This window comes from Acidovorax sp. SUPP2825, assembly GCF_030158995.1.
Lineage (GTDB): Bacteria > Pseudomonadota > Gammaproteobacteria > Burkholderiales > Burkholderiaceae_C > Paracidovorax.
In genome coordinates this window covers 1-55,265 of the sequence record NZ_BQXK01000022.1, presented here as the reverse complement: position 1 = coordinate 55,265, position 55,265 = coordinate 1, and the positions used below count along the sequence as shown (strand labels likewise).

The following is a 55,265-nucleotide window of genomic DNA, read 5'->3' as shown; positions in this document are numbered from 1 at the left end:
TGCAGGAAATAGGCGGAGGTGGTGCCGAGCAGGCCGGCACCGAGAACGATCACGCGCATGATTCACAAGCCTTTTGGAAGGTTTGCGCAAGCAGATCGCCGGCGTGGTGCTATTGAATCGATAGCGTGCAGCCGACGGCGATCTGCCGTGCTGCCGCTCCCCCTGTCCTTGGTACCTGAGAGATTCACCCTGCGCCAACACGGCGAGGGGCTTGCTCCTTCGGTGCGCCATGGCATGCATGGCGGCTCTCCAGACGGCTTTGATGGTGGTGCAGTACGGGACCTGAGCGTGTATGGGAGTTTGCGCCTTCGGTGGAACGGCCCGGGGGCCGTTCGCTCTCCTGCGGGGTGCATCGTAGCAGCGAAGCCGCGCCGCGCCAACCCGGTGCGCGGCGAAGGGGGCCGGGCCGTGCGGTCAGTCGATGCGGATCCGGGCGTCCTTCACCACCTGGGCCCACTTGGCGCGGTCGGTGTGGACGGTCTGGCGGAACTGCGCGGGGGTCTCGATGCGCACGGCGTTGCCCTGCGATTCGAAGCGCTCGCGCACCTCGGGCTGCTCGAGCACCTGGCGCAGGGCGGTGTTGAGTTTCTGCACCACGGCGGCGTCCGTTCCCTTGGGCGCGAAGAGGCCGAACCAGATCGAGCTGTCGAAGCCCTGCGTGCCCGGCAGGCCGCTGGAGGCGATGGTGGGCACCTCCTTGACGGCGGCCACGGGCTTGGAGGTGGTCACGCCCAGCAGGCGCACCTTGCCGGACTTGTAGTGCGGCAACACGGTCTGCACCTGGTTCATGATGCAGCAGGTCTCGCCGCGCACCACCGACGTGATGGCTTCGGGGCCGCCCTTGTAGGGCACGTGGACCATGTCCAGGCCCAGGCGCGCATTGAATTCGGCAAAGGCCATGTGCGTGCCGGCGCCGTTGCCGGTGGAGGCGTAGTTGTACTTGCCGGGGTGGGCTTTCACCAGCGCGACGAACTCCTGGAGCGTCTTCGCGTCGATGACGTCGGGGTTGATGGTGAGCACGTTCGACACGTCGATCAGCGGGCCCACGGGGACGAAGTCGTTCTCCACGTCGAAGGGCAGCTTCGGGTAGAGCGCGGCGTTGCTGCCATGCGTGGCGGCGGTGCCGAAGGCCAGCGTGTAGCCGTCGGGCCGGGCGCGGGCCACGAACTCGCTGGCGATGTTGCCGGCCGCGCCCGATTTGTAGTCGATGACGATGGGCTGCCCGAGCTTCTGGCCCAGGGGCTCCTGCAACGCGCGGGCGACGACGTCGATGCCCGAGCCTGCCGGAAAGCCCAGGATCAGGGTGATGGGTTGCCGGGGCCAGCCGGCCGCTTCGCCGTGGGCGGCGAAGCTGAAGGTGGCGGCCGCGGCGCAGGCCAGGGCGGCGGCGATGCGGCGGGTGGCGCGGTGGGTGATGGGAAAGAGGAGCGGCATGGCAGAGGGGCGCTGAACGCGGGGTGAGAACCGATGCGCCATTGTGGGCAAGCGTTCATGCGCCGCGCGCCATATGCATATGGGCCGGGGGCGCGCCGCCGCCATGGGGTGAATGCGGCGGGCGCGGGGCCGCGCGGGCCCCGCGTGGCTCAGTACCGGTTCGGGTTGTCCGGGCGGCGGTCCTGGCGGTTGGGCACGCCGTCGCCGTCGCGGTCCCAGCCGCCGCGGCGCATCTCCCAGCGGCCGTCGTGCTGCACCCAGGCCGGCTGGCGATAGACATAGCCGGGGCGGGCGCGGACCCAGTGGCCGGCCACCCAGACATGGCGATGGCCACGCCATTCCCAATGGCCCGTCTCCCACACCATGCCGCGGCGCGGGGGCGGCACGGCCTCACGGCGGGGCGGGGGCGGTGCCTGGTACTGCACCATCACGGGCCCGGGCTGCCGGTACACCGGTCCGCCAGACTGCACGATCACGGTGGCACTGGTGGCTGCCCGTGCCACGGTGGTGACGGAGCCCATCGCGGCGAGGGCCAGCGTGGCGGCGGTGAGGGCAATGGTCTTGCGGGTCATGACGATCTCCTTTGGAAAAGCGCTGTGTGTTTTTTTCAGCACCTCCATCGTGATCCGCCAACGTCAAGCCGGTGTCGCCGCGGCGCGAAGTGTTGTGACCGGGTGTTTCCGGCTGGGCAGGGGCGAGGGCCCGCGCCTTACCGGGCGGCGTAGCGCGCCAGCAGGGTGCGCACGATGCGCCGATGGAACGGAACGACCAGCGCCATGTACACCCGGCCCAGTGTGTTGTGCACATGCACCACGGTGCTCAGGGCGATGCGGGGCGGCCCCTCCGCCGGTTGCCGCTTGGTCAGCGACACCTGCACGTCGAGGTGGCGGTCGTCCTGACCCATGACCACTTCGTCCTCGGTCAGGTGCCGGATCCGGAAGATGCCCACGCGGTCGCCCACCCGGTAGCTGGCGGCTTCGCGCAGCGGGTGGGCGGCATCGCCACCGAGCGCTCCCAGGTCCTTCAGGCCTGCCAGCCGCACCAGCCGGTTGCGCAGCGCCATGAGCCGGTTCGTCCAGCCGGGCACGTGGGCCAGGGTGGACAGCCAGGCCTGCAGCGCGCTGCTTGCGGGCTCGGGGTCGGTGGCTTCGTAGCTGTCGGCGAAGTAGGCACCGGGCAGCGCCGATGCAATGGCGCTGCCGGGTGGCACCGCGACGGCGGTGATTGTTGGAGGATGGGGCATGGTGTGCATCGGGTGGTGGAGCGGTGGACCGGAAACGAAGGGCGGCGCGCTCAGCGCCGCATGCTGGTGAACACATCGAACTCCCAGCTGCGCAGCGCCAGCAGGACGGTGTAGCCCTCGCGTTCGCGCTCGGGCATGCGCTGGTCGGCCAAGTGCTGCTGCGCGAAATCGTGCGCCACGCGCTGCATGCGCTCCCAGAAGGCCGGCGCCAGGCTGCGGCTGATCGCGCCGTGCACCAGCAGCACGCCTTCGCCCGGGCCGTCGAAGCTCCCGGCGAAGTAGTCGAGCAGCGCATGGTCGCGAAAGTAGTGCATCACCGGGCCGTGGGGGCGCCAGCGGAAGGTCTTGGCGAGCTTGAGGCGGTAGCGGTTCAGGGGGCGCAATTCGATGATGCCGATGCGGTCGAGCTGCGCGAGGTACTTCACCCCCTCGGCCTCGCTCAGGCGGTAGGTGGTCACGATCTGCTCCAGCGTCCACTGGCTCAGCACGCAGATCGCCATGAGCATCAGCTTCTTGTCGGCCACCACGGCCGTTTCCTGCGCCTGGCTCAGTTCCTTGAGCAACGGCTGGCTGTCGGCCACGCGCCGCGCCAGATCGGCGAAGTCGAGCGCCAGCGCCCGGCAGATCGCATCGATGCGCGACAGCGGCATGTCGCCCTTGGCCAGCATGCGCTTGACGCTGGACTCGGCCATTCCCAGGGCCTGGGCCAGGTCCGCATAGGTCATCTGCGCGGATTTGAGTTCCTTCTTGAGGGCGGCAACGAGGTCGGCAGTGGTGCTCATGGGTATCGATTATGGATACCCGGCGTGGCCGGCGATGGGTCTGGGCGCGTTTCGTGCGCCCTGGCGTGGCGAGGGCGTAGAGACTGCGTTCCATTCCCCATCCCGTCCCCCGTTCCATCCCGCTGCCTTCCGGAGTTTCGTCCATGCCGTCGTCCACCCGTTCTTTTTTCCGCGCCTTCCTCTCGCGTCCGGCCCCGGCCGAGTGGGCCTTGTATGGCGCCCTGGCGGTGCTGGCCGCCGTGGGCGCCTGGGGCCCGCAGGTGGCGGCGGACCCGCACCAGCATGCCTTTGCCGACCAGCGCACGCTGTGGGGCATCGCGCATGCCATGGACGTGCTCACCAACCTGCCGTTCGCCCTCATGGGGCTGCTGGGCGTGCGGCGCCTGGTGCAGTGGGTGCGCAGCGGCAAGGCTGGCGGGTGCGGCGAGGGGGCGGCGCAGGCGGCCGGCACCGGCCGCACCACCACGGCGGTGATGGCGGCGATCTTTTTCTCGGGCCTGCTGCTCACGGCCGGCGCCTCGGCGCTGTACCACGCGGTGCCGCACGACATCACGCTGCTGTGGGACCGCATGGGCATGCTGGTGGCCTTCACCGGGCTGCTGGGTCTGGCGGTCGATGGGCGCATGGGTGCGCGGCCCGCCTGGGTGCTGGCCTGTGTGGTGCCGCTGGCGGGCGCGTGGTCGCTGCGGGCCTGGGGCACGGCGGGGCAGGTGCTGCCCTGGGGCGTGCTGCAGGGCGGGGGCATGCTGCTGGTCGCGGCGCTGGCGATGGTGCCGGCGCGGTCCGGCCGACCGCCCCTGTCGCTGGTGGCCGTGATCGGCTGGTATGCCCTGGCCAAGCTGCTGGAACTGGGCGACCACGCGGTGTTCGGCTGGACGGGCGGCTGGGTGTCGGGCCACAGCCTCAAGCACGTGGCGGCGGCCCTGGCCGCATGGCCGGTGATCGCAGCGCTGGCACCGCGCCGCGCCCCACTGCCGGGCGCCTACTGGGCCCAGTGCGTGCGGGCGGTGCCCTGGCGCCGCCCGGCGGCGGCCGCAACGGGCCTGCGCCGGGGCACAATCGCCGCCAGCGCGGACGAGGGGGCCCAGCCTGGCGCCGCGGCGCGACGCGTCTGAAGAACCATTCCACACAGGAGCACGGCATGAGCCAAGAACAGGCCCGCATGGCCGACCACCCCCGCGCGGCCGAGCCGTCGCACCCCAACCAGTTCGCCCTGCTGCGCCAGCGCCGCTTCGCACCCTTCTTCTGGACGCAGTTCGCCGGCGCGGCGAACGACAACCTGTTCAAGTTCGCCTTCACGGTGATGGTGACCTACCAGCTCAGCGTGTCGTGGATGCCGCCGTCCATGGCCGGCCTGGTGATCGGCGCGCTGTTCATCCTGCCCTTCCTGCTGTTTTCGGCCACGTCGGGGCAGCTGACGGACAAGTTCGACAAGACCCGCATGATCCGCTTCGTGAAGAACCTGGAGATCGCCATCATGCTGGTGGCGGCCTGGGGGTTCCTCGCCTCCAGCGCCGCCGTGCTGCTGGCGTGCACCTTCCTCATGGGGCTGCATTCCACGCTGTTCGGGCCGGTCAAGTTCGCGTACATGCCCCAGGTGCTGGATGAGCGCGAGCTGACGGGTGGCAACGGCATGGTGGAGATGGGCACCTTCGTCGCCATCCTGCTGGGCCAGGTGGCGGGCGGGTTGCTGGTGGCGGTGCCGGACATTGGCCATGCCTGGGTGGCGGCGGCCTGCGTGCTGCTGGCCTTGGCCGGGCGCGCGGTGGCGCAGTTCATCCCGAGCGTGCCGGCCACCGACCCGGGCCTGTCGATCAACTGGAACCCGGTGACCGAGACCTGGCGCAACCTGAAGCTCGCGCACGCGAGCCCCGTGGTGTTCCGCTCGCTGCTGGGCATCAGCTGGATGTGGTTCTTCGGCGCGGTGTTCCTCTCGCAGTTTCCGAGCTTCGCGAAGGAGGTGCTGCACGGCGATGCGCACGTGGCCTCGCTGCTGCTCGTGGTGTTCTCGGTGGGCATCGGCGTGGGCTCGCTGCTGTGCGAGGTGCTGAGCCGTCGGCACGTGGAGATCGGCCTGGTGCCGCTGGGCGCCATCGGCATGAGCGTGTTCGCCATCGACCTGTACTTCGCCTCCCGCTCCCTGCCACCCGCGCCCGAGATGGGGCTGGGCGCCTTCGTGGCGCAGGCCGCGCACTGGCGCGTGATGGCCGACCTGGCGCTGCTGAGCCTGTTCGCCGGCCTGTACAGCGTGCCCATGTATGCCCTGATCCAGATGCGCAGCCAGCCCACGCACCGGGCGCGCATCATCGCGGCCAACAACATCCTGAACGCGCTGTTCATGATCGGCAGCTCGCTCATCGCCGGCGCGCTGCTGGGCGCGGGCTTCTCGGTGCCGCAGATCTTCCTGTTCACGGGCATTGCCAACGCCATCGTGGCGTTCTACATCTTCCTGCTGGTGCCCGAGTACCTGCTGCGCTTCGTGGCGTGGGTGGCCTCGCGCTTCGTCTACCGCTTCAGGATCCGGGGCGACGAGCACCTGCCCACCCAGGGCGCGGCCATCCTGGTGTGCAACCATGTGAGCTTCGTGGACGCGGTGTTGCTCATGGCGGCCAGCCCGCGCCCGATCTACTTCGTGATGGACCACCGCATCTTCCGCGTGCCGGTGCTCGGCTGGCTGTTCCGCCTGGCCAAGGCCATTCCCATCGCCCCGCAAAAGGACGATCCGGCGGTCTATGCCGCGGCGTTCGAGCGCGCCGCCCAGGTGCTGCGGGAAGGGGATTTGCTGGCGATCTTTCCCGAGGGTGGTATCACGCGCGACGGGCAACTGCAGCCGTTCAAGGGCGGCATCATGAAGATCCTCGAAAGCGCCCGCGAAGAAGGCGTGGCGCCCCCGGTGATCCCGATGGCGCTGACCAACCTGTGGGGCTCGTATTTCAGCCGCATCGAGCGCGGCACCGCGATGGCGCGGCCCTTCCGGCGCGGCCTGTTCAACCGGGTGGGCCTGAACGTCGGGCCGGCCGTGCCGGCCACGCTGGTGCAGCCCGATCTGCTGCGCGAACGGGTGGCGGGCCTGCTGGCCCACTGAAGGCTGTCATTGCGGAGGCCCCGCCGCGAAGGCGGGGCGCGCCGCCTCAGGTGACGGCGAGCGAGGCCAGGCCCTGCAGCCGCCGCTGCTCGGCCGACGCCTCGTCGGTGTCGTCCTCCTCGCGGGCGCGCAGGCTGGCCTGCACGATGGCATCGGCATCCACCGCGAAGTGCGCCCGCAGGGCGGCGCGCGAGTCGCTGCGGCCGAAGCCGTCGGTGCCCAGCGTCACATAGCGCCGGCCTGGCGGCACGAAGGCGCGCACCATCTCGGGCAATGCCACCACGTAGTCGCTCGCGGCGACGATGGGCCCGGACGTGGTCGCCAGTTGCTGCTCGAACCAGCTGCCCACCGCATCGCGCTCGCCCTGGCGCCAGCCGCGCTCGCAGGCCTGCCCCTCGCGCGCCAGTTCCACGTAGCTCGTCACGCTCCACACATCGGCCGCCACGCCGTGCTGCTGCTCCAGCCGGTCGGCGGCCTTGAGCACCTCGCCCAGGATGGCGCCGCTGCCGAAGAGCTGCACGCGGTGCGCCAGCGCCGGTGCGCCCTGCCGCAGCCGGTACATGCCGCGCACCACGCCGTCGTGCGCGTCGGCGGGCAGGCTGGGGTTGGCCACGTTCTCGTTGGTGACGGTGATGTAGAAGAATTCGTCGATCTGCGCCTCGACCATGCGGCGCATGCCGTGGTCCACGATCACGGCCAGTTCGCCCGCGAAGGCCGGATCGTAGGCGCGGCAGTTCGGAATGGTGGAGGCCATCAGGTGGCTGCTGCCGTCCTGGTGCTGCAGCCCCTCGCCGCCCAGCGTGGTGCGGCCCGAGGTGGCGCCGATGAGAAAGCCCCGCGCCCGCTGGTCGGCCGCGGCCCAGATCAGGTCGCCCACGCGCTGAAAGCCGAACATGCTGTAGAAAATGTAGAACGGCAGCATCGACAGCCCGTGCGTCGAATAGCTGGTGGCCGCCGCCGTCCACGAGGCCAGCGCGCCGGCCTCGGTGATGCCTTCTTCCAGGATCTGGCCGGATTTTTCTTCCCGGTACACCAGCATCGAGGCGTTGTCCTCGGGCTGGTAGAGCTGGCCGAACGGCGCATAGATGCCGACCTGACGGAACAGCCCCGCCATGCCGAAGGTGCGGGCCTCGTCGGCCACGATGGGCACGACGCGCGGCCCCAGCGCCTCGTCCTTCAGCAGGTTGCCCATCAGGCGCACGAAGGCCATGGTGGTGCTCATGGCCTTGCCGTCGGCCTCCAGCGCAAAGCCACCGGTGGCCGGCAGCGGCGGCACGGCCACTTCGGGCGCCCGGGCGCGGCGTGCGGGCAGGTAGCCGCCCAGCGCCTGGCGGCGGTCGTGCAGGTAGCGCATCTCGGCGCTGTCGTCGGCGGGCTTGCAGAAGGCGGCGGTGCGGGCCTCTTCGTCGGTCAGTGGCAGGTGGAAGCGGTCGCGGTAGGCCAGCAGTTCGTCGGCGCCCAGCTTCTTGTGCTGGTGCGAGGTCATGCGGCCCTGGCCCACGCTGCCCATGCCGTAGCCCTTCATGGTCTTGGCCAGCACCACGGTGGGCTGGCCGGTGTGGCCGGCCGCGCGCGCGAAGGCGGCATGCACCTTGGCCGGGTCGTGCCCGCCGCGGCGCAGGCGGTCGATGTCGTCGTCCGACAGGTGGGCCACCAGGGCTTGCAGCTCGGGGCTCTTGCCGAAGAAGTGGCGGCGGTTGAAGGCGCCGTCGTTCGCGCTCAGGGTCTGGAACTCGCCGTCCACCGTCTGCGCGAAGGCCCGGGCCAGCGCGTGGCCGTGGTCGCGCGCCAGCAGCGCGTCCCATTCGGAACCCCACAGGCATTTCACGACGTTCCAGCCGGCGCCGGTGAACAGCGATTCCAGCTCGTCCACGATGCGGCCGTTGCCGCGCACCGGGCCGTCCAGGCGCTGCAGGTTGCAGTTGATGACGAAGATGCAGTTGTCCAGCCCCTCGCGCGCGGCGAGGGTGAGCGCAGCGATGGATTCGGGCTCGTCCATCTCGCCGTCGCCGAAGAAGCCCCAGACCTTGCGGCCCGCCGTGTCGCACAGGCCCCGGTCGGCCAGGTAGCGCATGAAGCGCGCCTGGTAGATCGCCTTGATCGGGCCGATGCCCATCGAGCCGGTGGGAAACTGCCAGAAATCCGGCATCAGGTAGGGGTGGGGGTAGGAGGTCAGGCCCTGGATGCCCCTGGCCTCGGCGGCCAGTTCCTGCCTGTAGTGGCGCAGGGAGTCTTCGCTCAGCCGGCCTTCCAGGTAGGCGCGCGCATACACGCCGGGCGCGGAGTGCGGCTGAAAATACACCAGGTCGCCGCCGTGCTGCTCGGTGCGCGCATGGAAGAAATGGTGGAAGCCCACCTCGAACAGGTCCGCCGCCGAGGCGTAGCTGGCGATGTGGCCGCCCAGCTCGCCCTGCGCGGCATTGGCCCGCACCACCATGGCCAGCGCATTCCACCGCACTATGGCCGATAGCCGCTGCTCGATCTGCGGGTCGCCCGGGTAGGGCGGCTGTTCCTCCACCCGCACGGTGTTGAGGTACGAGGTGATCCCGGCCGGGCTCCATTGCAGCCCGCGCTGGCGCGCATGGGCCAGCAACGCGTCGAGCAGCGCCGCGGCCCGCTCGCGCCCCTGGCGGGGCTCCCAGGCGGCCAGCAGGCCGTCGAGCGCATCGCACCATTCCTGGACTTCCCCGGGGTCGAGCGTATCGGGCAAGGGGGTGGCGCCGGGCCAGCCGAGTCGTGTCATGGTGCTGCGTTCTCCTGGGGGGTGATCAACCGTTGCGGAAAAGGAAACTGTAGGCGTTCAGGGCGGGCACGCCGCCCAGGTGGGCATACAGCACCTTGGAGCCTGCCGGAAATTCGCCGTTGCGCACCATCTCGATCATGCCGTGCATCGACTTGCCTTCATAGACCGGGTCGGTCAGCATGGCCTCCTGGCGCGCGCACAGGCGGATCGCCTCCAGCGTGCCCTCGCTGGGCAGGCCGTATTCGGGGCCGCCGTAGCGCGTGTCCAGCACGATGTCGGCTTCGGTGATGTCACGGCCCAGTTCCACCAGCTTCGCTGTGTTTTGCGCGATGCGCAGGATCTGCGCGCGGGTCTGCTCCGGCTTGGCCGATGCATCGATGCCGATCACCTTGTCCGCCCGGCCATCGGCCGCGAAGCCCACCACCATGCCGGCCTGCGTGCTGCCCGTGACCGAGCACACGACGATGTAGTCGAACTGAAAACCCAGTTCCTTTTCCTGCTGGCGCACTTCTTCGGCGAAGCCGACGAAGCCCAGGCCGCCCTTGGGGTGCTCGGAGCAGCCCGCGGGAATGGGAAACGGCTTGCCGCCGGCCTTGCGCACATCCTCCATGGCCTGCTCCCAGCTCGGGCGGATGCCGATGTCGAAGCCCGCGGCGTCCAGCCGCACGTCGGCGCCCATGATGCGGCTCATCTCGATGTTGCCCACGCGGTCGTACACCGCGTCGGAGTAGTTCACCCAGTTCTCCTGCACCAGCACGCACTTCATGCCCAGGTGTGCGGCCACGGCGGCCACCTGGCGCGTCTGGTTGGACTGGATGCCGCCGATGGACACCAGCGTGTCGTAGCCGCCTTCGATCGCCTCGGGAATGAGGTATTCGAGCTTGCGCGTCTTGTTGCCGCCGAAGGCCAGGCCCGAGTTGCAGTCCTCGCGCTTGGCGTACAGATCGACCTTGCCGCCCAGGTGGGCGGACAGGCGCGGCAGCGGCTGGATGGGCGTGGGGCCGAAGGTCAGCGAATGGCGGGGGAATTTCTGCAAGTTCATGGGAAGCATCCTGGCAAAGGGAAGGGCATGGGGGCGGGGCTCCGGCGCCGCGGTGGATTGCCGCTGCCGCGCAGTGGCAGGGGCAACCGACAAGGGCAGTCCGTTGCCTGGAATGGTAGGAAAATGTGGGCGCAACAGGGTTGCAAAAATGGATTGAAAATCGGCCTGAAAAAGGCTGTGAAGCCTGTTTATTTCGAATTCATTGCGGGAAATCATTCATGTGCGCAACAAAATTAAGAAAGCCTGCGATGCCGGCACCCGCCGCCGATCTCACCGGCGAACTGGACCGCACCGACAAGGCCATCCTGCGGGCCCTGCAGCGCGATGCTTCGGTCTCCAACGTGGCGCTGGCGGCCAAGGTCCACCTGAGCGCGCCTGCCTGCCTGCGGCGCGTGGAGCGCCTCAAGCGCCTGGGGCTGATCGACGGGGTGGTGGCGCTGCTCAATCCGCGCGCCGTGGGCGCGGGCATGCTGGTGATGATCGGCGTGGTGCTGGACCGCTCCACGCCCGAGTCGTTCGCCGAGTTCGAGAAGGCCGCCGCCAAGATCTCGGGCTGCATGGAATGCCACGTGGTGACGGGCGAGTTCGACTATTTTCTACTGGTGCGCACCAAGGACAGCGAGAGCTTCAACCGCCTGCATGCGGAGCAGCTGCTCTACCTGCCAGGCGTGCGGCAGGTGCGCTCGTTCATGGTGATCCGCAACGTGCTCTCGACGACCGAACTGCCCATGGCGATCTGACGCGGGGCCGGAAGGCCGGCGGCGCGCGGCAAGGCGGGAAGATCGGCCCGGATGGCTTCGCTGCGAGCGGCGCGGCTCATCCACCACGCAGCCGCCATTGGAATGCCTGGGGCGTGACCACCGCCGGGGCGGAGGTCACGGGAGGCTGCCTCAGGGGGTCAGGGCGCCTTCACGACATGCGGAAAGGTCAGCCCATAGTTGGCCGCCACGCCGGGTGTTGCGCTGGGGTTGCTCAGCTTGGTGAACGCAGTGCCGATGAGGGGAATGCCTCTCGCGTCGGGCATCCGGAAGATGGCCCAGCCGTTGGAAAACGTTCCTTGCAGCGTCTTGCGGGCCACGGACGAAGAAACGGCCGACCGGGTGTCCGAGAACGAAAGCACGGACAGTGCGCCGCAGCTTTCGGGTTGCGATGCCGCGTCTGAAATCACGCTTTCCGGGGTGAGGCTGCCATCGCGCGAGCCCATGCGGAAGCTCCAGCTGCCGCCCCGGCTGCACACGCCGTCGCGGACCTGGGTGTTGAGCGAATGGAAGTACTGCTCGCCGCCGCCGCTGGGTGGCACGAGGGAATAGACGCGCTGGTTCGATGGGTCCGACTGGCTGTAGTCCTTGGCCACGCTGTACCGCTTGGTGGGGGTCGCCACGACCCAGTCGGTGCGGGCGGAGATGGAGTCGTCGAGAACGTACTGGTTCTTGAACTCGCGCACGGCCAGCAGCCGGGAGAGATCGCCGGCGGTGGCCCGTGCGCTGTCTGCTGTGGCAGGCAGGTAGACCGGCGTGGAGAGGTCGGGCAGGTCGTTGTAGCGGGCCAGAACGACTGCCGCCGTCGTCGGGAATGCGGTGTTGCCCTGCGCGTCCTTGTTGCGCGTGGCAAGGCCTGCGGACACCAGCAGGGGGTCGGCGGTGTAGCGCTCCGGCTGCGAGACCGCCGTGTCCGTGGGAGGGAACAGCATGTAGTTGCCGCGCGCCGGCAGGCCCGTGTTGTTGATGGCCTGGATGGCCGTGGCTGCGCCGGAGAACGTGGTGGAGCCGGGCACGTCGATGACGTACCAGGTGGCGCTGAGCTGGCCGCTGGGGGCCGCGAGGCCGCGGCTGGCGGCGACGGCTTCGCTGCTCGTGTCCTGCATCAGGGCGGCATTGAGCACGGACTCGGAGCAGGGCGCGACCTCCTTCACCTGTTGAATGGCAACGGACAGCACCGACTGGCTGGCGCCGTTGGGGCCATAGAGGGCCGCCTGCGGCACGTCGGCCATCACGATGGCCTCGATGGCGCCCTCGCGGGTGTTGGCCGCCATCACCTCGGGGGTCCATGCGGGGTCCAGCCGGCCCGTGGAGAACGGTTGCGCCACACCCTGCGCGAGGTGCGGCAGCGTGCAGCTGCGGTCGGTGGTGGTCAGCTGCGCCAGGCCGTCGGCACCGGCCGTCACTGCTCCGGTCCACACATCGCCGGGCGACAGCAGCACGTGCACGCTCAGCAGGCTGTCGCCGTTGTTGGCGCCGCGAAAGCGCACCTTCACCACCTTGCCGTTGTCGAGGTCGGTGTTCACCAGGTGCAGCACGCTCATCTGGCCGTTCTGCGCCGTGAAGTAGGGCACCAGCAGCGCATGGCCTGCCTGGCCTTCGGCCACCTTGAAGCTGATGGCATCGGTCCCGCCCAACTGCGTGCTGGAAGGCGTGGCGCCGGTGCCGGCGATCACGCCTGCGTGTGCTACGCCGGCCATGGCCAGCGTGCCGAGCAGGGCGCTGACCGCCCCGGAAATGGTTTTGACTTTCACGGTTTCTCCTGTGATTGGGATGGCAGGTGGGAACGTCTCCGCATCGCCCATGGGCCGCGCAAAGGCAACCTGTCACGCGATGGGGTCGGCACGGTGGTGGTGGGGCGGGGCCAAAGGCCCGCCCTGGGCGGCCGCTGCATGCAGCAGGCCACCCGCAAATCGAAACCACCGCGCTGAGGATGGGAGCCATGCCGTGCGATGGTGCCCGGCGGCTCCGGCAAGGATCGTGAACCCGTTCCGAGCGCCGGGCCGATGGCGGCCTCAATCGGCCGCCGCCCTGCGTGCGCTCAGGGCGCTTTATACATGTGCGGCATGGTCAGGCCGTAATTGCCCGCGACGCCAGGTGTGGCATTGGGGTTGGTGAGCTTGAGCAGTGCGGCGCCGATGATGGGGCGGCCATCCGACGCATTGGTGGCGATGCTGGCCCAGCCGGACACGAAGGCGTCCGATCGGGGCTGCGCGGTGATCGAGGCCGAGACGCCGGAGCGGCCCGCCTCCTGGAAGCCCAGCGTGGCCACCGTGCCGCAGGCCACCACGGGGCTGAGGGCGAGCTTGGTGCTGGTCTGGCGGTCGAAATAGGTCAGGTTCCACTGGCTGCACACGCTCTCGGGGCTGGTCTTGACCTGTGTGTCGTCACCCGAGAAATACTGGCTGCCGAGGTCCGAGGGCGGCACCACCGAATACACGCGGGCGACCGCTGGGGGCTGGCTGTAGTCGTAGGCCACGCTGTAGCGCTTGGTGGGCATGGACAGCACCCAATCCGTTCGGGCGGAAATGGAGGGGTCGGTGGCGTACTGGTTCATCACTTCGGTGGCCGCCAGTTGCGCCGACAGGTCCCCCGCCGTCCTGCGCGCGTTGCGTTCGCCGGCCGGCAGGTAGTAGGGCGTGGACAGGTCGGGCAGGTCGTAGTAGCGCGCCTGGATGACGGCCGCATTGGTGGGCTCGCTGGTTTCGCCGTCGATGTTCTTCACGCGGGTGGCGAAGCCGGCCGAGACCAGCAGCGGGTCGGCGGTGTAGCGCTCGGGCGCGGTGACGGTCTGCGCGGTGGGCGGAAACAGCACGTAGTTGCCCCGTGCATTGCGGCCTGCGTTGTTGACGGCGCGGATCGCGGTGGCGGCCCCCGAGAAGGTGGTGGAGTTGGGCACGTCGATGATGTACCAGGTGCCCGCCACGCCGCCCGTGGGTGTGGCCAGGCCCCGGGAGGCGGCCGTGGCCTCGGCGCTGGTGTCCTCCAGCAGCGCCCCGTTCAAGGCCGCATCGGTGCAGGGGGCCGTGCCGTTCACCGGGCGGATGGCCGTGAAGAGGGCGGAGCGCTCCTGCTGGCCCGTGCCGTACACGGCGGCGGCGGGAATGTCGGCCGCCACGATCGCCTCGATGGCGCCTTCGCGGGTGTGGTTGGCCTGCACGTTGGCAGTCCACAGGGGGTTGAGCCGTTCGGTCACGAAGGCTTGCGCCACGCCGGGCGCGAGCCGGGGCGAGGTGCAGGTCGCATCGGCGGTGGTGAGTTGCGCGATGCCGTTGGCACCGGCCGTCACCGCGCCGGTCCAGACGTCGCCGGGGGCCAGCAGCACGGTCATGTGCAGCAGGCCATCGCCGTTGTTGGCGCCGCGAAAGCGCAGCTTCACGGCCTTGCCGTTGTTCAAGTCGGTGTTGACCAGGTGCAGCACCGTCATCTGCCCGTTCTGCGCCGTGAAGTAAGGCACCACGAGGCTGTGGCCGGGGCCGCTTTCGGCGATGGCATAGGTGGTGGCATCGGTGGCGCCCATCACGCTGCTGGAGGGCGTGCCCCCCGTGCCGGCGATGACGCCGGCCAGGGCGCTGGAGGCGAAGCCGGCGCTGCACAGCAGGGCGCACGCGGCCGCGATCTTCTGGATAGGCATGCGGAGTCCTTCGGAGGGAGAGCCAATGATGGCGGCAGATTACCGCAATCCGCACGGCTGTGGCACTCGCCGAGGGACTGGGGAAGCAGGGAAAGTATCGCCACGCGATACCAGGCAGCCGAAAGCCCGCCACCCGTGCATTCCAGGGCGCGCCGGGGCGGGTGGCCTGCGCATGATCCGCCCCATGTTCCACCACGGGCCGCAAGCCCTTCTCTCCATGTCACACCCCTTCGCTCCTTCGCCCCTGATCCAGCGCGATACGCCCGCCTGGCGCCTGCAGGTCTGGGTCTCGTTCGGCATCGCCGTGTTCTGCTGCGCGGTGGGGCTGGCATGGCTGCCAGGGGTGGCCATGGAGCGGGCTTTCATGGTGATGGGTTACGTCTTTTGCCTCTCGGCCGTGTTCATGCTGGCGAAGTTCGTGCGGGACAACCAGACGCGCCACGGTGCGGACACGCCGATGTTCAAGCTGGTCGTCTGGGGCGCGTTCGCGGTGGCCGTGGGCCTCACGGGCTGGGGCCTGTGGAGCATGGACATCAACCCCACCTACCAGGCTTTCCTGGGCGTGAGCTGGCTCTACCTGATCACCACTGCCTTCACGCTGGCCAAGATGCTGCGTGACCGCCACGAGGCGGACCTGGCGGACGCCCGCTGGCAAGGTCGCCGCGAGGCCTCCATGCCAGCCGGTGGCACCCCTTCCGCACCGGCCGCCGCCCCGGACAAGGCGGGCAAGGCGACGGCGGAGTGAACCCGGGGGCCGGAGCGGGCGCGGTGCCCGCTTTCCCGGCCGTCCCTTGCGCGCACGGCGGCCCCGCTGTCGCGCCCTTTTTCTGGAGAAAGACCATGCGCATCGAGACTCTGATCCTCCGTTTTTCCTGGACCCGCCGGGCCGTGGGCTTCGGCCTGGCCTTTGCGCTGGCGGCAGGCGCCGTGCATGCGCAGAGCGAGGTGTCCGTCGGCCTGTCGCTGCTGCCCGTGGCCTCGGTCGTGGGCACCGCTTCGGTGGCGTCCACGGCCGCCGGGGCGGTGGCGGCTGTTCCCGTCGCGTTGTCGGTTGGGGGCGCGATCCTCACCGTGAAGGCCGTGGAGGCGTCGGCCAACGGTACCGTGTATGTGCTGGAGCGGGCGTCCGATGGCGCGCAGGTGAGCGTGGAGGTGGCCGGCCGCGCGGCCTCCGGCACGGTCCATGCCGTGGGGTCGGCGGTGGCCTGCAGCGTGATCGGCACCGGCGTCGTCCTGTCGGTGGCGGGCGAGGCGCTGGCCTTCGTGCCCAATGCCCTGGGCCGTGCACTGCTCTACAACGAGCGGCTGTGAGGGGGCGGACCATGCGCAGACGGACCCTGGCCGCCCTGGCGGCGGTTGCTCTCGCCGGAACCGGCGCCGCGCACGCGGGCCGATCTTGCGAGGCGCGCAAGCCGACCCCGCAGCTCATCGAGCGCGGCATGGATCTGGCCGCCCGCACTGCCCGGGCCCTGGACGCGGAGCACGCCCGCTCGGGCACCCAGGTGGTGGTCCTGGCGCGTGCGGGGCAGGACCTGTCCCGTTACGGGCTGCGCTACTCGCACCTGGGCTGGGCCTACCGCACGCCGCAGGGGCCCTGGCGCGTGGTGCACAAGCTCAACGAGTGCGGCACCGCGGTGGGCGTGGTGTACCGGCAGGGGCTGGGCGAGTTCTTTCTCGACGACCTGTGGCGCTACGAGGCCGTGTGGGCCGTGCCCACGCCCGAGGTGCAGCAGCGGATGATGGCGGTGCTCGCCGACCGCACGCGCGCCACGGCCATGCACCAGCGGCCCTACAGCATGGTGAGCTACGCCTGGGGCACGAAGTACCAGCAGTCGAACCAGTGGGCGCTGGAGACGCTGGCCGCGGCCATGGAGCCCGGCACCGTGCTCCGGCGCGATCAGGCGCAGGCCTGGCTGCGCTACAAGGGTTACGAGCCGACCGTGCTCAAGGTCGGCGCGCTCACGCGGCTGGGTGGGCGGGTGACGGCGGCGAACGTGGCGTTCGACGACCACCCGGACAGCGAGCGTTTTGCCAACCGCATCGCCACGGTGACCGTGGACTCCGCCCTGGCGTGGCTGCAGCGCGCGCAACTGGCATCGGCCCCGGTGGCGCTGCCGCCGCCGTGACGCCAACGCGGGTTTATAGTCAAAAGCCGCTGATGCCGGGATATTGATTGTCTGTGTTGCTATCAAATTAATAGTATTTCAATGCCGAGGAGCTGGTCATGAGCAAATCCCTTCGCCTGTCGGAAAAATGGTTCCGCCGGGGCCTGTGGCTGGTGTCGCTGGTGTTCGCCAGCTTCCTGATCGGGCTGGGCGGCACCGTCGTGGACGACCTGCCCAAGGTCGAGGCCACGCTGCAGCTCGACGATTTCCTGGACCGCCCTGCCGCGGAGACGCTGCGCGCCCAGGTGCGCAACGCGCAGCAGGCCGAGGAGAGCGCGGAGACGGCGCTCGACCAGGCCCGCCTGCAGCGCGCCAAGTCGCGCAGCGAGACCGCGGCGGAGCGCGAGACCTTCAACAACTGGCTGGCCACGCGCAGCGCCACGCAGCAGTCCGAACACAACCCCGAAGTGGTGCAGCGCACGCAGGCGCTGGACCGGCTCCAGCTGCGCGAGCGCCAGACCCAACAGGCGGTCGAAGCGCAGCAGCAGGCCGCGCTCGATGCGCGCCAGGCGGCCACGGCCGCGCAGCAACGCCTGGCCGCGCTGGAAAAGGAGGGCTACGAGCGCATGGCCGTGCAGCAGCGCAAGGTGCAGCTGCGCGTGTTCCTGTACCGGCTGGCGCTCACGCTGCCGCTGCTGGTGGTGGCCGGCTGGCTCTTCGTGAAGAAGCGCAAGGGCACCTACTGGCCGTTCGTGTGGGGCTTCATCTTCTTCGCGCTGTTCGCGTTCTTCGTGGAGCTGGTGCCCTACCTGCCCAGCTACGGCGGCTATGTGCGCTACGTGGTCGGCATCGTCGTGACCGCGCTGGTCGGGCGGTACGCCATCGTGGCGCTCAACCGCTACCTGGAGCGCCAGAAACGGGCCGAGGCGCTGCCCGATCAGGAGCGCCGCAAGGAGCTGAGCTACGACGTCGCCCTGGCGCGCCTCGCCAAGGGCGTGTGTCCGGGGTGCGAGCGGCCGGTGGACCTGAAGGACCCCACCATCGACTTCTGCCCCCACTGCGGCATCGGGCTGTTCGACCACTGCGGCGCTTGCAACACCCGCAAGAGCGCATTCGCCCGGTTCTGCCATGCCTGCGGCGCAGGTGCGGGCCGGGGGCTGCTGCCCGGCAGCGACTCGGACGCCAGTGCGGCGGTGGTGCCGCACGCCGCCGGGCCATTGGCCGGCGGCCCGGCCCCGGCGGGACCGCTCTAGGGGATCGGCTTGAAAGGGCGCTGGTATGCCGGTGGCGTGGCGCCTCAGCCGCCCATCACCACCGGGCCGCCCTTGGCCAGCGCCCGCTGGTAGGCCGGGCGGGCCCGCATGCGGGCCTGGTAGGCCTTCAGGTGCGTGTGCCGGTCGGCGTTCTGCACGCGGCTCATGGCCGCCTCGACCGGAAAGCTCATCTGGAAATCGGCCATGGTGAGGTCGGCTCCGGCAAACCAGGGGTTGCGCGACAGGTGGTCGTCGATGAAGGCCAGGGCCGTGGCCAGGTTGGGGTCCACCAACTTTTGCTCCGCCTTGCCGCACACGGCCCGCGCGATGGGCCGCACGAAGAACGGCATGGGCTGCCTGGGCAGCGTCTGAAAGACCAGCTTCATCACCAGCCAGTTCATCAGCGAGCCTTCGGCGTAGTGCATCCAGAAGCGGCACTGGCGGCGTTCGGGCGTGCCGCGCGCGGGCTCCAGGTGCGCGAGTTCGCCCTGCGCCTGCGCGCCGTAGCGGTCCACCAGGGTTTCGATGATGGCGCCCGATTCGGCGATGACCTCGTCGCCTTCGGTGATGACCGGCGACTTGCCGAGCGGATGGATCTTGCGCAGCTCCGGCGGCGCCAGGCGGGTGCGCGGGTCGCGCTGGTAGGTCCGGAGTTCGTAGGGCACGCCCAGTTCTTCCAGGAGCCACAGGACGCGCTGCGAGCGCGAGGTTTCGAGGTGGTGGACGGTCAGCATGGCGCCATCGTAGCGGGCGCGCGCCTGGCCGGATACCACCGCCGTCCCGCAGCGGACATCGCCCGAGGCCTGGGGGCGCCAGGGCCGCGAGGCTACACGCCGCGCGCGCGATCGGCCGCGAACTGGCGGCGGAATTCGCCGAAGCGGCCCGCATCCAGCGATTCGCGCACCTCGCGCATCAGGTTCAGGTAGTAGTGCAGGTTGTGGATGGTGGTGAGCATCGGCCCCAGCATCTCGCCGCAGCGGTCCAGGTGGTGCAGGTACGCGCGGCTGAAGCCGCCGCGGCCGCCCTGGTCCCAGGCCACGCCCTCGGCGCCCGCACAGGCATGGCAGGTGCAGGTGGTGTCGAGCGGCTGGTGGTCGGCCTTGTGGCGCGCATTGCGCAGCTTCAGGTCGCCGTACCGCGTGAAGATCGTGCCGTTGCGCGCATTGCGCGTGGGCATCACGCAGTCGAACATGTCCACGCCCTGCGCCACGCCTTCCACCAGGTCTTCGGGCGTGCCCACGCCCATGAGGTAGCGCGGCTTGTGCGCCGGCAGGCGGTGCGGCGTGTGCGCCATGATGCGTAGCATCTCGTCCTTGGGCTCGCCCACCGAAACGCCGCCCACGGCGTAGCCGGGGAAATCCATCTCCACCAGCCGGTCGAGCGATTCGGCCCGCAGGTTCTCGAACATGCCGCCCTGCACGATGCCGAACAGTGCGTTGGGGTTGTTCAGGCGGTGGAATTCGTCTTGGCTCCGCTGCGCCCAGCGCAGGCTCATTTCCATCGAGGTGCGCGCCTCGCGCTCGGTGGTCAGGTGGCCCTTGGTTTCGTACGGGGTGCACTCGTCCAGCTGCATCACGATGTCGGAATTGAGCGTGGTCTGGATCTGCATGCTCACCTCGGGCGACATGAAGAGCTTGTCGCCGTTCACGGGCGAGGCGAAGTGCACGCCCTCCTCGGTGATCTTGCGCATGGCGCCCAGGCTCCACACCTGGAAGCCGCCGGAGTCGGTGAGGATGGGCTTGTCCCACTTCTCGAACGCGTGCAGGCCGCCGAAGCCCTGCATCACGTCCAGCCCCGGGCGCATCCACAGATGGAACGTGTTGCCCAGGATGATCTGCGCGCCCATGTCGTGCAGGCTCTGCGGCATCACGCCCTTGACGGTGCCGTAGGTGCCCACGGGCATGAAGATGGGGGTCTGCACCACGCCGTGGTTCAGGGTGAGGGTGCCGCGTCGCGCGTGGCTTTCGGGGTCGGTGGTCAGGAGGTCGAACTGCAGCATGGCGCGCATTGTCCCAGACGCCCACAGGGTCGGGCGTGCGGCGGGGCGCCGGTACACTGGACCGCACTGCCTGCCGGGCGAGCGGAGCGCATCGCCGGCAGGCCCCTCAGACTCCCGGAAAGGACACGGACATGCTCAAGATCCTCATCGCCGTCGATGGCTCGGACCTCTCCCTGGATGCGGTGCACCACACCCTGGCCCTGCTGCGCCAGGGGCTGCGCGCCAGCGTCGTGCTGGCCCATGTGCAGGAGCCCGCCACGCTCTACGAAATGGTGGTGTCGCGCGACCCGGACCTCATCGCGGCGGCCAGCCTGGAAGCCGGCCTGCACCTGATGGCCCCGGCCCGTGCGATCTTCGAGGCCGCAGGCGTGGAGCACGAAACCGATGTGGGCGTGGGCGACGTGGCGAACACGCTGGTGGACATCGCCGAGCGCCACGGCTGCGGCATGCTGGTGATCGGCGCCCGCGGGCAGGGCGCGATCAGCAGCGCGTTGCTGGGGTCGGTGTCGCAGGCGCTCGTGCATGCGAGCCATGTGCCTGTGACCATCGTCAAGCACGCGGACGTGCTGGAAACCGTGGATGTGAATGCCGAGGGCGGGCAGGAAACCCTGGCCTGACCCGTTTCAAAAATCCTCAGGCGGCCTTGCGGAAAGGCTCGCTCGGGCGCTGCAGCTTGCCGTGCGGCAGGCTCGCCAGGCGCTTGAACATGCGCCGGCAGTAGCCGTTGATCCACAGGCATTTGTTGAGCTCGTCCACCGGCAGCGGGCCGGAGACGACGACGATGTCGTTGGCCACATCCAGCGCACCGGCCGCGCGCAGGCGCCGGCGCGTGTTGCTGGCCCAGGACTGGATGCGCGACGGCGTGCCGTGCTGGTGGACTTCGCCCGTGTGCGCATCGAAGGCAATGGCGACGGTATCGGTCTTCAGCTTGAAACGGCGCTCGCCCGTGACGGCACTGGGCGCCTCGCGCATGTCGTACAGGTAGTAACTTCCAGCCTTGAGCTGATATTGCATGTCCATGGTTTCGTCCTCCGAGGGGCATTGTCCCGGGGGCTTGGACCAGCAATGGTGGAGAAAGCGGCATGAAAACGCCTCTTTTTCCAGGGAGTGGTGCGCGGGGCCTGCCGGACTGCGATGTGCGTGCCATTGTGTCGGCGCGTGTGCGCCGATTCAAGGCAGCAGCCCTGTCAAAGGGTAACGGGATGTGATGCGGCCGGCCCCTTGCCGCGCAGGCGGGGGCCGGCCGTGTGTTCAGGCGCTCAGAAATCGACCAGGCTCAGGCCGACGCTGAACACCGTGCGCTTGCGGTTGTAGTCGATCATGCTGTCGCCATAGCCGCTGAACAGGGCGGTGTGCAGGCGCAGGTTGCTCTTGCTGCCGCCCAGGCCCTTGCCCAGGTTCTGCAGCCATTCGATGCGCGCCGAGCCGCGCGGCGTGGAGGCCAGCGAATGGCGGACGGTCACGCCCACGGTGTTGTCGCGGTCGTAGTTCCAGTTCACCTGCAGCTCGCCCCGGCCGATGTAGTCGCTGATGCCCGGGTTGTCGTCGCTGTCGGCGCTTTCGCTCAGGCGCTTCCACAGGCGCGCGTTCACGCTCCAGCGGTTGTCCAGCTCCATGCCGGTCATCAGGTACACGCGGTTCCAGCTGCGCGACAGCGGCAGGCTCTGGCCGTTGGACTGGTGCACCAGCCCGATGCCGCTGTAGCGCCAGCGCCAGCCGAAGGGCAGCTTGGCGTCGGTGGGGTACACGTACATCACTTCCGGCTCGTGGTCGGTGGCGCGGAAGGGGCGCGAGATGTCGGGGCTGAACAGCTGCCAGTACGACTGCTGCGTGTAGCCCACCCACACCGAGTCCTTCAGCGTGGGATGGCCCTGCGTGAGCAGGCCCTGGGCGATCTTGGTGCGCACCGACAGCTGGATGCGGTTCTCGGTGGTCCGGTAGTCCACGGCCGAGGTGGCGTTGTGGTCCGGCACGGGCGAGGTGGGCTGGCGGTTGACGTTGCTGCCCTTGACCACCGAGATGCTGATCGGCCGATAGCCCCGGAAGCGGAAGGTGCCGCAATCGCTGCCCGACTCCAATTCCCAAAAGCGCGACAGCGTGCTGTACTGCTCGTCGCGGCAGCCTTCCACCTGGGCCACGTCGATGAGGCGGGTGGCCGGCAGCGTGGTGTCCACGGGGGTGGGCGGTGCGGTGCTGGCCGTGGTGTTGCCGGTCGCCGCGCTGGCCGATGCCGCAGGCGCTTTCCAGGCCTGCTGGCCCGCCCACTGGTCGAAGCAGGCCAGGCGGGCGGTGCTGTCGCCGGCCATGGCGGTGCAACGGCGCCAGGCGTCGCCGGCGGCCTCCGTCGGGGCAGGCGTCTGCGCCAGCGCAGCGCCCGCGGGGGCGCACAGGGCCAGGGCCAGGGTGCCCAGGCGCCGCGGTGTCATGGCCGCCCGGACTGCTTGCGCAGCACGGACGGGGCGGTGGTGTGATGTGGTGCGTTGTTCCATGTTCCTCGTATCTCCTAGCCGCAACTGCCTTGTTCCACCTGGCCGATCCAGGTGGCGCTGATGTTCTTCTTGCCGGCCGCCCCGCGCGATGCCCGCGCCCAGGTGCGGTTGCGCGCCCCAGCGACACGCACGCTCTGTGCCAGCGGCCGGCGCATGCCAGCGCACGCTGCGGCCCGCCCGGCGGCGACGTGGCGGCGGATCATGGCACGGCCGGTCATGGCGTGGCGTTCTGGGCCTTGCGCGCGGCGAATTCGGCGCGCAGCGCCTTGAGCTTTTCGCGCGGGTCTTCGCGGGCGGTGTTCTTGTCCAGCGCCATCTCGGCGATGAAGCGGCTGGGCTGCGCGTTTACCATCTCGCGGCCCTTCTTGCGCTTTTTGGTCCAGCTGACGGCCAGGCTGCGCTGGGCGCGGGTGATGCCCACGTACATCAGGCGGCGCTCTTCCTGCAGGCGCTGCAGCGTGTCGTCGCTCACCTTGAGCTGCCGGCCCTCGTCGTCGTCGAGCTTGAAGGGCAGCATGCCTTCGGTCACGCCCACCAGCACCACATGCGGCCACTCCAGGCCCTTGGAGGCGTGCAGCGTGGACAGCGTGACCATGTCCTGGTCCTTCTCGCGCTCGCTGATGGTGGACAGCAGCGCGATGGTCTGCGAGACCTCCAGCAGGCTCTTGGTCTCCTTGGTGACGACGCTGCCCGAGGTGTCGTCGATCTGGCCGCCGGCACGCTGCGACATCCAGTCGCAGAACTCCAGCACGTTGCTCCAGCGCGCCGCGGCGACCTTCTCGCTGTCCTCGCCGTCGTACAGGTGCTTTTCGTAGTCGATTTCCTTGAGCCAGTCGGCCAGGAAGGCGCGCGAATCCTCGGCGCCGTGCGTGTGCCGGGCCCGGTATTCGAGGTCGTTGACGTAGCGCCCGAACTCCATCAGTCCGTCGAGCGCGCGCTTGGGGATGGCCGCCGGCAGCATGCCGTTGAACAGCGCGCCGAACATGCTCAGCTTGTGCCTGGTGGCGAATTCGCCCAGTGCGCCCAGCGTGGTGTGCCCGATGCCGCGCTTGGGGCTGGTGATGGAGCGCAGGAACGCCGGGTCGTCGTCGTTGTTGATCCACAGGCGGAACCAGGCGCACAGGTCCTTGATTTCCGCGCGGTCAAAGAAACTCGTGCCGCCCGAGACCTTGTAGGGAATGTTGGCCTTGCGCAGCGCCTTCTCGAACGGCTTGGCCTGGTGGTTGGCGCGGTAGAGGAGGGCAAAGCTCTTCCAGGCCGGCGGCGGGTTGGCCGCAGCACGCAGGCTCTGGATGCGGGCCACGGCGCGCTCGGCCTCGTGCTCTTCGCTGTCGGCGTCCACCACGCGCACCGGCTCGCCTTCGCCCAGCTCGGAGAAGAGCGTCTTGGGAAACAGCTTGGGGTTGGGCTGGATCACGTTGTTGGCCGCGCGCAGGATGGCGCTGGTGGAGCGGTAGTTCTGCTCCAGCTTGATCACCTTGAGCTGCGGAAAGTCGACCGGCAGCTTTTTCAGGTTGTCCAGCGTGGCGCCGCGCCAGCCGTAGATGGACTGGTCGTCGTCGCCCACGGCGGTGAAGCGCGCGCGCTCGCCCACGAGCAGCTTGAGCAACTCGTACTGCGTGGCGTTGGTGTCCTGGTACTCGTCCACGAGCACGTGGCCCAGCACCCGCTGCCATTTGCTGCGCACCTCGGGGTGGTCGCGCAGCAGGCGCAGCGGCATGCCGATGAGGTCGTCGAAATCGACGCTCTGGTAGGCGGTCAGGCGTTCTTCGTAGCGCGCCATCAGGACGGCGATGCTGCGCTCGTTGTCGTCCGCGGCCTGCGCCAGCGATTCCTGGGCGTTCAGGCCCATGTTCTTCCACTTGCTGATGGTCCACTGCCACTGGCGGGCGGTGGCCATGTCGGTCGTGCCGCCGGCCGCGTCCTTGAGGATGCCGGTCACGTCGTCCGCATCGAGGATGCTGAACTGGGGCTTGAGCCCGAGCACATGCCCGTCTTCGCGCACCATGCGCACGCCCAGCGCGTGGAAGGTGCACACCAGCACGTCCTTGGCCGCACGGCCGATGAGGCCCTGCGCGCGCTCGCGCATCTCGGCGGCGGCCTTGTTGGTGAAGGTGATGGCGGCGATGCGGCGCGCCTCCAGCCCCGTTTCGATCAGCCGGGCGATCTTGTGGGTGATCACCCGCGTCTTGCCCGAACCTGCGCCCGCCAGCACGAGGCATGGCCCCTCGGTGTAGTGGACCGCCTGGAGCTGGGCGAGATTGAGACCGGCGGACATGCGCAGAAAAAAGGGGGTAGACAGGCGCCGGCGAGGCACGGGTGGAGCACCGCTTCCCAGGGAGAAGGGGGCCAGAGCGCGCAATGATACCGGGATGGGCCGGAATCGAACCGGCCCTTTCTACAAGGTTTTGCCGGGAACGGCGTGCCGAGATCTGGAATTCGTCAAGAAGAAATCATTTTTCTCATTTTTAGCAAATTTCTTGACAATGTATCAATGTGCATCTTTATACTGGCCCCTCCAATTCGATTATTTCCACCGGGGTCACCGCCATGCGCGATGCTTCAGCGGGGGTGGCCGCAGAGATGCTCACTCCCCACTTTTACGAGCGGTTCCACAAGCTGTTCAGCGTGGCGTCGCGCAAATCGTTGCTCCGCTGGCAGGAGGTGCCGGCCGCCGAGGCCCAGGTGCTGCTGCTGGACGACGCCAGCGCGGCGCAGCCGGGCTCCCGCGCGCCGTGCCTGGTCTGCGTGGGGGGCTCGTTTCCCGACAAGGCGCCCCAGGCGCAGTGGACCGCGCGCCTGCAGACCGGCTATACGCTGGCGGACCTGATCGACGTGCTGGACCGTGCCGCCGTGTTCCTGATGGACTGGCGGGCGCGCCAGACGATGACGGCCGCCTCCGCCGACACGGCGTGGGAGTCTCCCGCCGCGGCGCGCGCCGCGTTCGGTGACCCCCAGCAACGGTTCCGGCTGAGTACCTGGGTGTCCCTGGGGGCGCCGTTCCGTTCGGGCGGCCACGTGCGGGCGCTCGCATTGCTCACCCGCGCGCCGGTCAGCCTGGCGCAGTTGTGCGAGCACAGCGGCCTGGAGCCCGCCACTGCGCAGGCGCTGCTGGCCGAGTTGTCCCGCCGCAACGTGCTGCGCACCGAAACGGCGGCATCGGCACCGGTCGTGCGCGCCGACCGCCCGAAGCCCTCCGGGCACGGCGGGCTGGTTCAGCGGCTCACGCGCTGGGTGCGCGGTGGAGGCCAGGCATGAACGGGGCACTGCCGCGCATCGCGCTCGTGGGGCCCATGGGCATCGGCAAGACCACCGCGTTGCGCTCGCTGTGCGGCGACGTGATGGCGTCCTCCGACGTGCCCAACCTCGACCGGGCGGCGCATTCCAAGGCGTTCACCACCGTGGGCGCGGAGTTCGGCGAGATCGACCTGGGCGATGGCGAGCACGTGCAGGTGTGCGGCTGCCCCGGGCAGGACCGCTTCGACTTCGTGCGGCAATGGATTCTCTCGGTGTCGATGGGCGTCTTCATCATGGCCGACGTGGCCCGTCCCTCGGCCGTGGCCGAGACGCTCGACCTGCTCGCCGAAATGGCCGTGCAGCCCGATCCGCCGCTGGCCCTGGTGCTCAGCGCCCGTCCCGCCACGCCCGCGCAGATCGAGGCGTTCGGCCTCGCGCTCTCGGCCTCGCCGCACGGCGTGGTGCCCATCCTGGAAGCCGATCCGCGCGACCGCGGCCAACTGCTGGAGGCCGTGGGCGTGCTGGCTTCCATGCTGTCCCTGCAGAACGAAATGGACTGAAATCCCATGATGAACAAGGCGAACATCGTCCCCCCCGAGCGCGCGCAGGCGGCCCGGGAGGTGCTGGACCGCGTGGTGGCCCCCGCGGGCGACGTGCGCATGGCGCTGGTGACCACCCTCGACGGCTTCGAGGTGGCCTCGCTGTCGGTGGGCGGTGGCCTGGAGGTGCGCCGGCTGGCGGCCATGGCGGGCTCGCTCATGGCCATGGCCCGTGCCGTGGGCCGCGAGATCGATTACCCCGGTTGTCGTCGCCTCACCTTCGAGACCGAGGCGGGCCTGGCGATCTTCCAGGCCATCGGCGGGGCCTTCCCCTGCATCCTGTGCCTGGTGCTGGAAAAGCAGGCCGTGCTCGGGCGGGCCCTGTGGACCGCCGGCGAGGTCGCGCAGCAACTGGGCCGCCCCGAATGATCCCCCGCGCGTTGCCGGTTCGGCCGGCGGCGCGCATGTGTGCTTGCTTCCCCTTTCGTCTCTTTCTGTTTAAGGAATCGAACCCATGGCCTCCCTTCAAGAATCTCTGAACCAACTCCATTCCATCGACGGCGCCCTGTGCGCGGCCGTGGTGGACAGCGGCAGCGGCATGCTGCTGGGCAGCGTCGGCAGCGGCGTGGACATGGAACTGGCGGCGGCCGGCAACACCGAAGTGGTCCGTGCCAAGAACAAGACCATGCGCTCGCTGGGCCTGGCCGACAAGATCGACGACATCCTCATCACGCTGGGCAAGCAGTACCACGTGATCCGCCCGTTGGCCGCGCACGAAGGCCTGTTCATCTACCTGGTGCTGGACAAGGAGCGCTCCAACCTCGCCCTGGCACGCCGCAAGGTGCAGGAAGTGGAGCAGGGCGTGCAGATCTGACCGGACAGGCTGCGGCGCGCTGCGCCACGCCATCGGGGCCTGGAATCGGCCCCGGTCCCGCTGCCCGCCCCGTGCGGGCTTTTTTTCGCAGTGACGCGCGGCACTCTGCACGCTGCCTTGCGCCGACAATGGGCCGTGCTGTCCGTTCTGTCCATCACCTTTCCCTTCTTCGCGCTCGTGCTCTGCGGCTACCTGGCCGCGCGCGCGGGCGCGCTGCCGCAGGTGGCCATTCCCGGGCTGAATGCGTTCGTGCTGTTTTTCGCGCTGCCGTGCATGCTGTTCCGCCTGGGCGCGAACACGCCCATCGGCCAGTTGCTGGACCCGGCGGTGGCGGGCCTGTACATCCTGTGCGGCCTGGCCCTGGTCGGCGCCACGGTGGCGCTCACCCGGGCGCGCCTGGGCTGGAACGATGCCGCCTTCGGCGCGCTGGTGGCGGCCTTTCCCAACACCGGCTTCATGGGCGTGCCGCTGCTGGTGGCGCTGCTCGGGGCCTCGGCGGCGGGGCCGGCCATCCTGACGATGCTGGTGGACATGGTGCTCACGACCTCGCTGTGCATCGCCCTGTCGCGGCTGGACGGCGTGGGCACGCACGGCGTGGCGGTGGCGGTGCGCCGGGCCTTGCGCGGCATGGCGACCAACCCCATGCCCTGGGCCATCGCTCTGGGGGCCGTGGCGTCCGCGCTGCAGTGGAAGTTACCCGGCCCGCTCGACCAGACGGTGGCGATGCTGGCCGGCGCGGCGTCGCCCGTGGCGCTGTTCACGATCGGCGCCGTTCTGGCACGCTCGCAGATGAACCAGCACGACCGCGTGCCCCCGCGCGACTACGTGCCGGTTGCGCTGGCCAAGCTGTTCGTGCATCCGCTGCTAGTCTGGGGCGCGGGGCATGGCGCGATCGCGGCGGGCGTGCCGCTCACGCCGTTCGCACACACAGTGCTGGTGCTGGTGGCGGCGCTGCCGAGCGCCAGCAACGTGTCGCTGCTGGCCGAGCGCTTCGGCGCCCACAACGGGCGCATCGCGCGGATCATCCTGGTCTCCACCGCGCTGGCTTTTCTGAGCTTTTCGGCCGCCACCGCAATATTGACCTAGGCGTTCTGCTATACATTTGATAGCGATCGATGTTGCGTGACGCCAACCTGCCAGGCGCTGCCCCGCCGGGGGATCAGATCGTCAGCGGGTCCACATCCACCAGCCAGCGGATCAGCCCCTTGTGCTCCGGCGCCGCGCGCGTGGCGTGCAGCACCGGCTGCCAGGCCGACAGAAAGCGCTGCAGCGCCGCGCGGCTGCCGCTCTCCAGCAGCATCTGCGCGCGCTCCACGTTGGCCACCCGCTGGATCGCCAGGGGCACGGGGGGAAACAGCGTGACATGCTCCAGTCCCGGCAACCCATCGGCTTGCGCGGCGGCGCTGGCCGCAGCCAGGAACGCCTGGGCCACCTCCTGCGTGCGCGCGTCGGCGCGCACCAGCGCCTGGTAGGCGAAGGGCGGCATGGCGGCTTCGGCCCGCTCGGCCAGTTGGCTGTCGGCGAACGCGGGGTAGTCGTGCCGGCGCAGCGCGGCGTACACCGCATGGTCGGGGTGGTAGGTCTGCACCCACATCTCGCACCGGCTGCCTTGCTCGGCCACGTAGCGTGCATCGCGCCCCGCGCGGCCGGCGGCCTGCAGCAGCAGGGCGAAGAGGCGCTCGGGTGCCCGGAAGTCGCTGGAAAACAGCGCGCCGTCGGGCTGCACCGCCGCCACGAGCGTGATGCGCCGAAAGTCGTGGCCCTTGGCCACCATCTGCGTGCCCACCAGCACATCCACCTCGCCCGCATGCACCTGGGCCAGTTGGGATTCGAGCGCGCCCTTGGCCTTGGTGGTGTCGGCATCGATGCGGGCGACGCGTGCCGCCCGTCGCTCGGGCGTGATCACGTTGCGCAGCAGGGCGGCCAGTTGCTCTTCCAGCTGCTCGGTGCCGCGGCCGATGGGGGCGATGTCGGGGTTGCCGCAGCCCGGGCAGGCGTGTGGCACCCGCTGTGTGTAGCCGCAGTGGTGGCAGCGCAGGGTGCGGTCGATCTTGTGGAAGACCTGGTGCGCGCTGCAGTGCGGGCAGTCGCTTTTCCAGCCGCAGTCGCTGCAGTGCAGCACGGGCGCGAAGCCGCGGCGATTGAGCAGCACCAGGCACTGCTCGCCGCGCTCCACGCGCTGGGTGATGGCCGCCAGCAGCGGGGCGGAGAACACGGCGCCGCGCGGCTGCTGGCCCATGTCCACCAGACGCACGTGCGGCAGTTCGCCGGCGCCGATGCGGCTGGGCATGTGCAGCCGCCGGTAGCGCCCGGCCGGGATGCCGGCTTCGGCGGGCCGGCTGGCATGCCAGCTTTCCAGCGACGGCGTGGCCGAGCCCAGCACCACCTTGGCGCCCTGGTCGCGGCCGCGCCAGATCGCCAGGTCCCGCGCCGAGTAGCGGGCGCCTTCCTGCTGCTTGTAGCTGGCGTCATGCTCCTCGTCCACCACGATGAGCGCCAGGCCCGGCATGCTGGCGAACACCGACATGCGCGTGCCCAGCACGATGCGCGCCGTGCCCGCATGCGCCGCCAGCCAGCTCTTGAGGCGCTGCGGGTTGGTCATGCCGCTGTGCAGCGAGACCACGCTGCCCGCGCCGTAGCGGGGCGCGAAGCGGGCGGTGAAGCGCTCCTCCAGCTGGGGGGTGAGGTTGATCTCGGGCACCATCACCAGCGCCTGCGCGGCCGGATCGGCCTCCAGCGCCTCCTGCACGCAGCGCAGGTAGACCTCGGTCTTGCCGCTGCCGGTGCTGCCGTAGAGCAGGAAGGGCCCGGGTTCGGCGGCGATGGCGGCGCGGGCGCTTTCCTGCTCGGCGCTCAGGGCGATCTCCGGCAGCGCATCGCCACCTTGCAGCGACGCCGCCGGGCGGCGCAGGCGCCGCGCGAGCTGCGCGGGGCCCAGGTCGCGCAACTGGGGGGGCAGGGCGGCCAGGGCCACCTCGCCCAGCCCGCGCTGGTAATAGCGCGCGGTGAAGGCCACCAGCCGGCGCCAGGGCGCCGCCAGCGGCGCCACGCCCTCCAGCACCGCGGCAACGGCGCGGGTGGAAAGGCCGGCGGGCAGCGTCGGCAACCCGCCCTCGGGCGCATCCCAGACCACGCCCAGCACTTCGCGGGTGCCCAGCGGCACGCGCACCAGCGTCCCGGGGAGAAGAGGCCGGTCGCTGGCGTAGCTCAGCAGGTCGCCCACATTGCTGTGCCCAGGGGTCTGGACGGCAATCTGCAGGATGGCGGGCGCCGGGGAGGGAGGAGCTTCGTTTACGGGCACTTGTTCAGGTGGGATGGCGATTCAGGCGTTAAGTGGTTGATTTGCCAGGGATTTGATGGGTTGCGGGCTTTTTCTGTGGATAACTTTGTTGACATCCCCGGCCCGGCTGATAGCCCAGGGCGAGCAGACCGCCCCCGCTACCATCTGCCGGCGATGGGGAGAGTTCAAAAAAATCCATATGAATCAATGATCTATCAAAAATGCGGTGAATGCTGCCCAAGGCGTGTCATGCCAAGTGGCATGCTGCGCCGCATCAAGCGGCTTGTGCATAAGTGCATCTGCGTTGGCCTTGTCAAGAGTCCATTTTGTGCTAGGGCGGGCAGCGAAGGTCGGGCAATTTCTTCAATGGGCAACGCAAGTACTTGATTTGACGAGGATTTTGCAAAAGTACCGATTTTCTGTGGATAACTTTGTTGATATCACTGTCCGACCGGCCGCCAAGCCTTGAAAACACGTGGTTTTGTTACATTGCCCGGAAATTCGGCAAATTCTGCAAGTCCTTATGAATCAAAGACTTACCAGCGCCGCTCCATTGTTTTGAGACGCATCAAAAAAATTCCCAGGAAGGCCGCCCGTGCGCCAACGTGGTGCGCGCGGTGTGCATAACTTGCTCGCTGGCATTGCCCCTGCTGTCAAGGGCTTTCAAGCCTGGCGCAACGCGCGGGAATGGCGGTGCACCGTTTCCACGAGGGCCGCCACATGCTCCGGGGGCGTGAACTGGCTGATGCCATGGCCCAGGTTGAAGATGTGCGTGGGGCCGGTGGTGGCCCGGTCGGTGTGGGGTGGGCCGAAGCTGTCGAGCACGGCGCGCGCGTGCAGCGCGATCTGCTCGGGCGGGGCAAACAGCACGTTGGGGTCGATGTTGCCCTGCAGCGCCTTGCCGGGGCCACCCACCGCGCCGCCGACCAGGTCGCGGGCACGGGCCAGGTTGACCGTCCAGTCCAGGCCGAGCACCTCGCAGTCCAAGTCCTTCATCGCGTCCAGCCAGAGCGCACCGCCCTTGGTGAACACGATGCGCGGCACGTCGGTGCCGTCCACGCCGGTGCGCTGGAGCTGGGCCAGCACGCGCTTGGTGTAGGCCAGGCTGAAGGCCTGGAAGGCGCCGTCGGCCAGCACGCCGCCCCAGCTGTCGAACACCATCACGGCCTGGGCGCCCGCGTCGATCTGCGCGTTCAGGTAGGCGGCCACGGCGTCGGCGTTGATGGCCAGGATGCGGTGCATCAGGTCGGGGCGGCTGTACATCAGCGTCTTCACGAGGCGGTAGTCGTCGCTGCCCTTGCCCTCCACCATGTAGCAGGCCAGCGTCCAAGGGCTGCCGGAAAAGCCGATCAGCGGCACGCGGCCGTCGAGCGCGCGCCGGATGCTGGTGACCGCATCGAACACGTAGCGCAGCTTGTCCATGTCGGGCACGGCCAGGGCCGCCACGGCCGCTTCGTCGCGCACCACGTGGGCGAAGCGCGGGCCTTCGCCCTCGGCGAACGACAGGCCCAGGCCCATCGCATCGGGCACGGTGAGGATGTCGCTGAACAGAATGGCCGCGTCGAGCGGAAAACGCTCCAGGGGCTGCAGCGTGACCTCGGTGGCGTAGTCCACGTTGGTGGCCAGCCCCATGAAGCTGCCCGCCCGGGCCCGCGTGGCCTTGTACTCCGGCAGGTAGCGGCCGGCCTGGCGCATGAGCCACAGGGGGGTGTAGTCGGTGGCCTGGCGCCGGCAGGCGCGCAGGAAGGTGTCGTTCTGGAGGGGGGCGAAGCTCATGCCCCTGATTGTGGCGTAGCCGCAAGGCCGGGTTTTTGCGCCAGGTCCATGCCCGGCCCCGGCGGCCGGTTCATCCCTTTCAATCCGTGGCCGCATCCCCCAGCAGCCCTGCCGCGCCGGCCTCGGCCAGCCGGGTGACCAGGGGGTGGATCACCTTGCGCGCGCTGTAGATCAGGTGAAAGTGCTCGTGCACGTCCGCCGTGGTGCCCACCGGCTCCAGCCCGTAGGTGCGCTGCAGGTGCTCGCCCAGCAGCAGGGGCGCCGGCATCACGCCCATGCCGGCGGCGGCGAAGGTGCTGAGCAGGGCGCTGTCCTCGAACTCCCCGGCCAGCCGGGGGCGGATGCGCTCTCGCTCCAGCCAGTGGTCGATGCGCGCGCGCAGCGCGGCGTGGGCCGTGGGCAGGATCACCGGCACCACGGCCAGGCTGTGCGGAAAGTTCTGCGAGGCGGCGCGGGCCCACAGCGGCGGCGCATACCAGCCGATGGCGCTGGTGCCCAGCAACTGGCTGGTGGTGCGCAGGGCGGCGTTGGGCGGGGCGGAGCGGTCGGCCAGCACCGCATCGAGCTTGTGCAGCGCCAGTTCGGCCAGCAGGGGCTGGAATTCACCGTCGTGGCACAGCAGGCGCAGGTGGGGCTCGTCCAGCACGGGGGTGAGCAGCCGGTGCACGGCCAGCTTGGCGATGCCGTCGGAGATGCCCAGGTTCAGCCGCACCGCCTGCCCGCTGGTGGCCTCGCGCACGCGCAGGGGCAACTGCTCGCCCAGGGCGAAGATGTGGTCGGCCTCGTGCAGGGCCGCCACGCCGGCATCGGTCAGCACGAGGTTGCGCCCTTCGCTGCGCAGCAGGGCCACGCCCAGGTCCTTTTCCAGGGAGCGCACCTGGGCGCTGATGGTTTGTACCGCCATGTCCAGCCGTTCGGCCGCCCGGGCCACGCCGCCTTCCTTGGCGACCACCCAGAAGTAGTACAGGTGGCGGTAGTTGAAGCTCTGGCTCATGGCGGGGCGGGCGGTGGGGAAAATGGAATGGTTCGGAAAAACCGAAGCAATGGTACCGGGAAGGCATCTTCTTTTCTGGCTGCGGCGGCCCCACAGTCCGGTTCGTTCTCCTCCATTACTTTTCTAACAAGCCATGAACCACCTGCAGCCCGTTTTCCTTGCGCCGCCTTCGGCGTTCCCCCAACCGCCGTCGCCGCACGGCTTTCAATTGATCGGAGGCTAAAGCCATGGAAACCATTGGAACCTGGTGGATGTGGGCGGGTTTTGCCGTCTTCGTGGTCGTCGCGATCGGGATCGACCTGCTGGTCATGGAGCGCCAGGGAGCGCACAAGGTGACCACCAAGGAGGCCGTGGGCTGGAGCGTGCTCTGGTTCTCGCTGGCCTTCGTGTTCGTCGGCATTCTGTGGTGGTACCTCAACGGCTCGCAAGGCCGGGAGGTGGCCAACACGGTGTCGATGCAGTTCATCACCGGCTACCTGGTGGAAAAAAGCCTGTCGGTGGACAACATCTTCGTGTTCCTGATGCTGTTCAGCTACTTCGCCGTCCCGGCGGAATACCAAAAGCGTGCGCTGATCGTCGGCATCATCGGTGCCATCGTGCTGCGCACCGTGCTGATCCTGGCCGGTGCCTGGCTTCTGGCCACGTTCCACTGGCTGCTGTACGTGTTCGGCGCCTTCCTCGTCATCACCGGCGTGAAGATGTGGCTGGCCGCGGGCAAGGAGCCCGACATCGCCACCAACCCGGTGCTGAAGTTCCTGCGGGGCCGCATGCGCATCGCCGACACGTTCGACGGCGAGAAGCTCACGACGATGATCGGCGGCGTCAAGCACTACACGCCGCTCTTCGTGGTGCTGGTGCTGATCGGCACGACCGACATCATCTTCGCGGTGGACAGCATTCCCGCGATCTTCGCCATCACGAACGACCCGTTCATCGTGCTGACCGCCAACATCTTCGCCATCCTGGGGTTGCGGGCGCTGTACTTCCTGCTGGCCGACCTGGCGAGCCGCTTCCACCTGCTGGCCTATGGCCTGGCCCTGGTGCTGGTGTTCATCGGCGCGAAGATGCTGCTGATCGACCTGTACAAGATCCCGATCGGCTATGCGCTGCTGGTCACCGCGGGCCTGATCGCCGGCTCGGTCGCCGCCTCGCTGTGGACCTCGCGCGGCCAGCCCCGCGAAACGCCCGCCTTGCCCCACGACCCCCGTTGAGCCCCCGAGGAGAGCCCTGCCATGTCCATGATCGAATTGATTTTGCTGTGCCTGCTGGCGACCCTGGTCATCACCACGTTCCTCGGCTGGCACGCGGGCAACGAGCGCCGCGATGTGGGGCTGCTCGCGGGCTTGACCGCGCTGTGCGGCGTGGGCGCTGCGACCGCGCTGGTGGTCTGAGCGCACCACGGCACGCGGCCCGCCCGGGGCCGTGCTGCCATGCCCATTGCCGGCGGATGGCAGACCCGTCGCCGGCCCCGTCGCCGGCTTATGCCGGCGATTTGTATTTGATCGAGCAGCCGTAGGGCTGCGTGGTGGGCACTGCGATCGGCTTGCCCGCCAGGGCGTCGGCCAGGCCGGCCTTCACGTAGTTCGTGGCCTTCGGGATGTCGGCCGGGCGGGCCGAAGGAATGCTGTCGATGCCGCCCGCATACACCAGCGTGCCCTTGGGATCGACGATGTACAGGTGCGGCGTGGTGCGCGCGCCATAGGCATGGCCGGCCGTGCCTTCCTCGTCCAGCAGCAGGGCGGTGGGCACCGCCTTGCGCTCGGTGAACCAGGCGGCCAGTTGCGCGGGGGCCAGGTAGTCGCTGCTGGCCTTCTCGGTGGAGTTCACCGACAGCCACACCACCCCCTGGTCCACCGCGCCCTTTTGCGTGGCCGGCAGGTTGCCGCTGTCGTAGTGCTTGCGCACGAAGGGGCAACCCGGGTTGGTCCACTCCAGCACCACGTGCTTGCCCTTGAAGTCCGACAGCCGCACGGTCTTGCCGGTGGCGTCCTTCAGTGCGAAGTCGGGCGCGGGCTGGCCCACCGTGGCCGCCGCCTGTGCAGCGCCCGTGGCGAGGAAAAGGCAGGCGAAGAGGGTCCGTCGAAGCATGGCATTTCTCCTGTCGAAAGAACGAACGGGGCCGGGGCCCCCGGGGCGGCCCAGTGTCACCGAGCCTCCAGCGCGTCGCCACCCAAAACCCCCGTGCCGGCAGGGCGATGGGGCGCCTGCTGGACCAGGCGCTTACAGGCCGGCGATGGCCGCGCGCACTTCCTGCACGCCCAGGATTTCCGACAGCACCACGGGTGACCGGCCCGGCGCCTGCAGCACGTACACCGGCACGCCGCTGCGCCCCAGTTGCGCCAGCGCGGCGGTGATGGCGGGATCGCGGCGCGTCCAGTCGGCGCGCAGCAGGGCCACGTTCTTGGCGGCGAAGTCCTTCAGCACGTCCTCGTGGGCCAGAGTGGTTTTCTTGTTGTACTGGCAGGTCACGCACCAGGCGGCGGTGTAGTCCACGAACACGGGCTGGCCCTTGGCCACCAGTTCCTCGGGCAGGCCGGGCTGCCAGGGGCGCCAGCCGCTGGCAGAGGGCACCGCTGCGGCCGAAGCCGGCGCGATTTCAAGCACTTTTGGTGCCCATGCCATAGTCAAATATGCCAGGAGTGCTATTGAAATAGGAGCGATCGCCCAGCGGGTGCGCCCGGCGAGCGTGAGCGCCCAGACCGCCATGCTGAGCGTGACCAGCAGCGCCAGCAGGGCCGCCGCGCCGTCGATGCCGCTTTGCTGGCCCAGCACCCACACCAGCCACACCACGGTGGCGAACATCGGGAACGCCATGAACCGGCGCAGCGTGTCCATCCAGGCGCCAGGGCGGGGCAGGGCGCGCGCCACTGCGGGCACCCAACTGGCGGCCAGGTACGGCAGCGCCAGCCCCAGGCCGAGTGCGCCGAACACCGCCAGCGCCTGCGCGGCCGGCAAGGTGGCCGTGAGGCCGAGCGAGGCGCCCATGAACGGCGCAGTGCAGGGCGAGGCCACGGCCACGGCCAGCACGCCGGTCAGGAAGGCATCCACCGCCGGGTGGCGGGCCTGCAGGCTGGCCACCGAACTGGGCAGGAAGCGCCCGAACTCGAACACGCCCGCCAGATTCAGCCCGATCACGGTGAACAGCGCCGCCAGTAGGGCCACCACGCCGGGCGACTGCAGCTGAAAGCCCCAGCCCACGGCCTCGCCCGCGGCGCGCAGCGCGAGCATGAGCGCGCCCAGCGCCATGAACGACAGCACCACGCCCGCCGTGTACGCCAGCCCGCCGATGCGGTGGGCGCGGCGGTGGTTCGCATGCTGGGCAAAGCCCACCACCTTGATCGCCAGCACCGGGAACACGCAGGGCATGAGGTTGAGGATGAGCCCGCCCAGCAGCGCGCCCGCCAGCGCCGCCAGCAGGGTGCCCAGCGGCGCCGCGGTGACGGTGGGCGCGGCCGGTGCGCCGCCGCCCTGGGCCGCGTTGGCGCGCAAGGCCGCATCCAGTGCGGGCGAGACGCCGGCCATCGCCGCGAGCGGTGGCCAGCCGCCCGTGAGGGGCAGTTCGGCCCGCCAGCCCTGGCCGGCATGGGCCAGCACCACGGGCATGGGTGTGGGGCTGGCGCTGCGCTGTGGCGACAACGGCACGCGCGCCGTCCACACGTCGCCCTGCCAAGCCTGCGTCCAGTCGGCCGCGGTTTCGATCACGCCGGTGGTTTCGGGAAAGAACTCCAGTGCCTTGCCGCGCAGCGCGGCGGGCAGCCCGGCCACGGTGAGGGCGATGGCATCGCCGTCCACGCGCGCGCTGCTGGCCGGGGCGCCGGCAGCGGGCGCCGGCAGCGGCTGGGGGTGCGCCTGCTGCGCGGCATCGAAGGCCCCGGCGCTCAGCGCCGTGGTGCTGCGGATCGGCAGCTGCAGCGTGAAGTCGCCTTCTTCGGGGATGCATTCCTTGCGGCACACCAGCCACGAGGCGCGCAGCTGGAAGGTGGCGGTGCGCGCCAGCGGGCCGGGCGCGAACGCATCGGAGACGGCCATGGGCACCGGCAGCAGCACCCTGCCCTCGTAGCCGTAGTTGGCCAGGTTGCCGATGGGGATCTTGCGCGGCACGGGCCAGGCGATGTCGCCGGCCTCGATGCCGGCGGGCACCTGCCACTCCAACTGCGTGGGCAGGCCCGAATCGCCCGAATTCATCCAGTAGGTATGCCACTCGGGCTGGTGCGTGATCGACAGGCCCAGCCAGAGCGGCTTGCCCGGCGCCACACCCTCGGGCGCGTGGGCCACCAGCTCGGCTTGCACATGGGGGGTGGTGACGGTGCTGCTGCCGCTGCCGGCACCGGTGGTCTTGGGGCCCGATTGGGCCCCGGCGCCGATGTGGAAAGCGCCGGCAGCTATCAAAAAAAGAGCGGGCAGCAAGCGCTGGAGCAGGCGGTGTGACATGTCGCAGGGTGGGAGCCGCAGCCCGGGGTTTGGTTCCTGGGCCGGTGTCAGGCAGCGAAGCCGAGCACCACACGGCGCGACAGGGCGCCTTTCTTCTCGATCTTGGTCACGACCACGGCGCCGATCTCGCCGGTGTGCGCCACGTGCGTGCCGCCGCAGGGCTGCAGGTCGATCTGCGGCGCGCCCGCCTCGCCGGTGCCGCCCACGCGCACGGTGCGCACCTGGCCCGTGCCGCGCGGCGGCTGCACGCTCATGCTCTTGACCAGGGCGGGATTGGCGTCCAGTTCCGCATCGGTGACGGTGCCCAGGGTGATGGCATGGCCTTCGGCCACCAGGCGCGCGATGCCGGCGGTCAGGGCGTCCTTGTCCAGCGCGCCGTCCATGTGGAAATCGAGCCGCGCGTAGTCGGGGGTGATCGAGCAGCCGTTCACGGGCTGCGCCACCAGGTGGCACAGCAGGTGGGTGGTGGTGTGAAAGCGCATCAGCCGGTGGCGGCGCTCCCAGTCGATGCGCGCGGTGACGGCCTCGCCCACCGTCCAGGGCGTGGGCTCGCCCGGTGCCGGCACGTGCACGATGGCGGCCGTGGGCCGGCCTTCGGCATCCTTGCCCTTGCGCGTGTCGGCAATGGCGACGGTGCTGCCGTCCGCCCGCAGCAGCACGCCGCTGTCGCCGGCCTGGCCGCCCCCGAGCGGGTAGAACACGGTGCGGTCCAGCACGATGCCGCCGTCCGGCTGCACCGCCACCACGGTGGCCTGGCATTCGCGCAGGTAGGCGTCTTCGCGGAAGAGGTCTTGCGTGGCCAGCGTGGGGGTGGGGGTGGTCGCAGGGGCGGAGCGGTCGTCGGTCGTCATGGCCCGATGGTAACGGCGGCGCCTGCGGGAGCGCCCTCCGTGCGGCGCGCCGTGGGCGTGGCGTGCGCCGGCGTGCACACCGGTGCGGGCGGAAGGCCGCCCACCTCGGCGGGCGTGGCCACCGATTCGCCGGGCGGCAGCATGCGCGCCTGGCGCCAGCGGCCGAACCGGTAGTAGGCGATGGACATCAGCATGGCGCACAGCGCGCTGGCCGGAAAGCTCCACCAGATCGCATCCGCGCCCAGCACCGGCTGCAGTCCGTACGCGATGGGCAGGCGGATGCCCCAGAGTGCCAGCCCGAGGATGACGAGCGGCGGTACCACCGCGCCCGTGGCCCGCACCACGCCCGATAGCACGAAGGTCACGCCGAAGAACAGGAACGACCCCACCGCGATGTGGTTCAGGTGCCGGGCGGCTTCCAGCGAGGCGCTGCCCTCGGGCAAAAAGAGCGACAGCGCCATGCGGTCCAGCAGGATGAGCGGCGCGATCAGCGCGCCCGTGAGCAAAAAGTTGAACAGCGTGCCGCTGCGCGCCACGCCGTCCACCCGGTCCCAGCGGCCGGCCCCCACGTTCTGCGCCGCCATCGACGAGCACGCGGCGCCGATGGCCATGGCCGGCATCTGCACGTAGGTCCACAGCTGCAGCGCCGCGCCATACGCCGAGGCCGTGACCACGCCCTGGGCGTTGACCATGCCCATCACCATGAGCATGGCCAGCGAGATCATCACCATCTGCACGCCCATCGGAATGCCCTTGACCACCAGCGCCCGCAGGATGGCGGGGTCGGGCACGAACAGGCGCCACTGCGCCCGGCCGATCCACAGCGGATGGCGCCGGTAGCGCAGCCAGGCCAGCAGTGCCGCGAAGCTCAGGGCATTGGCCACCAGCGTGGCCATGGCCGAGCCGGCGATCCCCATGCGCGGCAGCGGCCCCAGGCCGAAGATGAGCAGCGGGTTCAGCGCCGTGTCCAGCACCACCACCAGCAGCAGGAACAGGAACGGCGTGCGTGTGTCACCCGCGCCGCGCAGCACCGCCGACACGAACGCGAACAGGTACAGCAGCGGAATCGCCAGGAACAGCGTGCGCAGATAGGTCTCGGCCAGCGGCAATGCGTCGGCTGGCGTGCCCATCCAGCCGAGGATCTCGCGCGACAGCGGCAGCCCCACCAGCGCGATGAGCACCGAGGTGCCCCCGAAAAACGTGGCGCTGGTGCCCATCACGCGCTGGGCCTGCGCCAGGTTCCTGGCGCCGATGGCCTGCGCCACGAGGATGGTGGCCGCCATGCCCACGCCGAACACGGCACCGATCAGCAGGAAAAGGATGTTGTTGGCATTCGCCGTGGCCGTGAGCGCCGCCTCCCCCAAATAGCGCCCCACCCAGATGGCGTTGATGGAGCCGTTGAGGGACTGCAGCACATTGCCCGCGAGGATGGGCAGTGCGAACACCAGCAGCGTGCGGCCGATGGGGCCTTGGGTCAGATCGCGCGTGGGGGGCTTTGGCATGCGGCATGGTGCCAGCCGCCCGGGTGGCCCGGCTGTCGGCCGATGCCGGCACCCGCCATCAGAACCCCTGCAGCACGACCTTGCCGATGGCGCGGCCGCTTTCCACCAGCGCATGCGCCTGGCGCAGGTGGGCCGCGTCGATGCGCCCGCCGTCGGTGGTGAAGGTGCTGCGCAGGCGACCGGCGTCCAGCAGGCGCGCCACTTCGGCCAGCAGCTCGCCCTGGCGGTGCACGTCGGGCGTGCCGAACAGCGAGCGGGTGAACATCATTTCCCAGTGCAGCGAAATGCTCTTGCGCTTGAGCGGCATCACGTCCAGCGAGGGCATGTCGTCGATCACGGCGATCTGCCCCTGGGGCCGCATGCAGTCCACGTATTGCGCCATGTAGGCCGGCGTGTGGGTGAGGGCGGCCACATGGTCCACCTGCGGCACGCCCAGCGCGGCCAGTTGCGGGGCGAGCGGCTGGTGGTGGTCGATCACGTCGTGCGCGCCCATGTCCAGGCACCACTGGCGCGTCTCGGGGCGTGAGGCGGTGGCGATCACGCGCAGGCCGGTCAACTGGCGCGCGAGCTGGATCAGGATCGAGCCCACGCCACCCGCGCCGCCCACCACCAGCAGCGACTGCCCTGCTGCCGCGCCATCCCCGGCCGGAATGCGCAGCCGGTCGAACAGGATTTCCCAGGCCGTGATGGCGGTCAGCGGCATGGCGGCGGCCTGCGCATCGGACAGCGTGGCGGGCGCATGGGCGGCGATGCGCGCATCCACCGTGTGCAGTTCGGCGTTGGAACCGGGGCGGTCGATGGCGCCGGCGTAGTACACCCGGTCGCCCACGGCGAAGCCCTGCACTGCGCTGCCCAGCGCCTGCACGGTGCCCACGGCGTCCCAGCCCAGCACCTTGGCCGCACCGCCTTCGGGTGCCGCACTGGCGCGCACCTTGGTGTCCACCGGGTTCACCGACACAGCGTGAACGCGCACCAGCAGATCGTGCTCGCCGGGGATCGGCTCGGGAAGGTCCAGGTCCACCAGGGCTTCGGGGTGGTCGATGGCATGGGGGGCGTGGTAGCCGATGGCTTTCATGGGCGGCTTTCTATGAAAAGAAATGGGAAAACAGCGATGGATGCACTGTAGGTTGGCAAAATGAATTTGATAAGCCGGGTTGAATCTCTATCTCTTTCAAATGAAATTTGAAAATATCTCCGACCTGCGCGTGCTGGTGGAAACCGCCCGGGGCGGCAGCCTCACCGCCGCGGCGCGGGTGCTGGAAATCACGCCCGCGGCGGCCAGCGCCATGCTCAAGCGGCTGGAGGCGCAGGTGGGCGCGCGCCTGTTCGAGCGCTCCACCCGCGCCATGCGGCTCACCGACCAGGGTCAGACCCTGCTGGACTACGCGGCGCGGGCGCTCGAGTTGCTGGAGGAGGGCGCGAGCCAGGCGGCCTCGGAGGCCGGCGCGCTGCGCGGCACCGTGCGCGTGGCCGCACCGTCGGACCTGTCGCGCAGCCTGCTGCTGCAGTGGTTCGACGGCTTCCTGCAGCAGCACCCGGGTGTGCACCTGGCCTTGTCGGTCAGCGACCGGGTGCAGGACGTGCGCCGCGATGCGGTGGACGTGGCCTTGCGTTACGGCGCGCTGGCCGACTCGCAACTGATCGCCCGGCCGCTGTGCATCACCCGGCGCGTGGCCTGCGCCGCACCGGCCTACCTGGCGCGGCGGGGCGTGCCCCGGCACCCCGCCGAACTGGTGGGGCACGACTGCCTCACCCTGCACATCGCCGGCCGGCGGGAGGTGCGCTGGCACTTCGAGCGGGCGTCCGATGGCGAGGCGGTCTCGGTGGCCGTGGAGGGCGAGCGCAGCGTGGACGACGGCTCCATTGCGCATGAATGGGCGATGGCGGGCGGCGGCATCGTCTACAAGTCGGCGATCGACGTGCGCACCAGCCTGCGCTCGGGCGCCCTGGTCGCGCTGCTGCCCGACTGGCGGGGGCAGCGCTATGCCCTGCACGCCGTGCTGCCCAGCCACCGGTTCGTGCCGGCGCGCGTGCGGGCGCTGGTCGATCACGTGGCGCAGTGCTGCGCGGCCCTGGTGGCCGAAGAGGCCGCGGTGCCCGGCCATCCCGGCTGGGTGGCCCTGCCGTGACGCCGCGCGGTTTTCTTTGATGGTCGGGCCGCCATGCGCGCTTGGCCCCGGCGCCGATAATCCCCCCGCCCATGAATGCGCTGCGCACGCCCTTCCTCACCGCCCGCTGGGTGCTGGCGTGGTTCGCTTTGGCGCTGGGCGTGGCCGCGGTGTCGCCCCTGGTGCATCCGCAGTCGCTGATGGTGGTGTGCAGTGCCGCGGGCGTGTTCCAGCTCGTGGCGCAGGACGATGGCACTGCGCCCGATGCCGGGGGCCTGCACACGCTCGACTGCGCGCTGTGCCTGCCGGGCGGCGCCCCGCCGCCGGCGCTCCGGGTGCGCGCCGCGCCGCCGCAGCCGCTGGCCCATGCCGTTCAGCCCGTGGCGGCCGCGCGCATCGCCGCCCTGGTGGGCGCGCCGCTGCCCGCACGCGGGCCGCCGTTCGTTTCGTGATGCCTTGAATCGTGCGCCGCACCCCGGGCTGGGCCCGGGGCGGCGCGTGGGCGAGCGCCTGGGCGCAGCCCTTCGGTTTTCTTCGCCCTTGCCCTGCATCGCCGCGCACCGGCCGATGCGGGAGAGGGCCCACGGACGATGGCCATGAAACGACTTTCCTTTTCCTCGGGCGCTGCGCGCCACACCCTTGCGCTGGCCACCGCCACGGCCCTCGCGGCCCATGCGCAACCCGCACCCGGCACTGCGGCCGAACCCACGGCCGATGCCGCCCTCACGCTCGGTACCGTGCAGGTGCAGGCCGCCAGCGCGGGCCCGCTGCCCGTGCGCAACGTGTTCAGCTCGGTCGACATCCTGGGCGCCGGCGTGCTGCAGGACCCGCATGTGGACCACGCCTGGGAGTTGTTCGCGCGCGCGCCGGGCGTGCAGGTCACGCCGTTCCGCCAGGGCACCGATGCCGGGCGCTTTTCGATGCGCGGCTTCAACGGCGAGGGCCGCGTGAATGCCGTCAAGCTGCTGATCGACGGCATTCCTTCCAACGACAACGCGGGCGGCATGCCCTACCTCGATGCGGTCTTTCCCATCGACATCGAGGCCATCGAGGTCGTGCGCGGCACCAACGACCCGCGCTACGGGCTGCACAACATCGCGGGCAATGCCAACGTGGTCACGCGCACGGGCGGCAACGAGGGCCGCGCCATCGCCACGGTCGGCAGCTTCGGCACGCGCGAGGTGCAGGTGGCCAAGGGCATCGAGAGCGGCAACTGGAGCCAGAACTACACGCTGGCCTGGCGCGAGTCGGACGGCTACCGGGCGCACGCCGACGGCACGCAGCGCGCGCTGTCGGGCAAATGGTTCTACACCAGCGACGACGGGCGCTGGCGCACGGGCCTGACCGCCCGCTACTACCGCAACCGCGCGCTCGAATCGGGCTACCTCACGCGCGAGCAGGCCGAGGCCGCGCCGCGCTCGTCCCCCGCCTACGCCGGCGCCGACCGCAGCGAGCGCGAGACCGGCCAGCTCGCCCTGCACATCGACGGCGAACTGGCCGACCGCCTCTCCTGGTCCGCCAAGGCCTATGGCAATCATTACGAGAACCAGCGCTGGGTGCGCTTTTCGCAGGCCGCCGTGCAGCAGGAGCGCGACAACGACGAGACGCACCGGGGCGCCCTGACGTCGCTCACCTGGCGCCCGCGGGTGGACTGGGCGCACGAGTTCACGCTCGAAGGCGGTGTCGATGCCCAGTGGCAGAGCAACGCCGCGCAGCGCTACCGCACCATCGAGCGCGTGCGGACCTCGACGTTTCGCGACTGGAACTTCGACCTGGACACGCGCGGCGCGTACCTGCAGGCGGTGGTGCGGCCCGTGGCGGCGCTGAAAATCGTGCCCGCGCTGCGGGTCGACCGCATCGGCGGGCATTTTTCCGACGGGCTCGCGGGCACCAACGCGCCCGTGCACGACTACGGCACCATCCGCCAGCCCAAGCTCAGCATGGCCTATGCGCTCACGCCCGACACCAGCGTGTACGGCAACTGGGGTCGCACCTTCCAGATCGGCACGGGCATCGATGCCTACCGCACGCAGTCGCGCAACCTCGATCCCTCGATCAACGACGGCTGGGAGGTGGGTGCCAAGTTCCGCCCGCTGCCCTGGCTGGAGGCGCGCGCGGCGCTGTGGCGCCAGCGCGCCTCGGGCGAGGTGGCGCGCGTGTTGGGGGTGGACGGCCTGCCCGATCCTGGTGGCCTCGGCAACGTGGGCCGCACGCTGCGCAAGGGCTACGACCTGCAGCTCAACGCGCAACTGCACGCCCGCTGGACCGGCTGGCTTGCCTATTCGCGCCAGGTGGCACGCATCACCACGCCCGACCCGAGCGCGCCCGCCACGGCAGGCCGCGAGGTCGAGAACGTGCCGCATCACCTGGCGACCGCCGGCATCACCTACCGCGCCAGCGAGCAATGGGAGCTGAGCGCCTCGGCCAGCGCGCAGGGCGACTACTTTCTGGACCGCACCAACACGCAGGGCCGCGCCGGCCGCTACGCGCTGCTGAACCTCGGCGCCACCTGGCGCCTCACGCCCGCGATGAACGTGTCGGTGCAGGTGAAGAACGCCACCCACCGCCGCTACGTCTATGCGTGGTACGACAGCGGCTCGTCGGGCTATTCGCCGGGGGATGGCCGCAGCGTGTCGGCCTCGCTCGGCTGGCGGTTCTAGGCGCCGCGCGGGCCACCCAAAAAAAAGCCCCACGGCCGGAGGGGCGTGGGGCGGCGTCCGGTGGCGCAGGGGGCGGTGGCGTCAGAAGGTTTCCCAGTCGTCCGCGCCCGTGCCCGCCATCGCTGGCTGCTTGGCGGCTTTGGCGGGCGCGGCCGCCAACGGGGCCTTGGCGGGCGAGGCCTGCAGTTTCCGCGCAGGGGCGGGCATGGCGCGTGGGGCCTTGGTGGCCGGGGCAGGCGCCGAGGCCAGCGAGGGCGTCGACACCGGCGCCGTCCGGCTTTGCGCCTGCGCGCGGCGGATGACGGCGCTGGAGGCCGACTCTTCGAGCTGGAAGACGCTCACGATCTCCACCAGGCGGGTGGCCTGGTGGTTCAGGCTGTCGGCGGCTGCGGCGGATTCCTCCACCAGCGCGGCGTTCTGCTGCGTCACTTGATCGAGCTGGTTCACCGCATCGCTCACCTGCGAAATGCCTTGCTCCTGCTCGCGCGTGGCGGCGCCGATCTCGCCGATCAGGTCGGCCACCCGGCGGGCCTGATCGACGATCTCGTTCATGGTGGCGCCGGCTTCGCTCACCAGCGCCGAGCCCTGCTCCACGGTCTGCACGCTCTGGCCGATCAGCGCCTTGATCTCCTTGGCGGCATCGGCGGAGCGGCCCGCCAGGCTGCGCACCTCGCTGGCCACCACGGCGAAGCCGCGGCCCTGCTCACCTGCGCGGGCGGCTTCCACCGCGGCGTTCAGCGCCAGGATGTTGGTCTGGAAGGCGATGGAGTCGATCACGCCGATGATGTCGCTGATGCGGCGCGAGCTGGCGGTGATGTCTTCCATGGTGCGCACCACGTTGCCCACCACCTCGCCGCCCTTGGAGGCCGTGGCGCTGGCCGAGCTCGCCAGTTGCGAGGCGGTGCGCACGGTGTCGGCGTTCTGCTTGACGGTGGAGTTCATCTCTTCCATTGATGCCGCCGTCTGCTGCAGGTTGGAAGCCTGCTCTTCGGTGCGCTGGCTCAGGTCGGCGTTGCCGGTGGCGATCTGCCCGGCGCCGGTCGCGATGGATTCGCTGCTTTCGCGCACCTGGCTCACGATGCCGCTCAGGCTGGTGCGCATGGCATTCATGGCCGCCAGCACGCTGTGGGTGTCGCCCTGGCGCAACTGCACGCCGACCGCCAGGTTGCCGTTGGCCACTTGCTGCGCGACTTCGGAGGCATAGGCCGGCTCGCCGCCCAACTGCCCCTTGATCTGGCGGGTGATGGCCCAGGCCACCATGGCGCCGGCGGCGGCCGCGAGGGCGGCCAGCGCGAGCATCAGCGTGCCTGCGGCGACCGCGGCCTTCTCGGACTCGTCGGCCGTGCGCACGGTGGCGGCCTTCTGGTAGTCGACCAGGTCGTCCAGCGCCTTGAAATAGGCGGCTTGCACAGGGCGCACCGGACCGAGCAACTGCTCGCGTGCCTGATCGTTCTGGTTGGCCAAGCCCAGGTCGACGGCCTTGTTCAGGGCCTCCACATAGGCCGGCCGCGCCTGCCCGATCTGGGCAACCAGGGCTTTCGCCTCGGGGCTGGTCATGCGCTGGTTCAGTTGGCTGAGCAGTTCGGCATTGCGTGCCTGGGCCTTGTCGATGCGGCGTTTTTCATCGGCCATCTGCGGAATGTCTTCCAGCAGCGCGATATTGCGTGCGGCCCGGGCCACCGTGTTGATGCCGTCCTTCATCTCCTGAAGCACCAGCAGGTTGGCAATGCGTTCATGCGACAGCAGCTTGATGTTGCCACCGATGTGATCGAGCTGTACCCGTCCGAAGGCGGCCACCAGGAAGCCGATGGCGATCACGAGAGCAAAGCCCGAGCCCAGCAAGGTACCCAGTTTCATGCGTTGGAAGAAGTTCATGGATGCAGCCTTTTCGCGAGAGTCGAATGCCGATTTGGCCGGCGGGATGGATGTGTGTCAATGTGTAATTTTTAATCCTCTGATGTAATCGATCTGTAGGACACAAACCAGCCTGCCGGTGCGCGGATGGCGAGCGGACGAGGGTTCAGGTGCCGGGCAGGCGGCGACAATCGAGAGTCCCATGCTGGTTTGCGCCGCCTCAATTTCGCGCCAATCCCCTTACTGCGACCGGTCCATGACGTCCTCCCGTCCCAATCTGATCTTCATCCTTGCCGACGACCTGGGCTATGCCGACCTGGGCTGCACCGGCGCCCGCGATGCCTACAGCGTGCCCGTGGATGTCTCACCGCGCCTGGACGCGCTGGCGGCTGAAGGCCTGCGATGCACGCGGGGCTACTCGAATTCGGCCGTGTGCTCGCCCACGCGGTTCGCACTGGCCACGGGGCGCTGGCAGTACCGCCTGCGCGGCGCGGCCGAGGAGCCGCTGGCCAGCGTGCACGGCGACAAGGTGCTGGGCCTGTCACCCAACCACCCCACGCTGCCTTCGCTGCTGCGCGACGCGGGCTACGCCACCGCCCTGGTGGGCAAGTGGCACCTGGGCTACCCGCCGCACTTCGGCCCGCGCATGTCCGGCTACGACACGTTCTACGGCTTCCATGCCGGCGGCTCGGACTACTTCGCGCATTGCGACCCGCGCGGCCGCCCGGACTTCTGGGTCAACGAAACCGAGCACACCGAAGACGGCTACCTCACCGACCTGCTCAGCCGCCGGGCGGTGGACTTCGTGCGCGACCAGACGGCGGACCGCCCCTTTCTGCTGAGCCTGCACTACAGCGCGCCCCACTGGCCCTGGCTCACGCGGGACGACCGCGCCGAATCGCAGCGGCTCGCCGGTTTCGGCAAGCACATCGACGGCGGCAGCCTGGAAACCTACCAGCGCATGGTCCACCACATGGACGAAGGCATCGGCTGGGTGCTGGATGCGCTGCAGGAAAAGGGCCTGGCCGAAAACACCCTGATCGTCTTCACCAGCGACAACGGCGGCGAGCGCTATTCCAACAACTGGCCGTTCGTGGGCCAGAAGATGGACCTGCTGGAGGGCGGCATCCGCGTGCCGCTGCTGGCGCGCTGGCCCGCCCGCATCGCCCCGGGCCGCGTGAGCGACACGCCCAGCCTCACCATGGACTGGACCGCCACCTTCCTCGACGCGGCCGGCGTGGGCGCCCACCCCGACTACCCGCTGGACGGCACCAGCCTGCTGCCGCTGTTCGACGACCCCGCGTGGAACCCGGAGCGCGACCTGTGCTGGCGCATGAAGCACCGCGAGCAGCGCGCGCTGGTGCGCGGCCGCCACAAGTACCTGCAGGTGGACGGCGTGGAATACCTGTTCGACGTGGTGGCCGATCCGCGCGAGCGCGCCAACCTGCGCGATCGCGAGCCCGCGCGCCTGGCCGAGTTGCGCGCCGCGTGGCAGGCGTGGGATGCAGCGCTGCCCGCGATCCCGCCGGAAGCCAAGGTCTCGCTCGTGTTCACCCGCAACGAATTGCCGCAGGCCACCTTCTGAACCGCCCATGACCTCACCCCGCACCGCTCCCCCGGTCCCGCCTTCCCGCTTCTGGGCCGAATGGTCCGCCCGCGATTTCGCGCAGGCGCAGGCCTCGGGCCGGGCGGCGCAAACCGTCGCCGTGCTGCCGGTGGCGGCCATCGAGCAGCATGGCCCCCACCTGCCGCTGAGCGTGGACGCGGCCCTGCTGCAGGGCGTGATCGATGCCGCGCTGCCGCAACTGCCGGCCGAGGTGCCGGCGCTGTTCCTGCCGCCGCAGAACGTGGGCCTGAGCACCGAGCACACGGCCTATGCCGGCACCCTCACGCTCAAGCCCGCCACGCTCATCGCGCTGTGGACCGAACTGGGCGAATGCGTGGCCCGCGCGGGCGTGAAGAAGCTGCTGCTGCTCAACGGCCACGGCGGCCAGGTGAGCGTGATGGACATCGTGGCGCGCGAGCTGCGCCAACACTGCGGCCTGCTGGTGTACAGCGCCAGCTGGTTCAGCCTGCCGCTGCCCGAGGCCGTGAGCGCGCAATTCAGCGCCGAGGAGCACCGCTTCGGCATCCACGGCGGCGAGATCGAGACGTCGATGATGCTGCACCTCGCCCCCGGCACCGTGCACATGGCGCAGGCGCAGCACTGGCGCTCCACCTCGCAGGACCGGGCGGAGCGCTACGCCCTCCTGGGCAACGGCAAGAGCGCCAAGATGGGCTGGGCCATGCAGGACTACCACCCGGCCGGCGCGGTGGGCAATGCGGCCGGCGCGACGGCCGAAAAAGGCCGGGCGGTGGTGCAGGCCGCGGCAGCGGCGCTGGTGCAGTTGCTGGGCGAGCTGCACGCGCTGCCGCTCGATACCGTGGTGGACCGGCCCGGGGGCGGGGACTGACGAAGCGCTGGCGATCACGCCAGCGGCAGTGCGATGCCCGATTCCTCGAACACCTCGCGCACGACGGACAGCCCGTTGAGCGCGGCCGGAAAGCCCGCGTATACCGCCATCTGCATCACCACCTCCACGATTTCCTGGGGCTGGCAGCCCACGTGCAGCGCGGCGTGCACATGCACCTTCAACTGCGGCAGCGCATGGCCGAGGGCGCACAGCGCCGCCACGGTGGCCAGCTCGCGCTCGCGCAGGCCCAGCCCTTCGCGGGCATAGATGTCGCCGAACGGAAACTCCAGCAGGTAGCGCGCGAAGTCCGGAAACGACTGGGCCAGCGCTTCGACCACCGCCAGGCCGGCAGGGCCGTCCACGGCGGCCAGCATGCGGCGGCCCCGTTCGTAGCGCCCGGCGCTCATCGGGCGCCGCCCTGGCGCTGCTGCGCGCAGTTCTGGATGGCGAAAAAATCAGGGAGATAACGGGTCATGGCGGTTCTCGAAAAGTGGATGGAAGTCGCCACTCTAGGGAGGGTCGTTCAGCCAGGGAATGACCCGATTCGTGATACCTTTTTGGTATGCAAAACCTTCTCGATTCCCGCTCCCTCGCGCTCTTTCTGGCGGTGGCGGACGCCCTCAGCTTCCGGCAGGCGGCCGAAACCCTGCACCTGTCCCAGCCGCCGCTGAGCCGGGCCATCCGCGAGCTGGAGGAGCGGCTGGGAACGCGGCTCTTCGACCGCACCACCCAGGGCGTGGCGCTAACCGAGGCCGGGCGCCGGCTGCTGCCCTACGCGCGCCGCGTCGGCCAGTTGCTGCGCGATGCGCAAGCGGCGGTGGCGGCCCAGGGCATGCCGGCCACGCTGCGCCTGGGCCTGACCAGCGCGGTCGAGCCGGCCTGGTTCCGCGGGCTGGCGCAGCGGGTGCAGGTGGCGCAGCCGGGCACCACGGTGTCGGTGGTGTCCGATGCCTCGCCGAAGCTGGTGCGGCAACTGGGCGCTGGCAAACTGGATGCCGCCTTCGTCGCGCTGCCGACGCAGGCCCCCGGGCTCGACGTGCAGGAACTGGATCGCCTGCCCATGGTCGTGGCGATGCCGTCGTCCCACCCGCTGGCCCGGCGCAGGTCGGTTCGCCTCGCCGACCTGGCGAGCGAGGGGCTCTTTTGGTTCGAGCGCGCGCGCCAGCCCGCGTTTTACGACCACTGCCAGCAGGTGTTTTCGCGCCATGGGTTCGCCGCACCGAAGCTGCGGGAGCCGGCGGACCACCATGTCCTGCTGGCGGAGGTGGCCAGCGGGCGCGGCATGGCGCTGCTGCCCCGGTCGTTCACCGCGCTGCGGCGGCCCGGCGTGATCTACCGGGCGCTGGCCGAGGGCGAGGCGCTGGCGGTGGGCATCGGCCTGGCGACACGCGAGGGCCGGCAGGCGCTGCGCGAGGTGCTGATCGCAGCGGCGGGCGTGGCGCCCGCCTGAGCGCCACCGGTCCGTCGGTGGGGGGCGTCGCATGGAGCGGTTCGATCCGGTTCCTCCCCCCTCCCGATCACGCCGGTGCCACTTCCCCGGCGCGCAATTGCTGCTCGCGTTCACGAACGCGTGCCGCCTGCATTTCCGTGGCGAGCAGGGTGCCGCGCACTGCCGTGGCCTGTGTTTGCGCTTGCTTCATGCAGTAGTGTGCGAAAGGTCGGGCGGTGTGTTCCGGGCTGTGCGCCGTGCCGGTCTGGGCCACCAGGAAGTGCTGCCTGACGGACTGCAGCAGCAGCGGGGCAGAAGGGCCATCGATCAAATTCATCTGAAGATCACCGTGGAGCGACTGCAGCATTTGCAATTGGGCCTGATCGGCGGCGCGGGCCCTGCGGAGCTTGGCGGAAAGTGATGCCGGCGTTTCCGGGGATTCCGCGGACGCAGGCGGCACAAGGCTTGCGTCGGGGCCGGCCAGCAGGTCCTCCAGGTCCCGCAGCGATTCGCGGGCAGCCAGCTTGGTTTCCAGGTATCTCTTTTGCAGATCGATCGCCGTCCGCATGTAATCCACCTGCATTGGCCTCGATTGCGGAGAGTCCAGCCACTGCGCCAGCACGGTCTCGGTGAGGCGGCCTGTCTTGCTCGCGTGCGCCTGGCGGGCCTGGTCACGCGCTTCACGCGGCTTGTGGCCGGTCAGCAGCGACTTGCCGTAGGCCAGCCCACCGCGCAGGACGGCCCGGGCCTCGCGCTGCACGGAACGCTTGTGCGCGGGCGCCGCGGGAGGGGCCTGGTCGGTGGATCGGCCCCTGTCCTTGTAGCGCTTTTGCAGGCTCTCTGCCGCTTGCCTGAGAAACCCGCCCAATGCGCGCTCGTGGCCATCGGTGGCCTGGTAGAGGGCGCTGCGCAGCACGAATCCCTGGGGTTCCGCAGGCACGGGGCCGGCATGCTGCGCCGTCGGCGGTGGGGCATGCGCCGAAATCTCCGACGCGGATTCGATGCCCTCCTCCGCGTGGATGGATGCCTCTGTTTCATCCAGCTCCGATGGCGTTCCCGGCAGCGCCGAGGCGTATGACGAGATGTCCGATCGGGAATCGATGTCCGAATCCGCGGGCAGGGACGGAGCGGTGTCGTCTGGCTCCGATAGCGTTCGCGAGAGCGCCGACGCATACGACGAAGTTTCGCTTGGGGATTCAGCGTCCGAATCCGCCTGGGAGGATGGAGTGGCTCCCTCCTGCACCGGTGGCGTTTGCGCGAGCGCCGCTGGTCCCCCGTGGGCTGCTGCCGGCAGCAGGTCCGCCATGGCAAGGAAGGCCCTGTCGATGCCCGCCGCGTCCTCGCGATCGTAGTTTCGATATCGCTTGACCTTGCCGTGGGTGAGCACGAACTGGTGCGAGCCGACGCCCATCGTCACAGCGCCCAGCAGCCCGGCGCTGATCAGCAGGCCAAGGCCGACGGGGCCAGCCACGGCGCTGGCGCCCGCCACCGCCGCGATGCCGACGCCCACCTTGGCCGCGGTGCTGGCGGTGTAGGTCACGCCGCCGACCACGAATCCCTTGTTCCAGTTGTTGAACCCGTTCACGAAGCGGTTGCGCTGGTCGAACTTGGTTTTCAGGAAATCATGGTATTGCTTCGTTTCGTGGCCCAGCCCCTCGGCGCCCACGCCGTCCAGAAAAGCGCTGACGCGCTTGAAGTCGGCGCGAAAGCGCTTCTTTTCCACGTGCGACTGGTGCAGGAAGACCCCGCCCAGCACCGTTGCCATCACGCTGGCAGCCGGCCCGAGGACGAAGGTGCCGGCGACCGTGGCGGCCGATGCCGCGCCGGCGGCACTGGCGCTGTGAGCGACCAGATTGGCGGCATTGGCATGGCCCGAAGCGATCGACAGGCCCGCCTGCACCGAGGTCTCCACCGCAGTTTTGGCGAAGATCAAACTGGCCGAAGTGACGGATGCACCCGCGACGCGGCCGTCGTGCCGGTTGATGAGCTGCTGGTGGGCCACGTCGTCGATGGTCTGGTCCAGCGCAAGCGTCTGGGCTTGAACCGCCGCCTGCGCGGGGCCGGATTGCGCCGCGGCGGGCAGGCTGTCGCGCTGGTGCTGCAGCGCATCCTTTTGTTGTTCGAGGAGCGTGCGCTGCTCGGCCACCTCGCGCAATTCACGGTAGCCGGTGTGTATCGCCAACGCCGACAGCGGCAGCATGGCCGCGCCCAGTCCGAGGGTGGTCGCAAGGTCGCTCACGCCACTGGGCGTGCCTTCTTCGGCCAGCTTGTGCAGCGCATCGGCGTGGGAGGCCACATCTTCCGTACCCGCGCTGGCGCCATGGCGGCTGCCGGCGTCCGCGCCCTGCTGCGGAGCAGCCTGGGACGGGTCCTGGGCATGGTGCCCTTCCGCTCCGCTGGCGGACGTGCCCGCTTCCGCGCCCTCGGCGGAGGTTTCTCCCCCTTGCTCGCCGTTCACGCCCTCCGTTCCCAGTTCCACGGCTTTCTCGGATGCCCCGTGCAATGGATCGGTCATGTACTTCACGGCGGCCAGGAGATTGGAGCCAGCCTCCTCCGCATCGACGATCGCCAACGGCGTCAGTTCGGCGTGGCGCTCCGGGTTGGGCTTGTGCCCGGCGTGCTCCCTGGCCTCCCGCATGGAGCGCAGTCCGAGCGGCCAGCCGTGTGACGATGACACCGAAGGGCGGCATGCCATGGCGTTGGCGGGCTGGTGCTGCCGGGCAGGCAAGGGTTGGGGAATGGGCGGTTTTGCAGTAAGCGCGCGAGTGGGCATGGTGTCACCAAGAACAATGCACCAGAATCGCTGGCAAAGGGGTTGCGAGCGCCGTGAAGCGCGAAAGCGCGTCAGCGCATCCGAAGTGGCGCGTGTCGGCGTGGGTCGTTTGCCTCCATTCCTGGACAGGCTGGCGGCCCAGGTTGCCGATGCGCCCGCTCAGTCCGCGCTCATGCGTGGGTCACCCAGCTCGCGTGCTCTTCGGCGTCCAGGTGCGGCAGCGTGTTGAACGTCTGCATCATGAGCCGCTTGGGGGCGATGCTGAACTCGGTCACCGCGCTGTTGCGGATGCGCATGTTGAGCGCGATCGTCACCTCGGGCGGCGTGCTGAGCACCTCGCCCACGGCGGTGGAGATCGGCCCGCCGCTGGACACCAGCAGCACGTGGTGGCCCACGTGATGGCGGCGCACGTGCTCCAGCGCCGCGCGGATGCCGCTGGAAAACGCCACCCAGCTGGGCATGCCCGCTGGGCTGATGGTGCCGCCCATCCACTGCGCCAGCGCATCGCACAGCAGCCGGAAGTGGTGCCGGTACAGCTCGGGCGTGTCGGGCCGGGGCAGCGGGTGGGGATGGATGGCGGCGATGAGCGCCGCGCTGTCGTACTCGTTCAGGGCAGGCAGGGCCAGTGGCTGCGGCGTGATCTGCAGGCCCTCGGCGATGCCCTCCAGCGTCTGCACGTGGCGGCGCAGCGTGCCGGTGATCACCGCATCGAAGCGCACGTTGCGGGCCCGCCAGTACTCGCCCAGGCGCACCGCCTGCTCGCGACCGCGCGGGCTCAGCTGGTCGTAGTCATCCGCGCCAAACGAGGCCTGGCCATGGCGCACGAGGTAGAGGGTTCCCATGCCGGCGATTCTGGGCGGGGCCTGGGCGCGCCTTTGTCTCCCGGGTGACGAATGCTATTGTTTTGATAGCTAAATGCCGGCGTTTTCATTGTGCTGGCGGCCGTTCCGATGCGGGTGTTGCGCAGAATCCGCAGTGGGGCATCAACGGACCGTATCCATCCGATCCAGGAGGTAGCGCAGATCGAACATCAGTGCCCTGGCCGCTAGGCGGTCGAGCGCCGGAGCGGGCGTCGCGCTGCGTTGTGCGGGTGTGCGCGGCAACGCCACCGAAACTTGCGTGTCATCGTCTTCGCCGGCCTTGGCATCCACCAGATCGCGATGGTGATCGGTGCATTCCTTGCGCATCGCTGCGACGGCCGCGCGCGCGGTGGGCTGGTTTTTCATTTCCAGTGCGGGAATCAAGACATCGAACTGGCGGTTGAGTCGGGCCAGCGTGTCGGCACGCGCATGGCCGTATTTTGGCCAAGTTTGTACATGCGCTTTGAGGCGCCGCGCCAGTTCGCCGGCGTTGTACGGATTAGGGATGGGAATGATGGGGGCTAGAACAGGCACCAGCAGGTAGTCCAGTTCTTCGATTTCATCAACCTTCGCTGTCCAAAATGGAGTATCTGGCAGTCCATCCAATCCCCAAGGCTCGGCAATGCGTCCCTGCAGATAGGTGCGTGCCACGCCGGGTAACTCGGCCCTGGATACCGTAAATCCACTCTGCGAGTGTCCTGGCTCTATTCCATGGGAGTCCGTGTCTTTCAACCCTAAAGTCCAAACAAAGCTGGTTTGCCCTGCTTCTTCGTCAACCCGCAGTCCGGCACTCCAGCCCTTTGGCGCTTTGACAACAGTTTGTGCAAAACTTCTCTTGGCGGTCAATTGATCCCAATACTGTTGGGTCCACTTGTCATTCTCTGTTTGCGCACTTGAGGTTATTAGGGGTAAATTCGGAATATCGTAAACCATAGGAATGCCCCAGATGTTAGGGAGCCTCTCACAACCCCATGTTTGACGAATCCGAATAGGGAGGAGTGGGCGCCAGTAGCCGTTTGAGCGTGATGAGGCCCAGCAGCGGTCTGCGCCTGGGTGCATGAGGGGCCTTGCAGGCCC

General features: G+C 69.5%; 49 protein-coding genes and 1 riboswitch (1 of these 50 running past the window's edge). Of the genes, 21 read left to right on the top strand and 28 right to left on the bottom strand.

The window, feature by feature from the left end:
* The 5 genes from AVAK2825_RS21360 to AVAK2825_RS21340 all read right to left on the bottom strand — a co-directional run.
* A protein-coding gene (locus AVAK2825_RS21360) for a D-amino acid dehydrogenase (protein WP_284402475.1) crosses the window boundary here: on the bottom strand, positions 1-59 show its start. 1,246 nt of this gene lie to the left of the window's left edge; 59 of the gene's 1,305 nt are visible here — the first part of the coding sequence; it begins with the start codon at positions 57-59; its stop codon lies off the left edge, out of view.
* A 93-nt stretch (positions 60-152) separates the two neighbouring features.
* Positions 153-263, bottom strand: a riboswitch (glycine riboswitch).
* Between the two features lie 151 nt (positions 264-414).
* On the bottom strand, positions 415-1,434 hold the full coding sequence (locus AVAK2825_RS21355) for a Bug family tripartite tricarboxylate transporter substrate binding protein (protein ID WP_284402474.1): 1,020 nt from the start codon (positions 1,432-1,434) through the stop codon (positions 415-417).
* Between the two features lie 149 nt (positions 1,435-1,583).
* On the bottom strand, positions 1,584-2,006 hold the full coding sequence (locus AVAK2825_RS21350; protein WP_284402473.1) for a YXWGXW repeat-containing protein: 423 nt from the start codon (positions 2,004-2,006) through the stop codon (positions 1,584-1,586).
* Between the two features lie 137 nt (positions 2,007-2,143).
* Positions 2,144-2,677, bottom strand: a complete 534-nt coding sequence (locus AVAK2825_RS21345; protein WP_284402472.1) for a DUF2867 domain-containing protein — start codon at positions 2,675-2,677, stop codon at positions 2,144-2,146.
* Positions 2,678-2,727: 50 nt separating this feature from the next.
* On the bottom strand, positions 2,728-3,459 hold the full coding sequence (locus AVAK2825_RS21340) for a helix-turn-helix domain-containing protein (protein WP_284402471.1): 732 nt from the start codon (positions 3,457-3,459) through the stop codon (positions 2,728-2,730).
* Between the two features lie 143 nt (positions 3,460-3,602).
* Here AVAK2825_RS21340 and AVAK2825_RS21335 point away from each other — a divergent pair, with 143 nt between their 5' ends.
* Together AVAK2825_RS21335 and AVAK2825_RS21330 are read left to right on the top strand one after the other, a co-directional pair.
* Entirely contained in the window at positions 3,603-4,574 is a 972-nt protein-coding gene (locus tag AVAK2825_RS21335; protein WP_284402470.1) for a hypothetical protein, read from the top strand.
* 26 nt (positions 4,575-4,600) lie between these two features.
* Positions 4,601-6,544, top strand: coding sequence for an MFS transporter (locus tag AVAK2825_RS21330; protein ID WP_284402469.1), 1,944 nt, complete (start codon positions 4,601-4,603; stop codon positions 6,542-6,544).
* Positions 6,545-6,590: 46 nt separating this feature from the next.
* Here the strand turns inward: AVAK2825_RS21330 and mdeB are convergent, their stop codons facing one another.
* Positions 6,591-9,287, bottom strand: a complete 2,697-nt coding sequence (gene mdeB / locus AVAK2825_RS21325; protein WP_284402468.1) for an alpha-ketoglutarate dehydrogenase — start codon at positions 9,285-9,287, stop codon at positions 6,591-6,593.
* Between the two features lie 25 nt (positions 9,288-9,312).
* Positions 9,313-10,329, bottom strand: coding sequence for a 1-aminocyclopropane-1-carboxylate deaminase (locus AVAK2825_RS21320; protein WP_284402467.1), 1,017 nt, complete (start codon positions 10,327-10,329; stop codon positions 9,313-9,315).
* 218 nt (positions 10,330-10,547) lie between these two features.
* On the opposite strand from AVAK2825_RS21320, the gene AVAK2825_RS21315 reads away from it, so the two are divergent.
* The gene (locus AVAK2825_RS21315; RefSeq protein ID WP_284402466.1) at positions 10,548-11,069 is read left to right on the top strand and encodes an Lrp/AsnC family transcriptional regulator; all 522 of its coding nucleotides are present in this window, start codon (positions 10,548-10,550) and stop codon (positions 11,067-11,069) included.
* A gap of 158 nt (positions 11,070-11,227) precedes the next feature.
* Here the strand turns inward: AVAK2825_RS21315 and AVAK2825_RS21310 are convergent, their stop codons facing one another.
* A complete protein-coding gene (locus AVAK2825_RS21310) occupies positions 11,228-12,841 on the bottom strand; it encodes a surface layer protein NpdA (protein WP_284402465.1) in 1,614 nt (537 codons plus the stop codon).
* 287 nt (positions 12,842-13,128) lie between these two features.
* Positions 13,129-14,721: a surface layer protein NpdA gene (locus AVAK2825_RS21305; RefSeq protein ID WP_284402464.1), complete on the bottom strand. Its 1,593-nt coding sequence runs from the start codon at positions 14,719-14,721 to the stop codon at positions 13,129-13,131.
* 217 nt (positions 14,722-14,938) lie between these two features.
* On the opposite strand from AVAK2825_RS21305, the gene AVAK2825_RS21300 reads away from it, so the two are divergent.
* From AVAK2825_RS21300 to AVAK2825_RS21285, 4 genes are all read left to right on the top strand, one after another.
* Positions 14,939-15,466: a YiaA/YiaB family inner membrane protein gene (locus AVAK2825_RS21300; RefSeq protein ID WP_284402463.1), complete on the top strand. Its 528-nt coding sequence runs from the start codon at positions 14,939-14,941 to the stop codon at positions 15,464-15,466.
* A 95-nt stretch (positions 15,467-15,561) separates the two neighbouring features.
* Positions 15,562-16,032, top strand: coding sequence for a hypothetical protein (locus AVAK2825_RS21295; protein ID WP_284402461.1), 471 nt, complete (start codon positions 15,562-15,564; stop codon positions 16,030-16,032).
* A gap of 11 nt (positions 16,033-16,043) precedes the next feature.
* On the top strand, positions 16,044-16,847 hold the full coding sequence (locus tag AVAK2825_RS21290) for a DUF2145 domain-containing protein (protein WP_284402460.1): 804 nt from the start codon (positions 16,044-16,046) through the stop codon (positions 16,845-16,847).
* Between the two features lie 98 nt (positions 16,848-16,945).
* Entirely contained in the window at positions 16,946-18,079 is a 1,134-nt protein-coding gene (locus AVAK2825_RS21285; protein ID WP_284402459.1) for a zinc ribbon domain-containing protein, read from the top strand.
* 44 nt (positions 18,080-18,123) lie between these two features.
* Here AVAK2825_RS21285 and AVAK2825_RS21280 read toward each other — a convergent pair whose 3' ends face one another.
* Together AVAK2825_RS21280 and tgt are read right to left on the bottom strand one after the other, a co-directional pair.
* Positions 18,124-18,813, bottom strand: a complete 690-nt coding sequence (locus tag AVAK2825_RS21280; protein WP_284402458.1) for a glutathione S-transferase family protein — start codon at positions 18,811-18,813, stop codon at positions 18,124-18,126.
* Between the two features lie 92 nt (positions 18,814-18,905).
* Positions 18,906-20,078, bottom strand: coding sequence for a tRNA guanosine(34) transglycosylase Tgt (gene tgt, locus AVAK2825_RS21275; RefSeq protein WP_284402457.1), 1,173 nt, complete (start codon positions 20,076-20,078; stop codon positions 18,906-18,908).
* Between the two features lie 131 nt (positions 20,079-20,209).
* On the opposite strand from tgt, the gene AVAK2825_RS21270 reads away from it, so the two are divergent.
* Positions 20,210-20,695 (top strand): universal stress protein, encoded by a 486-nt coding sequence (locus AVAK2825_RS21270; protein WP_272566839.1) that lies wholly within the window; start codon positions 20,210-20,212, stop codon positions 20,693-20,695.
* A 16-nt stretch (positions 20,696-20,711) separates the two neighbouring features.
* Here AVAK2825_RS21270 and AVAK2825_RS21265 read toward each other — a convergent pair whose 3' ends face one another.
* From AVAK2825_RS21265 to AVAK2825_RS21250, 4 genes are all read right to left on the bottom strand, one after another.
* Positions 20,712-21,098, bottom strand: coding sequence for a hypothetical protein (locus tag AVAK2825_RS21265; protein WP_272566840.1), 387 nt, complete (start codon positions 21,096-21,098; stop codon positions 20,712-20,714).
* Between the two features lie 239 nt (positions 21,099-21,337).
* Complete coding sequence (locus AVAK2825_RS21260) at positions 21,338-22,504, bottom strand: phospholipase A (protein ID WP_284402456.1); 1,167 nt, start codon at positions 22,502-22,504, stop codon at positions 21,338-21,340.
* A 77-nt stretch (positions 22,505-22,581) separates the two neighbouring features.
* Positions 22,582-22,785 carry a hypothetical protein gene (locus AVAK2825_RS21255; RefSeq protein ID WP_284402454.1) on the bottom strand — a complete coding sequence of 68 codons (204 nt, stop codon included), beginning with the start codon at positions 22,783-22,785 and terminating at the stop codon, positions 22,582-22,584.
* Complete coding sequence (locus AVAK2825_RS21250; protein ID WP_284402453.1) at positions 22,782-24,845, bottom strand: ATP-dependent helicase; 2,064 nt, start codon at positions 24,843-24,845, stop codon at positions 22,782-22,784. Before AVAK2825_RS21250 ends, AVAK2825_RS21255 begins: the two co-directional genes overlap by 4 nt.
* Positions 24,846-25,117: 272 nt before the next feature.
* Here AVAK2825_RS21250 and AVAK2825_RS21245 point away from each other — a divergent pair, with 272 nt between their 5' ends.
* From AVAK2825_RS21245 to AVAK2825_RS21225, 5 genes are all read left to right on the top strand, one after another.
* Positions 25,118-25,825, top strand: coding sequence for a DprA-like winged helix domain-containing protein (locus AVAK2825_RS21245; RefSeq protein ID WP_284402452.1), 708 nt, complete (start codon positions 25,118-25,120; stop codon positions 25,823-25,825).
* The gene (locus AVAK2825_RS21240) at positions 25,822-26,364 is read left to right on the top strand and encodes a GTP-binding protein (RefSeq protein WP_284402451.1); all 543 of its coding nucleotides are present in this window, start codon (positions 25,822-25,824) and stop codon (positions 26,362-26,364) included. Before AVAK2825_RS21245 ends, AVAK2825_RS21240 begins: the two co-directional genes overlap by 4 nt.
* A gap of 6 nt (positions 26,365-26,370) precedes the next feature.
* A complete protein-coding gene (locus tag AVAK2825_RS21235) occupies positions 26,371-26,772 on the top strand; it encodes a roadblock/LC7 domain-containing protein (RefSeq protein ID WP_272566850.1) in 402 nt (133 codons plus the stop codon).
* 85 nt (positions 26,773-26,857) lie between these two features.
* A complete protein-coding gene (locus AVAK2825_RS21230; RefSeq protein WP_272566851.1) occupies positions 26,858-27,217 on the top strand; it encodes a hypothetical protein in 360 nt (119 codons plus the stop codon).
* A gap of 135 nt (positions 27,218-27,352) precedes the next feature.
* The gene (locus AVAK2825_RS21225; protein ID WP_284402489.1) at positions 27,353-28,303 is read left to right on the top strand and encodes an AEC family transporter; all 951 of its coding nucleotides are present in this window, start codon (positions 27,353-27,355) and stop codon (positions 28,301-28,303) included.
* A 73-nt stretch (positions 28,304-28,376) separates the two neighbouring features.
* On the opposite strand, the gene priA is transcribed toward AVAK2825_RS21225, so the two are convergent.
* From priA to AVAK2825_RS21210, 3 genes are all read right to left on the bottom strand, one after another.
* Positions 28,377-30,518, bottom strand: a complete 2,142-nt coding sequence (gene priA, locus AVAK2825_RS21220) for a replication restart helicase PriA (protein WP_284402450.1) — start codon at positions 30,516-30,518, stop codon at positions 28,377-28,379.
* Positions 30,519-31,160: 642 nt separating this feature from the next.
* Positions 31,161-32,273 (bottom strand): uroporphyrinogen decarboxylase, encoded by a 1,113-nt coding sequence (hemE, locus tag AVAK2825_RS21215; RefSeq protein ID WP_284402449.1) that lies wholly within the window; start codon positions 32,271-32,273, stop codon positions 31,161-31,163.
* Positions 32,274-32,352: 79 nt separating this feature from the next.
* Positions 32,353-33,267: a LysR family transcriptional regulator gene (locus tag AVAK2825_RS21210; protein ID WP_284402448.1), complete on the bottom strand. Its 915-nt coding sequence runs from the start codon at positions 33,265-33,267 to the stop codon at positions 32,353-32,355.
* Positions 33,268-33,494: 227 nt separating this feature from the next.
* On the opposite strand from AVAK2825_RS21210, the gene AVAK2825_RS21205 reads away from it, so the two are divergent.
* Positions 33,495-34,478 carry a TerC family protein gene (locus tag AVAK2825_RS21205; RefSeq protein WP_284402447.1) on the top strand — a complete coding sequence of 328 codons (984 nt, stop codon included), beginning with the start codon at positions 33,495-33,497 and terminating at the stop codon, positions 34,476-34,478.
* Positions 34,479-34,499: 21 nt separating this feature from the next.
* Positions 34,500-34,658 carry a hypothetical protein gene (locus AVAK2825_RS21200; RefSeq protein ID WP_272566856.1) on the top strand — a complete coding sequence of 53 codons (159 nt, stop codon included), beginning with the start codon at positions 34,500-34,502 and terminating at the stop codon, positions 34,656-34,658.
* Between the two features lie 88 nt (positions 34,659-34,746).
* Here AVAK2825_RS21200 and AVAK2825_RS21195 read toward each other — a convergent pair whose 3' ends face one another.
* The 5 genes from AVAK2825_RS21195 to AVAK2825_RS21175 all read right to left on the bottom strand — a co-directional run bounded on the left by AVAK2825_RS21195 (position 34,747) and on the right by AVAK2825_RS21175 (position 41,126).
* Positions 34,747-35,355, bottom strand: a complete 609-nt coding sequence (locus AVAK2825_RS21195) for a thioredoxin family protein (protein WP_284402446.1) — start codon at positions 35,353-35,355, stop codon at positions 34,747-34,749.
* 132 nt (positions 35,356-35,487) lie between these two features.
* Complete coding sequence (locus AVAK2825_RS21190; protein ID WP_284402445.1) at positions 35,488-37,698, bottom strand: protein-disulfide reductase DsbD family protein; 2,211 nt, start codon at positions 37,696-37,698, stop codon at positions 35,488-35,490.
* Positions 37,699-37,745: 47 nt separating this feature from the next.
* Positions 37,746-38,549: an alanyl-tRNA editing protein gene (locus tag AVAK2825_RS21185; protein WP_284402444.1), complete on the bottom strand. Its 804-nt coding sequence runs from the start codon at positions 38,547-38,549 to the stop codon at positions 37,746-37,748.
* Positions 38,546-40,051, bottom strand: coding sequence for an MATE family efflux transporter (locus tag AVAK2825_RS21180; protein WP_284402442.1), 1,506 nt, complete (start codon positions 40,049-40,051; stop codon positions 38,546-38,548). Before AVAK2825_RS21180 ends, AVAK2825_RS21185 begins: the two co-directional genes overlap by 4 nt.
* Before the next feature lie 58 nt (positions 40,052-40,109).
* Entirely contained in the window at positions 40,110-41,126 is a 1,017-nt protein-coding gene (locus AVAK2825_RS21175; RefSeq protein WP_284402441.1) for a zinc-binding alcohol dehydrogenase family protein, read from the bottom strand.
* 100 nt (positions 41,127-41,226) lie between these two features.
* On the opposite strand from AVAK2825_RS21175, the gene AVAK2825_RS21170 reads away from it, so the two are divergent.
* From AVAK2825_RS21170 to AVAK2825_RS21160, 3 genes are all read left to right on the top strand, one after another.
* Positions 41,227-42,180 carry a LysR family transcriptional regulator gene (locus AVAK2825_RS21170; RefSeq protein WP_284402440.1) on the top strand — a complete coding sequence of 318 codons (954 nt, stop codon included), beginning with the start codon at positions 41,227-41,229 and terminating at the stop codon, positions 42,178-42,180.
* Positions 42,181-42,251: 71 nt separating this feature from the next.
* A complete protein-coding gene (locus AVAK2825_RS21165; protein ID WP_284402438.1) occupies positions 42,252-42,611 on the top strand; it encodes a DUF2946 domain-containing protein in 360 nt (119 codons plus the stop codon).
* A 138-nt stretch (positions 42,612-42,749) separates the two neighbouring features.
* Positions 42,750-44,819, top strand: a complete 2,070-nt coding sequence (locus AVAK2825_RS21160; RefSeq protein ID WP_502870579.1) for a TonB-dependent receptor — start codon at positions 42,750-42,752, stop codon at positions 44,817-44,819.
* Positions 44,820-44,900: 81 nt separating this feature from the next.
* Here AVAK2825_RS21160 and AVAK2825_RS21155 read toward each other — a convergent pair whose 3' ends face one another.
* Positions 44,901-46,694, bottom strand: coding sequence for a methyl-accepting chemotaxis protein (locus AVAK2825_RS21155; RefSeq protein ID WP_284402436.1), 1,794 nt, complete (start codon positions 46,692-46,694; stop codon positions 44,901-44,903).
* 235 nt (positions 46,695-46,929) lie between these two features.
* Here AVAK2825_RS21155 and AVAK2825_RS21150 point away from each other — a divergent pair, with 235 nt between their 5' ends.
* Entirely contained in the window at positions 46,930-48,258 is a 1,329-nt protein-coding gene (locus AVAK2825_RS21150) for a sulfatase family protein (RefSeq protein ID WP_284402435.1), read from the top strand.
* A gap of 7 nt (positions 48,259-48,265) precedes the next feature.
* A complete protein-coding gene (locus AVAK2825_RS21145) occupies positions 48,266-49,126 on the top strand; it encodes a creatininase family protein (protein ID WP_284402434.1) in 861 nt (286 codons plus the stop codon).
* Positions 49,127-49,140: 14 nt separating this feature from the next.
* Here the strand turns inward: AVAK2825_RS21145 and AVAK2825_RS21140 are convergent, their stop codons facing one another.
* On the bottom strand, positions 49,141-49,533 hold the full coding sequence (locus AVAK2825_RS21140; protein WP_284402433.1) for a carboxymuconolactone decarboxylase family protein: 393 nt from the start codon (positions 49,531-49,533) through the stop codon (positions 49,141-49,143).
* Between the two features lie 155 nt (positions 49,534-49,688).
* On the opposite strand from AVAK2825_RS21140, the gene AVAK2825_RS21135 reads away from it, so the two are divergent.
* Complete coding sequence (locus AVAK2825_RS21135; RefSeq protein ID WP_284402432.1) at positions 49,689-50,576, top strand: LysR family transcriptional regulator; 888 nt, start codon at positions 49,689-49,691, stop codon at positions 50,574-50,576.
* 67 nt (positions 50,577-50,643) lie between these two features.
* Here the strand turns inward: AVAK2825_RS21135 and AVAK2825_RS21130 are convergent, their stop codons facing one another.
* From AVAK2825_RS21130 to AVAK2825_RS21120, 3 genes are all read right to left on the bottom strand, one after another.
* On the bottom strand, positions 50,644-53,328 hold the full coding sequence (locus AVAK2825_RS21130) for a hypothetical protein (RefSeq protein WP_284402431.1): 2,685 nt from the start codon (positions 53,326-53,328) through the stop codon (positions 50,644-50,646).
* A gap of 170 nt (positions 53,329-53,498) precedes the next feature.
* Positions 53,499-54,170 carry a histidine phosphatase family protein gene (locus AVAK2825_RS21125; protein ID WP_284402430.1) on the bottom strand — a complete coding sequence of 224 codons (672 nt, stop codon included), beginning with the start codon at positions 54,168-54,170 and terminating at the stop codon, positions 53,499-53,501.
* Between the two features lie 141 nt (positions 54,171-54,311).
* Positions 54,312-55,121 carry a hypothetical protein gene (locus tag AVAK2825_RS21120; protein WP_284402429.1) on the bottom strand — a complete coding sequence of 270 codons (810 nt, stop codon included), beginning with the start codon at positions 55,119-55,121 and terminating at the stop codon, positions 54,312-54,314.
* Between the last annotated feature and the right edge of the window lie 144 nt (positions 55,122-55,265).

Bases quoted from the DNA above. Each gene is read 5' to 3' on its own strand.
- AVAK2825_RS21355 (WP_284402474.1), bottom strand. From the start codon at position 1,434: ATGCCGCTCCTCTTTCCCATCACCCACCGCGCCACCCGCCGCATCGCC.
- AVAK2825_RS21350 (WP_284402473.1), bottom strand. From the start codon at position 2,006: ATGACCCGCAAGACCATTGCCCTCACCGCCGCCACGCTGGCCCTCGCC.
- AVAK2825_RS21345 (WP_284402472.1), bottom strand. From the start codon at position 2,677: ATGCCCCATCCTCCAACAATCACCGCCGTCGCGGTGCCACCCGGCAGC.
- AVAK2825_RS21340 (WP_284402471.1), bottom strand. From the start codon at position 3,459: ATGAGCACCACTGCCGACCTCGTTGCCGCCCTCAAGAAGGAACTCAAA.
- AVAK2825_RS21335 (WP_284402470.1), top strand. From the start codon at position 3,603: ATGCCGTCGTCCACCCGTTCTTTTTTCCGCGCCTTCCTCTCGCGTCCG.
- AVAK2825_RS21330 (WP_284402469.1), top strand. From the start codon at position 4,601: ATGAGCCAAGAACAGGCCCGCATGGCCGACCACCCCCGCGCGGCCGAG.
- mdeB (WP_284402468.1), bottom strand. From the start codon at position 9,287: ATGACACGACTCGGCTGGCCCGGCGCCACCCCCTTGCCCGATACGCTC.
- AVAK2825_RS21320 (WP_284402467.1), bottom strand. From the start codon at position 10,329: ATGAACTTGCAGAAATTCCCCCGCCATTCGCTGACCTTCGGCCCCACG.
- AVAK2825_RS21315 (WP_284402466.1), top strand. From the start codon at position 10,548: ATGTGCGCAACAAAATTAAGAAAGCCTGCGATGCCGGCACCCGCCGCC.
- AVAK2825_RS21305 (WP_284402464.1), bottom strand. From the start codon at position 14,721: ATGCCTATCCAGAAGATCGCGGCCGCGTGCGCCCTGCTGTGCAGCGCC.
- AVAK2825_RS21300 (WP_284402463.1), top strand. From the start codon at position 14,939: ATGTCACACCCCTTCGCTCCTTCGCCCCTGATCCAGCGCGATACGCCC.
- AVAK2825_RS21295 (WP_284402461.1), top strand. From the start codon at position 15,562: ATGCGCATCGAGACTCTGATCCTCCGTTTTTCCTGGACCCGCCGGGCC.
- AVAK2825_RS21290 (WP_284402460.1), top strand. From the start codon at position 16,044: ATGCGCAGACGGACCCTGGCCGCCCTGGCGGCGGTTGCTCTCGCCGGA.
- AVAK2825_RS21285 (WP_284402459.1), top strand. From the start codon at position 16,946: ATGAGCAAATCCCTTCGCCTGTCGGAAAAATGGTTCCGCCGGGGCCTG.
- AVAK2825_RS21280 (WP_284402458.1), bottom strand. From the start codon at position 18,813: ATGCTGACCGTCCACCACCTCGAAACCTCGCGCTCGCAGCGCGTCCTG.
- tgt (WP_284402457.1), bottom strand. From the start codon at position 20,078: ATGCTGCAGTTCGACCTCCTGACCACCGACCCCGAAAGCCACGCGCGA.
- AVAK2825_RS21270 (WP_272566839.1), top strand. From the start codon at position 20,210: ATGCTCAAGATCCTCATCGCCGTCGATGGCTCGGACCTCTCCCTGGAT.
- AVAK2825_RS21265 (WP_272566840.1), bottom strand. From the start codon at position 21,098: ATGGACATGCAATATCAGCTCAAGGCTGGAAGTTACTACCTGTACGAC.
- AVAK2825_RS21260 (WP_284402456.1), bottom strand. From the start codon at position 22,504: ATGACACCGCGGCGCCTGGGCACCCTGGCCCTGGCCCTGTGCGCCCCC.
- AVAK2825_RS21255 (WP_284402454.1), bottom strand. From the start codon at position 22,785: ATGACCGGCCGTGCCATGATCCGCCGCCACGTCGCCGCCGGGCGGGCC.
- AVAK2825_RS21250 (WP_284402453.1), bottom strand. From the start codon at position 24,845: ATGTCCGCCGGTCTCAATCTCGCCCAGCTCCAGGCGGTCCACTACACC.
- AVAK2825_RS21245 (WP_284402452.1), top strand. From the start codon at position 25,118: ATGCGCGATGCTTCAGCGGGGGTGGCCGCAGAGATGCTCACTCCCCAC.
- AVAK2825_RS21240 (WP_284402451.1), top strand. From the start codon at position 25,822: ATGAACGGGGCACTGCCGCGCATCGCGCTCGTGGGGCCCATGGGCATC.
- AVAK2825_RS21235 (WP_272566850.1), top strand. From the start codon at position 26,371: ATGATGAACAAGGCGAACATCGTCCCCCCCGAGCGCGCGCAGGCGGCC.
- AVAK2825_RS21230 (WP_272566851.1), top strand. From the start codon at position 26,858: ATGGCCTCCCTTCAAGAATCTCTGAACCAACTCCATTCCATCGACGGC.
- hemE (WP_284402449.1), bottom strand. From the start codon at position 32,273: ATGAGCTTCGCCCCCCTCCAGAACGACACCTTCCTGCGCGCCTGCCGG.
- AVAK2825_RS21210 (WP_284402448.1), bottom strand. From the start codon at position 33,267: ATGAGCCAGAGCTTCAACTACCGCCACCTGTACTACTTCTGGGTGGTC.
- AVAK2825_RS21205 (WP_284402447.1), top strand. From the start codon at position 33,495: ATGGAAACCATTGGAACCTGGTGGATGTGGGCGGGTTTTGCCGTCTTC.
- AVAK2825_RS21200 (WP_272566856.1), top strand. From the start codon at position 34,500: ATGTCCATGATCGAATTGATTTTGCTGTGCCTGCTGGCGACCCTGGTC.
- AVAK2825_RS21195 (WP_284402446.1), bottom strand. From the start codon at position 35,355: ATGCTTCGACGGACCCTCTTCGCCTGCCTTTTCCTCGCCACGGGCGCT.
- AVAK2825_RS21190 (WP_284402445.1), bottom strand. From the start codon at position 37,698: ATGTCACACCGCCTGCTCCAGCGCTTGCTGCCCGCTCTTTTTTTGATA.
- AVAK2825_RS21185 (WP_284402444.1), bottom strand. From the start codon at position 38,549: ATGACGACCGACGACCGCTCCGCCCCTGCGACCACCCCCACCCCCACG.
- AVAK2825_RS21180 (WP_284402442.1), bottom strand. From the start codon at position 40,051: ATGCCAAAGCCCCCCACGCGCGATCTGACCCAAGGCCCCATCGGCCGC.
- AVAK2825_RS21175 (WP_284402441.1), bottom strand. From the start codon at position 41,126: ATGAAAGCCATCGGCTACCACGCCCCCCATGCCATCGACCACCCCGAA.
- AVAK2825_RS21170 (WP_284402440.1), top strand. From the start codon at position 41,227: ATGAAATTTGAAAATATCTCCGACCTGCGCGTGCTGGTGGAAACCGCC.
- AVAK2825_RS21165 (WP_284402438.1), top strand. From the start codon at position 42,252: ATGAATGCGCTGCGCACGCCCTTCCTCACCGCCCGCTGGGTGCTGGCG.
- AVAK2825_RS21160 (WP_502870579.1), top strand. From the start codon at position 42,750: ATGGCCATGAAACGACTTTCCTTTTCCTCGGGCGCTGCGCGCCACACC.
- AVAK2825_RS21155 (WP_284402436.1), bottom strand. From the start codon at position 46,694: ATGAACTTCTTCCAACGCATGAAACTGGGTACCTTGCTGGGCTCGGGC.
- AVAK2825_RS21150 (WP_284402435.1), top strand. From the start codon at position 46,930: ATGACGTCCTCCCGTCCCAATCTGATCTTCATCCTTGCCGACGACCTG.
- AVAK2825_RS21145 (WP_284402434.1), top strand. From the start codon at position 48,266: ATGACCTCACCCCGCACCGCTCCCCCGGTCCCGCCTTCCCGCTTCTGG.
- AVAK2825_RS21140 (WP_284402433.1), bottom strand. From the start codon at position 49,533: ATGAGCGCCGGGCGCTACGAACGGGGCCGCCGCATGCTGGCCGCCGTG.
- AVAK2825_RS21135 (WP_284402432.1), top strand. From the start codon at position 49,689: ATGCAAAACCTTCTCGATTCCCGCTCCCTCGCGCTCTTTCTGGCGGTG.
- AVAK2825_RS21130 (WP_284402431.1), bottom strand. From the start codon at position 53,328: ATGCCCACTCGCGCGCTTACTGCAAAACCGCCCATTCCCCAACCCTTG.
- AVAK2825_RS21125 (WP_284402430.1), bottom strand. From the start codon at position 54,170: ATGGGAACCCTCTACCTCGTGCGCCATGGCCAGGCCTCGTTTGGCGCG.
- AVAK2825_RS21120 (WP_284402429.1), bottom strand. From the start codon at position 55,121: ATGGTTTACGATATTCCGAATTTACCCCTAATAACCTCAAGTGCGCAA.